This window comes from Microbacterium gawkjiense, assembly GCF_031932225.1.
In the GTDB taxonomy this organism is placed as follows: domain Bacteria; phylum Actinomycetota; class Actinomycetes; order Actinomycetales; family Microbacteriaceae; genus Microbacterium; species Microbacterium gawkjiense.
On sequence record NZ_JAUZVV010000002.1, the window covers coordinates 1066413 to 1121554 of the forward strand.

Below are 55142 nucleotides of genomic sequence, written 5' to 3' on the forward strand. Positions count from 1 at the left end.
GACGCCGCGCTCGTTCCGCACCCTCCTCGCGATCCTCGGGACCGTCGCCGTCACGGCGTACGCCGCCGTGTTCGTCCTCCAGATCGCCGTCTGGAACCCGTTGGCAGCCGCACCCGGACTCACCCTCGACGAGATCCGCGAGGCGGCGGCAGCCCGCGGCGAGACCGTGTTCACCCCCGTCCCCTGGGTGTCCGCCGCGGTCGGTGTCGGCCTCGCGCTGTTCGTCCTGGTCCCGGCCCTCATCGTCCGTCAGGCCTCGACCCGCGCCGTCGCCGCCTCCTACCTCGCGATCATCGTCGGCGGCGCGCCCGCGTACTTCATGGCGTCGTTCGGACCCGGGATGTCGCTCGCGGACACGTTCATGATCAGCGGCGGCGATCACGCCCCGGGCGGCACCGTGCTGATGGCGGCGAGCGCCGTCGCGGCGATGGCCCTGGTCGTCTGGGGTGTCGCGCACGCGACGTCGGCGCGCGCGACGGCATCCGCTTCTCCCGCCTGACGGCCCGGGTCAGGGCGCCAGAACGAGGAAGACCGCGTCGAGCAGTCCTGGGTTGTGGGCGTGGACGAGCACACCGAAGACCACCGCATCGAACAGCAGGTGCACCGTCACGACGTAGGCGAGCGACTTCGTCCGCAGGAAGATGACGGCCTGCAGCAGCGCGAACGGGATCGTCAGCACGGGACCCCATGCGCGGTATCCCAGCTCCCACAGGAACGAGACGAACACGATCGCCTGCAGCACGTTCGCCGTCGCATCCGCGAAGTGACGGCGCAGCAGGGCGAAGCACGTGCAGATGAAGAACAGCTCGTCCCAGATGCCGACCGCGCCGACACCGACGAACAGGCGCGCGATGAGGTCGGGGGTGTCCACGACGGGCCAGTTCTCGTAGACGCCCGACGTGATGAAGTAGAACGGCAGGATCAGCCAGCCGAGCACGAGGACCGCGATCAGCCAGGCCCACTGCCAGAGCGTCCACCGCCCGCCGCCGCGCCAGGGGAACCGGATCGCATGGTCCCGGTAGACGAACCGCGACACGAGGTAGGGCACGAGGACCGCGCCGCCCAGCGCCAGGGTGAAGCGCACCATCGCCGCGTCGTCGAGCTCGGCCTTCAGCGGGATGACGCTGACGATCAGCATCCCGATCGCGATCAGCGAGAGGTCGCGCGTGAGCGACGGGGTCCGGGCGACGCCCACCTGCGTGGACGACTCGAGGGTCGACCCCACCGAGACGACCTCACCACCACCACCCCCGCGATCGAGCACCGCAGCGGTTCCGAGCCCCGCGGCGAGCAGTATCCACCCGAGCCAGGGCGTCAGCAGCACGAAGAACGCCGGTGCCGCAAGGCAGACGAGCAGCGCCGGCACGAGGCGCACACCGACGAGCGGACGTGCTCCTGCGTGGGCGCGCACCATCACGGCGTCCGCGGCCGGCGGCGGTACGTCAGGTCGCGGATGTCGCGCCCCTTGGCGATGCCCTTGCGCTCGAACGCGGTCATGATGCGACCCTCGAACCGCGCCGCCCACTCCCCGTCGAACGCCGCCTCGAACTCGTCGGCGCCGGCGAGGACCTCGCGCATCTGCAGCGCGTAGTCCTCCCAGTCGGTCGCGAGCCGCAGCACCCCGCCGTCCCGCAGCGCGCGGGCGGCGAGCGCGGGGAATCCGTCGGCGATGAGCCGGCGCTTGTTGTGCTTGGTCTTGTGCCACGGGTCGGGGAAGAAGATCCACACCTCGTCGACGGATGCCTCGGGCAGCAGGTGCTCAAGGACTTCGGGCGCGTTCGCCTCGACGAGCCGCAGGTTCCGCACGCCCTCACGGTCGGCGTCGAGCATCGTGCGGGCGAGCCCGGCGCGGAACACCTCGACGGCGATGAAGTCGGTGGCGGGGTCGGCCGCCGCGGCGTGCACGATCGCGTGCCCCTGCCCGGAGCCGATCTCGACGACGAGCCGGGCCGCGCGGCCGAACTCGGCGGCGGGGTCGATCGTGGAACCGGGGCGGATGCTGGTGGCCGCGGCATCCCGATCGACCTCGAGCAGGTACGTGCCCGAGAGCTCGTCCCACGCGCGCTCCTGCGCATCGCTCATGCGGCCGCTGCGTCGCACGAACGACACCGGCTTGTCACGGAAGCGCGGCGCGGCCTCGGGCGCATCGGGGTCGGGCATGCGATCAGGGTATCCCGCGGTGTCCTGCGCCCCCGCGGGCCGGCCCTTGCGTCGCCCGCTCATGCGGTCACGAAGTCGATGAGTTCCTCGACGCGGCCGAGGAGGGCGGGGTCGAGGTCGCGGTAGGTCGTGACGGACCCGAGGATGCGCTGCCAGTTGTGGGCGATGTCGGTCTGGTCCTCGGCCGGCCAGCCGAGGGCGCGGCTGACGCCCTTCTTCCACTCGATCCCGCGCGGCACCTCCGGCCAGGCGGCGATGCCGACCGCGCGCGGCAGCACGCACTGCCAGACGTCGATGTGGGGATGTCCGACGATCTTCAGGAAGCGTCCGTGCGGACCCCGCAGGATCTGCTCGGCGATGCGCGTCTCCTTCGACCCCGGGACGAGGTGGTCGACGAGCACGCCGTAACGACGCTCCGCACTCGGCGGCTCGGCATGGAGCAGATCCTCCAGGAGGTCGACGCCCTGCAGGTACTCGACCACGACCCCCTCGATGCGGAGGTCGTCGCCCCAGACCTTCTCGACGAGTTCGGCGTCGTGGCGACCCTCGACGAGGATGCGCGAGGCCCGGGCGACGCGCGCCCGCGCCTGCGGGGCGGCGAAGGAGCCGGACGCGGTACGGGTCCGTCCCGCGGGGGCTGCGGCGCGGGGCGGGACGAGCTGAACGGGCCGACCGTCGACGAGGAACCCGCCGCCGATCGGGAACAGCCGCACACGGCCGTGCCGGTCCTCGAGCTCGACGTGCCCCGCCGTCACGCCGGTCACGGCACCCACGAAGTCGTCCAGCGCGACCTCGACGACAAGACCCCGCTCGGCGGGGACCGTCGCCACCGTGGGCCGCCCCTTGTCGCGCCATCCCGCGGCGAGCACGTCGCTTCCATACCGGTCGTCCATCGGCACCTCCGAACCGGGAAGCCTAGAGGAGGAACACAGAGGGAACGCACAGGCGCTCCGGTCGGATGCCGGTACCGAGGCATACGGGTCGCGGCATAGACTCGCGACAGGCGGTTCCGACCGCACTCGAGCGACTCCCGGAGGTCTGGACGATGCGATCCCGCCTGACGTCCGTCGTGGCGGTGTCGCTCGCGGTCCTCATCGGCGTCGCCGTCGCCGCACCGGCCGCCGCGACCGAGCCGGTCACCCTCGACGAGACCCGAGTGCTCGACGCATCCGACGTCCTCACGGACGCGCAGGAAGCCCGCCTCGACACCCGTCTCGCGCAGCTGCAGGACGACACCGGCCTCGGCCTGTGGGTCGTCTACGTCGACGACTTCACCGATCCGTCGAGCGCCGAGGACTGGGCGAACGCGACCGCCGAACGCAACAACCTCGGTCCGAACCAGTACCTCCTCGCGGTCGCGACCGAGGGGCGCGCGTACTACCTCTCCGCCGACTCGAGCGGCCCGATCTCCCCGGACGCCGTCGCACGCATCGAGCAGGAACGCGTGCTCCCCGCCCTGAGCAACGACGACTGGGCGGGCGCCGGCACCGCCGCGGCCGACGGGCTCCAGGAGGCCCGGTCCGGGGGCGGTGGCGGCGGGCTCGTCTGGGTCGTGGTCATCGTCGTGGCTGCGCTGGCGGCCCTCGTCGTGTGGGCGCTCGTGCGGCGTCGGCGTCGGCGCCGCGGGGCGGGCGCGGCATCCGGCAAGGCACAGGTCCCGCTGGAGGAGCTCGAGCGACAGGCCGGCGCCGCCCTGGTCCGCACCGACGACGCCATCTCGACGAGCACGCAGGAGCTCGGCTTCGCGAAGGCGGAGTTCGGGGATGCCGCGACGGGCGAGTTCGAGCAGGCGATCGCCGAGGCGCGCGCCTCGCTGCAGCAGGCGTTCGCCCTGCAGCAGAAGATGGATGACGAGACGCCCGACTCCCCCGAGCAGCGCCGCGCCTGGTACGCGGAGATCCTCGAGCGCTCCCGCGCCGCCGAAGCGGCCCTGGTCGAGAAGGCGGGCGCGTTCGAAGCCCTGCGGGACCTCGCCGCGAACGCCCCCGAGGCGCTCGCCCGCGTGCAGCAGCGCCGCGCCGAGGTCGGCGCGCGGGCCGCGGAATCGGACGCCCGCCTGACGCAGCTCCGCGCCGCCTACCGCGCAGAGGCGCTGAGCGCCGTCGCCGACAACCCCGAGCAGGCGCGCGATCGGCTGACCTTCGCCGACGCACGGCTCGCCGAGGCGCAGCGCGAGGTCGCGGCGGGCGACGGCGCTGCGGCGGCCGTCGGCATCCGCGCGGCCGAGCAAGCCGTCGCACAGGCGACCCAGCTGCAGGACGCGATCACGAAGCTCGCCGCCGACTTCGAGGCCGCGGAACGCGACGGCGCCGCCCTCGTCACCGAGCTCGAAGCGGATCTCGCGGCCGCGGCGGCGACACCCGATCCCGACGCCCGCCTCGCCCCCGTCATCGCCGCCACCCGGCAGAACCTCGACGCGGCGCGCGAGGATCTCACCGGCGCTCACCGCGACCCGCTCGCGGCCCTCACCCTGCTCGAGCGCGCGAACACCGCGATCGACGGCGCGCTCGGCCAGGTCCGCGAGGCGCAGCAGCGCGCCGACCGCGCTCGCAGCGTGCTCTCGCAGACCCTGCTGCAGGCGAGGGCGCAGATCTCCGCCGCGGAGGACTTCATCACCGCCCGTCGCGGCGCCGTGGGAGCGACCGCGCGCACCCGGCTCGCCGAGGCCGGAGCCACGCTGGTGCAGGCCACGCAGGCGCAGGACGGCGACCCGGAACGGGCGCTCGCCCTGGCGCAGCGCGCCGCGAGCCTGGCGGAGGAGGCGACACGGCGCGCGCAGAGCGACGTGGGGTCGTTCGCCGGCGGCGGAAACGCTGGCGGCGGAGGCGACTTCGGCGGCATGCTGGGCGGCATCATCATGGGATCCCTCCTCAGCGGCGGCGGGTCCCGTCGCTCCTCCGGCGGGTTCGGCGGGTTCGGCGGCGGCTCCTCCCGGCGCAGCGGCGGTCGCAGCGGCGGATCCATCGGACGCTCCAGCGGCGGCTCCCGATCCCGCAGAGGAGGCGGTCGCTTCTGATCTTCCGACGCCGCAGGGCCACGACCTCCCCACCGACCTCGACCTCACGACCTCCCGCTAGGAAAGGAAACACGATGGCAAAGCAGTCCATCTTCGGCCGCATCTCGACTCTGGTGAAGGCGAACATCAACGCCCTCCTCGACTCCGCCGAGGACCCGCAGAAGATGCTCGACCAGCTCGTCCGCGACTACACGAACAACATCGCCGACGCCGAGACGGCCATCGCCGAGACCATCGGCAACCTGCGTCTGCTCGAGCGCGACCACGATGAGGACGTCAAGGCCGCCGCCGAGTGGGGCAACAAGGCCATCGCCGCCAGCCGCAAGGCCGACGAGCTGCGCGCCGCCGGGAACACGACGGATGCCGACAAGTTCGACAACCTCGCCAAGATCGCCCTGCAGCGCCAGATCAGCGAGGAGAACGAGGCCCGCGCCATCGCCCCCTCGATCGCCGCGCAGACCGAGGTCGTCGAGAAGCTCAAGGACGGCCTCAACGGCATGAAGCAGAAGCTCGACCAGCTGCGCTCGAAGCGCTCCGAGCTGCTGGCGCGCGCCAAGACCGCCGAGGCGCAGAACAAGGTGCACGACGCCGTCAAGTCGATCGACGTGCTCGACCCGACGAGCGAGCTCGGCCGCTTCGAGGACAAGGTCCGTCGCCAGGAGGCCCTCGCCGCCGGCAAGGCCGAGATCGCGGCGTCGTCGATCGACGCGCAGTTCAATCAGCTCGAGGACATCGGCGAGCTGACCGAGGTCGAGGCGCGCCTGGCCGCGCTCAAGACCGGCGGCAACGCCGGCGCGATCGAGCAGTAAACCCATCCGCACGGACGGCGTCGGGCCCTCGGGTCCGGCGCCGTCCTGCTCCCCGGAGGTGTCCATGACCCGTTTCGTCGTCGCCCCGCAGTGGCAGGGCTCGCCGTCCGCCCGCGCGATGCGTCTCATCGACGGCGCCGAGGCGATCGCCGACGACCTCCCCCGGTCCGCGCTCACGCGGATCGAGGTCCCCACCGAAGCAGGTGAGGCGCTCGGCACCGGCATCCGTCGGTTCAGCACCCTCACCCGCGTGCGCGATGCGATCGCCGAAGCGCTCGACGGCGCCGACGAGCCCGCCGTCGTCGTGGGCGGCGACTGCGCCGTCGCGGTGCCCGGGATCGCGGCGGCGGCCGCGCGGCATCCTTCCCTCGCCGTCGTCTGGTTCGACGCGCACGGCGACCTCCACACCCCGGCGTCCTCGCCCTCGGGCGCCCTCGCCGGCATGGCCCTGCGCGCCGCGATCGCGCCGGGCCCGTTCACGGACGCGCCCCCCGCCGTTGCCGCGCGCACCGTCCTCGTCGGGGCGCGCGCGCTGGACGACGGCGAGGCCGACGTGCTCGACTCCTCGCCGGTCACGATGCTCGCCGCCGACGCCCTCGCGGACCCCGCGGCCCTCGCGGACGCCGTCGCCGCGACCGGCGCCGACGCGGTGTACGTCCACATCGACCTCGACGTCCTCGACCCGGCCACGATCACGGGCGTGCTCGAGCCGGTCCCGTTCGGCGCCCAGCCCGCCCAGGTCGTCGCCGCGATCGGACGACTGCGAGAGCGGATGCCGCTGGTCGGCGCCTCCGTCGCGGGTTTCGCCCCCGCGAGCCGGGACGCCGCGGTCGAGGACCTCGGCACGATCCTCCGCCTGCTGGGAGCCTTCGCGTGACTCCGCTCCCTCCACCCGGATGGGAGCAGCGCGCGGAGCGTGCCCTCGACCGCGGGCGACGGTGGGACCGGTGGATCCCCGGCATCCTGCTCGACTCCCCCCTCAGCCGCCTCGGGTACCTGGCCGGCACCGCCTTCGGGTTCGTGTGGGGGTCGCTCTGGTCGACGGGGCGGGTCGAACGCCGCGGCGGACTCTGGGTGTTCCGCGGCATGCCCGAGGTGACGTTCGGACGCGGTGGCGTCTGCGTCGGCGGTTGCTTCCTCACGGGCACGGGCCCCATCGACGACCGGTTGCTCGCCCATGAAGCGGTGCACCGGGAGCAGTGGCGGCGCTACGGCATGCTCATGCCGCTGCTGTACCTGTTCGCCGGCCGCGACCCCCTCACCAACCGGTTCGAGATCGAGGCGGGCCTGGAGGACGGGCGGTACGTGCCGCGCCGCTGAGGGGCGTCACGCGATGAGGATGCGGCGGAGCTCGGCGATCTCGTCGTCGCGCAGTCCGTACGACCGCAGGTAGTCGACCGGACCGCCGTAGCGCAGCCGCAGGTCCTCGAAGACGGCGCGCATCGCCTCTGCCGGCGAGCGCGTCGCGAGGTCCTCGAGGTGCCGCGCGTGCGGGTAGCGGGCGCGGAGGAAGCGCAGGACGGCGTCGTTGCGGGCCACCGGCAGCAGGTGCTCGGTGCGCGCGTAGTCGGCGACGACGGCGTCCTCGTCGACCCCCGCGGCGGCGAGGACGAGGGCGACCGACAGCCCGGTGCGGTCCTTGCCGACCGTGCAGTGGACGAGCACCGGGTGCGCCGCCAGCACGGCGCGCACCACCTCGACCAGCCGCGACGCGGAACCGTCGACGAGCGCCCGGTACAGGTCGTCGAGCGAGAGGTCGTCGTCGAAGAACGAGGCGGCCGACCCGGCGAACATCGGCAGGCACACGGTCTCGACGCCGAGACCGTCGATGCGGGACGGTTCGTCGCGTCGCTCCTGCTCGTCGCGGAGGTCGACGATGCGACGGATGCCGAATGCCGCGAGCCGCTCGCGGCCCTCCGAGGTCAGCCGCGCCAGGTGCCCCGATCGGAACAGGACGCCGTCCCTCGTGCGGCCGCCGTCCGCGGGCAGCCCGCCGACGTCGCGGACGTTGAAGACGCCGGGGACGTCGTGGACCGTCACGGTGTCGGCGGCGCCGGGCGCTCGGGCACGGGGTAGCGCCCCGCGATCGCGATGCGGTTGAAGGCGTTGATCGAGACGAGCAGCCAGCTGAGCGCGACGTACTCCTCCTCGGAAAGGATGCCGCCGACCCGGTCGTAGACGTCGTCGGGGACGCCCTCCTCGTGGATGAAGACGTAGGCTTCCGTGAGCTCGAGCGCCGCGCGCTCCCGCTCGGTGAAGACGCCCGATTCGCGCCAGACGGCGATCTGCGCGACGACGTCCATCGTGAGCCCCGCCTTGGCGGCACGATCGGCGTGCACGCGCACGCAGTAGGCGCATCCGTTCAGCTGCGAGGAATGGATGAGGGCGATCTCCCGCAGGCGGGCGTCGATCCCCGCCTCGGCGGCGAGGTCGCCGACGGTCTTGGCGAACGCCTCGAGGGCGTCGTAGGCCGGCCGGCTCGCGCGGGCCAGGTGCACGCGGTGGGGATCGCTCATGCCGTCCACCGTAGCCGCGTCCCCGCCACCGGGGATCGGCGACAATGAGGAACGTGAACGACGACGCGTTCGACGAGTTCTCCTACCTCCCCGCGCAGGGCGACGCCCTCGGGGTCCCCGTCCCGCCGGTGCGCCGGCTGACGCACAGCCTGCCGGACGGACGGACGGTGAGCGCCCTGCGGTTCGGCGACCCGGGCCTCGCGCCCGAGGTCACGTTCCTCCACGGCGCCGGGCTCAACGCCCACACGTGGGACACGACGGTCCTCGCCGCCGGTCTCCCGGCGCTCGTGCTGGACCTGCCGGGGCACGGCGACTCGTCGTGGCGCAGCGACGCGCAGTACACCGGTGACACCCTCGCCGCCGACATCGCGCCCGCCGTCACCGCCTGGACCGACGGCCGCCCGCAGACCCTCGTCGGGCACTCGCTCGGCGGGCTCACCGCCGCGGCCCTCGCGGCGCGGCATCCCGACCTCGTCGCGGCCCTCGTCCTCGTCGACATCTCCCCCGGCATCGACCCGAACGGCGCCGCCGCCTCGATCCGCGCCTTCTTCGCCGGTCCCACCGACTGGGCGAGCCGCGACGAGCTCGTCGACCGCGCACTCTCGTTCGGCCTCGGCGGGTCGCGCGAGGCGGCCACGCGAGGGGTGTCGCTGAACTCCCGCATCCGCCCCGACGGCCGCGTCGAGTGGAAGCACCACTACGCGCACCTCGCGAACCGGCTCGCGGCGGACCCGGGGGCCGCCGCAGCGGTCGACGCCGCGCAGCGGGCGGATGCCGGTGTCCTCTCCGCCGCGGGATGGGACCACCTCGCCGCGGTCACCGCCCCCGTCACCCTCGTCACCGGCACGCGGGGCTTCCTCACCGAGGCGGACCGGCGCGAGTTCCGGGAGCGGATGCCGGCCGCACGCCACGTCGAGCTGGAATCGGGGCACAACGTGCAGGAGGAGCGCCCCGTCGAGCTCGCCGCGGCCGTCCGCGCGGCACATGACGGCCGGTGACCGAACTGCGCGCGCGGGACTCTAGGCTGTAACGCGCACCCGAGCACTCCGATGGCGCGGCCGCAGTGACGACCCCCATCGTGCCGAAAGGATCCCCCACGCACATGCTTCGCCGCACCGCCCTGGCCGCCGCCGCGCTCGTCGCTGCCGGCGCCCTGCTCCTGTCCGGCTGCACCGGCTCCCAGCCCGGTCCGTCCGCCTCGGCAGGCACCCCCGACCCCGACGCATCCGTCAACGTGCGTCTCGTGCTCGAGCCGGGCAACCTCGACATCCGCGAGACGGCCGGTTCGGCCCTCGACCAGATCCTCGTCGACAACGTCTACCAGGGCCTCGTCGCCCGCACCCCCGACCAGGAGATCGTCCCGGCGCTCGCGAGCGACTACGAGGTCTCCGACGACAAGCTGACCTACACCTTCACGGTGCGCGAGGGCGTCACCTTCCACGACGGTCAGCCGCTGACCCCCCAGGACGTCGTGTGGTCGCTGACGCAGGTGCGCGACACCCCGACCTTCCGCGACTCCGCGCGGCTCGCGAACGTCGCGGACATCGCCGCCGACGGGCAGACCGTGACGCTCACGCTGAAGGCGCCCGACTCGACGCTCCTGTGGAGCCTCACCGGTCGCGCCGGGCTCGTCCTGAAGGAGGGCGACACGATCGACCGCAAGACCGCGGCGAACGGCACCGGCCCCTTCCGTCTCACCGAATGGCGCGAGGGCGACAGCATCGTCTTCGAGCGCTTCGCCGACTACTGGGGCACCCCGGCCGCCGCGGCCGAGGTCGTCTTCTCCTATGTGGGCGACAACCAGGCCGCCCTCAGCGGCGCGCTGGCCGGCGAGTTCGACGTGCTCACCGGGTTCGACGCGAACCTGAAGGACCAGATCGAGGCGAACGGCGACTTCTCGCTCGAGATCGGCGAGTCCACGGACAAGGGCACGCTCGCGTTCAACCAGACCTCGGGTCCGCTCGCCGACGACCGCGTGCGCCAGGCGATCCGCCAGGCGATCGACAACGCGTCGATCGTCGAGGCGCTCGGCGCCGGCACGACGATGTACGGCCCGATCCCGTCGCTCGACCCGGGCTACGAGGACCTCGCCGACGTCGCCCCGTTCGACCCGGAGGCCGCGCGCGCCCTGCTCGCCGAGGCGGGCGCCGAGGACCTCACCCTCACGCTCACGATCCCCTCGGCGTACGGCACCACGGTCCCGCAGATCCTCGTCTCCAACCTGCGCGACGTGGGGATCACCCTCCAGGTGAACCCCGTCGAGTTCCCGGCGTGGATCAATGACGTGTACGTCAACAAGGACTACGAGCTGAGCTTCGTGCTGCACACCGAGGCGCGCGACTTCGAGAACTGGGCGAACCCCGACTACTACTTCACCTACGACAACCCCGAGGTACAGGCGCTGTACGCGCAGTCGGTCGCCGCGACGGACGACGCCGAGGCCGCCGACCTGCTCGCGCAGGCCGCGCGCATCGTGTCCGAGGACGACGCCGCCGATTGGCTCTACAACGGTGCGTCCGTCGTCGCGGTCGGCTCGAACGTGAGCGGGATGCCGACGGTCAACGTCAACGAGCGACTGAACGTCGCAGAACTGGCCAAGAGCGAGGGGTGATCCGTTACGCGCTGACGCGACTGGCCCTGCTGGTGCTGGGCCTGTTCGTCGCCAGTGCGCTGATCTTCACGACCCTGCGCATCCTCCCCGGTGACGTCGCGCAACTGATCGCGGGCGTCAACTCCACCCCCGAGCAGATCGCGGGGATCCGCGAGCGCCTGGGACTCGACCGGCCCCTGCCCGTGCAATACAGCGACTGGATCGCCGGCATCCTCACGGGCGACCTGGGACGTTCGCAACTGACCGGCACACCGGTGGCCTCGGAGCTGCTGCAGAAGGCGGAGGTCACGGTGCCCCTCGGCATCCTCTCCTTCGTGATCGCCCTGCTCGTCGCCGTCCCGTTCGGCGTGCACGCCGCGGTCCGGCGCCGCCGACCGGACGGCGTCCTCGTCTCGGTCGGCGCGCAGGCCCTCGCCGCCGTCCCGGTCGTCTGGGCGGGGATGATGCTCGTCGTCGTCTTCGCCGTGTCGCTCGGCTGGCTGCCCGCCCAGGGCTTCCCGCGGGCCGGGTGGTCCGACCCCGGCGCGGCCGTCCGCGCCCTGCTCCTGCCGGCCCTCACGATCGGCGTCGTCGAGGGCGCGGTCCTGCTCCGGTTCGTGCGCTCGGCGACCCTGCAGGCGATGGGGCAGGACTTCGTGCGGACGGCGGCCGCGAAGGGACTCACCCGCACGCAGGCGCTCCTGCGGCACGGCCTGCCGAGCGTCGGCCTGTCGGTCGTCACTGTGCTGGGCGTCCAGGTCGCCGGCATCATGGTCGGCGCCGTCGTGATCGAGCAGCTCTTCAGCCTCCCCGGCATCGGCCGCATGCTCGTGGAGGATACCGGCAACCGGGACCTCGTGAAGGTGCAGGGCGAGCTGCTCGTCCTCACGGGCCTCGTCCTCGTCATCGGTTTCGCGGTCGACCTCGTGCACCGCCTCCTCGACCCGCGTCAGCGAGAGGCCGAGTGATGCGGCGGTTCCCGTGGGCGCAGCGGCTCTGGGGGTCGGGCACGGGACGGTTCGGCGTCGTCGTCGTGCTGGTGATCCTCGTCGTCGCCGCCGTCTCGCTGGTCTGGACGCCGTTCGATCCGCAGCGCGTCGACATCGCGAACCGGTGGTCCGGACCGGATGCCGCGCACCTGCTCGGCACCGACGGTTCGGGCCGCGACATCCTCAGCCTGCTGATGGCCGGCGCGCGCACGACGGTCCTCGTCGCCGTCGGCGCCGGGGTCATCGCGACCGTCATCGGACTCCTGCTCGCGGCTCTCGGGGCGCTCACCCCGCGGCCCGTCCGCGAGGCCGTCACGGTGCTCGTCGACGTCCTCATCGCCTTCCCCGTGCTGCTCATCGCGATGATGATCTCGGCGGTGTGGGGCGGCTCCCTTCTCGTGGTCGTCGTCTCGGTCGGCATCGGGTTCGGGGTCAACATCGCCCGGGTGACCCGACCCGAGCTCCGCCGGGTGCTGCACAGCGACTTCGTGCTCGCCGGACGCGCCTCGGGCTTGACCCCCTGGCAGAACCTGTGGCGCCACCTGCTGCCCAACGTCGCGCCGGTCTTCATCGTGCAGCTGTCCTGGGGCATGGCCGTCGCCGTCCTCGCCGAGGCGGGACTGTCCTACCTCGGGTTCGGCGCCCCCGTGACGGAGCCGTCGTGGGGGCTGCTGCTGGCCGACCTGCAGCGGTTCATCAGTGTCCACCCCCTCTCGGTGGTGTGGCCGGGGCTCGCGATCACCCTGACGGTGCTCGGTTTCAACATCCTCGGCGACGCCCTGCGCGACGCCACCGACCCCACGCTGTCGCGCCGTGTCGGCCCGGTCGGCGCGGAACCCCCCGCGGCGGTGACGGCATGACGCTCTCGGTGGCAGGACTCACGATCGACGTCGGCGGTCGCCGCGTCGTCGACGGCATCGACCTCGAGGTGGGCGACGGCGACCGCGTCGGCCTCATCGGGGAGTCGGGGTCGGGCAAGTCCCTCACGGCGCTCGCGATCCTCGGGCTCCTCCCCGACGGCGCGGAGGTCGGCGGCAGCATCCGCTGGGACGGGCGGGAGCTCATCGGGATGCGGGACCGCGACCTCGCGCAGCTGCGCGGGGACGAGATCGGCATGGTGTTCCAGGAGCCGCAGACGGCGCTCAACCCGATCCGCACGGTGGGGCGACAGATCGCCGAGTCGATCCGCATCCACCATCGGGGCGTCGCCCGCGCCGACGCGTGGGCGCGGGTGGTCGAGGAGGCGCGCCGGGTGCGCCTGCCCGACCCGGAGTCGATCATCCGCCGCTACCCCCACCAGCTCTCGGGCGGGCAGCGTCAGCGCGTCGCGATCGCCATGGCCCTCGCCTGCCGGCCGCGTCTGCTCATCGCCGACGAGCCCACGACGGCGCTCGACGTGACGATCCAGGCCGAGATCCTCGACCTGCTGCACCAGCTCGTCGACGAGGACGGGATGTCGCTCGTGTTCATCACGCACGACCTCGCGGTGCTCTCGCAGATCGCGACGGACGCCGTCGTCCTCGACACCGGACGCGTCGTCGAGCGGGGACCGCTGCGCACGCTGCTGCACTCCCCCGCCTCCCCCGTCACGCAGGCCCTGCTGCGGGACGCGACGGCGACCCTGTGGCGACCGAGGGGGGACGCATGAGCGAACTGATCCGTGCGCGCGGACTCACGCGGCGGTACCGGATGCCGCGGGCCGGCGCCTTCGCACCGAAACGGTGGACGACGGCGCTCGACGACGTGGACGTCGACGTCCGCGCCCACAGCGCCCTCGGCATCATCGGCGAGTCCGGCTCGGGCAAGTCCACGCTCGTGCGGCTGCTGCTCGGCCTCGACACGGCGACCGCCGGCACCGTCGAGTTCGACGGGCGTCCCGTCGACGGGAGCGCACCCGCTCGCTCCCTGCACTGGCTGCGGCGGCGGACCGGCATCGTCTTCCAGGACCCGTACGGGTCGCTCGACCCGCGGATGAGCGTCGGACGCATCGTCGGCGAGCCGCTGTCGGCGCTCGAGATCCCGGGCGACCACCGCGCGCGCGTGCGGGAGGTGCTGGACGACGTCGGCCTGCCCGCCGACGCCGCGGAGCGGTTCCCCCACGAGTTCTCGGGCGGTCAGCGGCAGCGTATCGCCCTCGCCCGCGCCCTCGTGCACCGGCCCGACGTCCTCGTCGGCGACGAGCCGCTGTCGGCGCTCGACGTGACCGTCCGGGCGCAGATCCTCGACCTCATCCGGGGCCTGCGGCAGCGGGACGGCCTGACCCTGGTGATGGTCTCGCACGACATCGGGGTGGTGCAGAACCTCTGCGACGACGTCGTCGTCATGACCGAGGGCCGTGTCGTCGAGGAGGGCCCGACCGAGAAGGTCCTGCTCGATCCGCAGGTCGCCTACACCCGTCGCCTGCTCGCGTCGATCCCCGTCATCGACCCGCGCGAGCGCTGACCGACGGCCCGGGTGTCGGCACCGGGCACTAGCGTGGCGGCATGCACGCCATCGTCCCGCCGTACCTGCTCGCCCGTCTCGCGGCCGCTCCGGCCGAACGATTCCCGCACGCCGTCGCCGCCGCACGCGCGACCCTTGCCGTCCCGCGGGCGTACGCGCCGATGCGCGCGCACCTCGACCTGTCGGTCGACGGCGACGCCCTCGTCGTCTCGGCGGCGCCCGACCCCGACCGGCTGATCTCCGACGCGCAGAACCGCGAGGAGCTGCCGGGCACCCCCGCCCGCGCCGAGGGCGCCGCCCCCACCGGCGACGCGGCGGTCGACGAGGCGTACGACGGGCTCGGCGCGACCTTCACCTTCCTCTGGGACGCCTTCGAGCGGGTCGGTCTCGACGGCCGCAGCGGCGCTCTCGCCGCCACCGTGCACTACGGCCGGGCGTACGACAACGCGTTCTGGGACGGCGAGCGCATGGTGTTCGGCGACGGCGACGGCGAGGTGTTCGCCGGGTTCACCCGTTCGCTCAGCGTCATCGCGCACGAGCTGGGGCATGGCGTCATCGAGAGCGCCGGCGGCCTCGACTACTCGGGGCAGTCCGGCGCGCTCAACGAATCGATCGCCGACGTCTTCGGCGCGCTCACCGACCAGCATCACCGCGGCCAGACGGCGGATGCCGCGACCTGGCTCGTCGGCGCCGAGATCTTCACCGACGCCGTCACCGGATCGGCGCTGCGCTCGCTCGCCGCCCCGGGCACCGCCTACGACGACGACGTGCTCGGCAAGGACCCGCAGCCCTCCCACATGCGCGATTTCGTCGAGACCTCGGGCGACAACGGCGGCGTGCACATCAACTCCGGCATCCCGAACAAGGCCTTCCACCTCGTCGCCACGGCGCTCGGCGGCTACGCCTGGGAGCGCGCGGGACGTATCTGGTACCTCACTTTCACCGCGGGTTCCCTCAGCCCCACCGCCACCTTCGCGCAGTTCGCGACGGCGACCGCGGACACGGCGGCGCGGGAGTACGGTGAGGACTCGGAGGAGGCCGTCGCCGTCCGCACCGCGTGGGCGAGCGTCGGAGTCGTGGAGGATGCCCGCACCCGCTGACCCGATGACGATCGTCGTGGTGCGCACCGGCGGCTTCGCGGGGCTGCGCCGGGCGTGGCGCGTCGAGGTCGCTCCCGAGGAGGCGGACGGGTGGATGCCGCTCATCGATGCGTGCCCGTGGGAGGAGCCACCGGCATCCGCTCCCGGCGCCGACCGGTTCTCGTGGGAGGTCGCCGTGGCCGGAGGCTCGTGCGACCGCCGTGCGTCGCTCGGCGACGGCGACGCCGCCGGGCCCTGGCGCGACCTGATCGACCGGGTGCAGGCCGACGGCGCGACGGTGCCGGCTCCCTGACTCAGCGTGCGCGGATGCGCGAGAGGATCGATTCCTTCTTCTTCGGGTTCAGGTGCTTCTGCAGGTAGATCGTGCCGAGCGATCGCCCGAACTTGTACCCGACGCGGCCCATCCGGCCCACCTCGACGAAACCGAGCCGCTCGTGCAGGGCGAGCGAGCCCTCGGCACCCTTGTCGCTGATGACGGCGACCATCTCGCGGATGCCCTTCTCCTCGCACGCGGCAACGAGGGCCTGCAGGAGCGCCGTGCCGAGTCCCTTGCCGGTGGCAGCCTGACCCAGGTAGATCGAGTTCTCGACCGTGTAGCGGAAGCCGCTCTTGCCCGTCCAGGGCGAGACGAGGCCGTAGCCGAGGATCTGCCCGGTCGGCGAGACGGCGACGAGGAACGGCAGCCCGAGCTTCGTCAGGTGGTCGAACTTCTCCACCCACTGCGCGTGCGTCCAGCGCTTCTCGTCGAAGGTCACGACCGAGTTGGTGACGTAGTAGTTGTAGATCTCACGGACGTCCGGCATGTCGGTGCGCACGGCGGGACGCAGCTCGAAGGAGAACTCGCGCTCGGGCTCGGGCCGACGGCGGAGGTGACGGGGCAGGCGACGACGATCGCGCTCGTACTCGTCCTCCAGCATGCCGCCAGCATACGGCTCACCGGCGGCCCGTCCCGTCAGTCGGGCAGCCGCCAGTCGACGGGGGCCGCCCCCTGCGCCTCGAGCAGCGCGTTCACCCGGGAGAACGGCCGCGACCCGAAGAAGCCGCGCCGCGCCGAGAGGGGGGACGGATGCGCCGACTCGACGCGCGGGGTGTCGCCCAGCATGGGGATGAGGCCCGCGGCATCCTTCCCCCATAGCACCGCGACGAGCGGACCGGTCCGGTCGACGAGGGTGCGGATCGCGTGCTCGGTGACGCGTTCCCACCCCCAGCCGCGGTGGGAGCCCGCCTCGCCGGGCGCGACGGTGAGGACGCGGTTGAGGAGCAGGACGCCCTGCTCGGTCCACGCCGACAGGTCGCCGTGCGACGCCGGCGGGATGCCGAGATCGGCCGAGAGCTCGGCGTAGATGTTGGCGAGGCTGCGCGGCAGCGGGCGCACGTGGCGCTCGACGGCGAACGAGAGGCCGATCGGATGCCCCGGGGTGGGGTACGGGTCCTGACCGACGATGAGCACCCGCACCCGCGACAGCGGCTGCGCGAAGGCGCGCAGGACGTGGCGTCCCTCGGGCAGGTAGCCGCGCTCGTCGGCGCGCAGGCGGTCGCCGAGGGCCGCGATGTCGGATGCCACGGGCCCGAGCGCCTGCACCCATTCCGGGTCGAGCAGACCGTCGGCGGCCAGGTCGTCGAGCGAGCGGGCGGTCATGCGCCGACGGGGAGCCCCTGGTCCTCCTGGACCACGGTTCCGCGGAACGACCAGGGGAAGTCGATCCAGAGGTCGGTCTGGCGCCACGAGTAATCGGGCATCGCGATCGACCCGGGCTTCGTGTAGATGCACACCGAGCGGACGTCGGCGCCGGCCTCCCGCAGCATCTTCACGGCGAGCGCGAGGGTGCGGCCGCTGTCGGCGACGTCGTCGACGAGGAGCACGCGCTTGCCGGGGAGGGCGCCGAGGTCGAGGTCGGGCGGCAGGAGCGCGGGGGCGTCGAGCACCGTGCCGATGCCGGTGTAGAACTCGACGTTCAACGCACCGCAGCTCTTCACCCCCAAGCCGTACGCGATCGCTCCGGCGGGCAGCAGTCCCCCGCGGGCGATGGCGACGACGATGTCGGGAGCGAACCCGTCGGCGATGATGGATCGCGCGAGGTCGCGGGTCGCCCCGCCGAAATCGTCCCAGGTCAACGTCTCGCGTTCGGCGGCCACCGGCATCCCTTCGTCCATGAGGTCCCAGACTACGACCTGCGGGGCGGGCGCCTTCGCGGTCGCGGGCTCCTCCGGCGCTAGGCTCGCGCTCGTGACCGGCTCCGCGCGCTCCTCGGCCCTGCATTCCCCCGCGCTGCGTTCCTCGGCCGCGGGGATCACCGCCGGGCTCATCGGGTGGTTCATCCTCGTCGAGATCGTCAGCGGCATCCTGCAGGGGTTCTACGTGCCCCTGTTCAGCGACATCGTGATCCAGCTCGGGATCCGCGACGCCGACGTCAACTGGTTCGAGGCGGGGCAGCTGCTGCTCAGCGCCCTCGTCGTGCCGATCCTCGCGAAGCTCGGCGACATGTTCGGCCACAAGCGCATCCTGCTCGTCGCGGCGATCCTCACCGCGCTCGCCTCGTGGGGTCTCGTTTTCGCCGACTCGTTCTGGACGTTCCTGCTATTCTGGTCGCTGCAGGGCTTCTACGTCGTGTGGCTTCCTCTCGAGATCGCGCTGATCTTCGAACGCGGGCGGCAGCAGAACCGCGGCGTCTCGATGACCCGGCGCGCCGCCGGCCTGCTGGTCGTGGGGCTCGAGGCCGGCGCCATCATGGGCGCCCTGGCGGCGGGTCGCATCTACGCGGCGACGGGCGACCTCGGCCTCACCCTCATGGTGCCCGCCGTCGCGGTCTCGCTCATCGCGGTCGTCATCTGGGTCTTCGTGCCCGAGTCGACGCCGAGCGGCGAGCGCCGCCTCGACACGTGGGGCGTCGTCCTGCTCGCGTGGGGTCTGCTGCTGGTCACCGGCGCACTGGCGTGGATGCGGCTCATCGGTGAGCTCGCACTCGGCCCGGTCGCGTGGGCGGGGGTCGTGGGGCTGTTCGTGGTCGGCGTCGGCGTGCTCGTCTGGTTCGTCCGTCACGAGCGGGGCCATGCCTCGCCGGTGATCGACGTGCGTGTCCTCGCCCGCCCCGACATGTGGCCGGTGCAGGCGACCGCTTTCCTCATCGGCATCAGCCTGCTCGGTGCGCAGGGCCCGCTGTCCACATACGCCGGGACGGACTCCTCGCTCGGCTACGGACTCGGATTGGATGCGACCGAGCGCTCGTACGTGATCGGGCTGTACCTCGTGTCGCTGATCGTCGGCGCGGTGCTGTTCGCCGTCACCTCGCGACGGGTCAGCCCGCGGCTCGCGCTCATCGCCGCCGCCGCCCTGGTGGGCATCGGGTACGCGCTCTTCCTGCCGTTCCACCTCGAGGTGTGGCAGGTGCTGCTGAACCTGTCGATCGCGGGCATCGGCTGCGGCGCGCTCGTGGGCGCCCTGCCCGCCGCCGCGGCGGCGGCCGCCCCGCTCGGCAAGACCGGTGAGGCCTCCGGCCTGACCAACACGACGAAGACGATCGGCGGCGCGTTCTCGTCCGCCGTGTTCGGCGTGGTCCTCGCTGCCGGCGCCGGCAGCGTCGTCGGTCAGACGGCGAGCTCGCTCGGCGGCTACCTCACGGTGTGGGCGATCTGCGCGGCCGGCGGATTCCTCGCCGCCGTGCTGCTGGTGTTCGTGCCGAAGGTGGCGTTCGCCGACGCCCCGCCCGCGGGCTGAGCGCGGTCAGTCCTTATCGCTGCGGGGGCGGAGGCGCCCCCGCGCCAGCAGATGCTGCGCCGACTGGGCGACCGGTCGCATCGTGACGAGGTCGAGGTTCACGTGTCCCGGCGCCTCGAGCGCGTACCCGATGACGTCGGCGACGTCGGCCGCCGTCAGCGGCTCGTCGACGCCGTCGTAGACCTTCTCGGCCGCGGCCCGGTCGCCGCCGAGGCGGTTGAGTGAGAACTCCTCGGTCTGCACCATCCCGGGGGCGATCTCGACGACGCGGATCGGCTCGCCGTTCAGCTCGAGCCGCAGCGCGTGCACCAGCATCGACTCGCCCGCCTTCGCCGCGTTGTACCCCGCACCGCCCGGGTAGGCGGTCTGGGCCGCGGTCGAGGTGACGTAGACCGTGTCGGCGTGACCGTCGGCCTCGGCGGCGCGCCGCAGGAGCGGCAGGAGAGCTGCCGTCAGCAGCTGCGCCGACAGGACGTTGGCCTCGAACATCCAGCGCCAGTCGGCGGCGTCGCCGTCCTCGACGCGCTGCGTCCCGCGGGCGCCGCCCGCGACGTGGACGAGCGCGTGCACCGGACCGGTGTCGGCGAGGTGCGCGGCGAGCGCCGCGACGTCCGCCTCGCTCGTGAGGTCGGCGGCGTACGAGCGCGACCCGATCTCGGCGTCGAGGGCCTCCAGGCGCGCCGCGCGCCGGGCCACTCCGACGACGTCCCAGCCCCTCGCGCGGAGGTCGCGCACGACCGCCTCACCGATCCCCGAGCTCGCGCCGGTCACCACTGCACGTCGATTCGCCATGGGGTCCACGCTAGCCACTCGCGACCCGCCGGCGGCACGCCGTCACGTTACGCCGCGTGTCCGTTCCGTTGTCCTCGCCGGATGCGGCTCGTAACGTCGGTGTCGAGCCCGCGGCATCCCGTCCGCAGGCCGTCACCCCACCGTCCACTCACGCAGGGAGCCCGTCATGTCCGCACCCGAGAACTGGCGCTTCGAGACCAAGCAGATCCACACCGGCGCCGCTCCGGACCCGGTCACCAAGGCCCGCGCCACACCCATCTACCAGACGACCTCGTATGTCTTCGACAACGCCGACCACGCCGCGAACCTGTTCGCCCTGGCGGAGTTCGGCAACATCTACACCCGCATCCAGAACCCGACGCAGGACGTCCTCGAGCAGCGTCTCGCGGGCCTCGAGGGCGGCACCGGTGCCCTCCTCGTCGCCTCGGGCCAGGCGGCCGAGACCTTCGCCGTCCTCAACATCGCGCAGGCCGGCGACCACATCGTCTCGTCGAGCTCGATCTACGGCGGCACGTACAACCTCTTCAAGTACACGCTCGCCAAGCTCGGCATCGAGACGACGTTCGTCGAGAACCAAGACGACGTCGAGGAGTGGCATCGCGCCGTCCGCCCGAACACGAAGCTGTTCTTCGCCGAGACGATCGGCAACCCGCAGATCAACGTGCTCGACATCCGCACCGTCGCCGACGTCGCCCACGAGGCGGGCGTCCCGCTCATCGTCGACAACACGATCGCGACGCCCTACCTCATCCGTCCGTTCGAGCACGGCGCCGACATCGTCGTGCACTCGGTCACGAAGTTCCTCGGCGGCCACGGCACCACGATCGGCGGCGCCATCGTCGACGGCGGCTCGTTCCCGTGGTCCCAGCACTCCGACCGCTTCCCCGGTCTCACGACCCCCGACGAGTCCTACCACGGCGCGGTCTACACCGACGCGGTGGGCGACGGTCTGGCCTACATCATCAAGGCCCGGGTGCAGCTGCTGCGCGACCTCGGCTCGGCCATCTCGCCGCAGAGCGCGTGGAACCTCATCCAGGGTGTCGAGACGCTGTCGCTGCGCATCGAGCGCCACGTGCAGAACGCGCAGGAGATCGCGGAGTGGCTCGAGAACCACCCCGACGTCGCCTCGGTGAACTACTCGGGTCTGCCCACCTCGCCCTGGTACGCCGCGGCGAACCGCTACGCCCCCAAGGGCGTCGGCGCGGTGCTGTCGTTCGAGCTGAAGGGCGGCGTCGCCGCAGGTCGCGAGTTCGTCAACGCGCTCACCCTGTTCAGCCACCTGGCGAACATCGGCGACGTGCGCTCGCTCGTCATCCACCCGGCATCCACGACGCACTCGCAGCTGACCCCGGAGCAGCAGCTCACCTCGGGCGTCACGCCGGGCCTCGTCCGCCTGTCGGTCGGCCTCGAGAACATCGACGACCTGAAGGCCGACCTCGACCAGGCCCTCGCCGCCGCGCGCCGCCTCTCGGAGGCCGCCCGCGCCTGACCTCCCCTCCTCAGGAGACCGACACCCCGCCCGGGTCCGCCCGCGGCGGGGTGTCGTGCGTCCGTAACACTCCGCCGGCTCTCCGCCGCGGCCGGGACAATGGAGACATGGACTGGCAGACCTCGGAGGACACGGTGCCCTCGGCACCCGTGACCGAGGCCGACGCGCGTCTGCTGCTCGGGCGCCCGCCGGCGACGGGGGCGTGGCGCGACGGCGATCCCGCGGGCGAGCGCCGCTTCGCGCAGTTCGGCGCGTTCGCGACCGAGGGCGGCGCGAGCCTGCCCGGCATCCGACTCGCCTACGAGACCTGGGGCGAGCTGTCCCCCGCCCGCGATAACGCCGTGCTGATCCTGCACGCCCTCACGGGCGACAGCCACGTGCGCGGCGAGGCGGGTCCCGGCCACGCGACCGACGGCTGGTGGGGTGAGATCGTCGGCCCGGGCGCCCCGATCGACACCGACCGCTGGTTCGTCGTCGCACCGAACATCCTGGGGGGATGCCAGGGGTCGACCGGCCCCGCGAGCATCGCCCCCGACGGCTACGAGTGGGCGTCGCGGTTCCCCTTCCTTACGATCCGCGACCAGGTCGCCGCGCAGGTCATGCTCGCCGACGCTCTCGGCATCGACGTGTGGGCGGGCGTGGTCGGCGGCTCGATGGGCGGCATGCACGCGCTCGAGTGGGCGGTCACGCATCCCGAGCGGGTCGAGCGGCTCGGCGTGCTGTGCTCCCCGCCGACGACGACCGCCGACCAGGTCGCGCTCAACTCCGTGCAGCTCGCGGCGATCCAGATGGACCCGCGGTTCGCCGGGGGCCACTACTACGACGCACCCGACGGCGACGGTCCGCATCGCGGCCTGTCGCTCGCGCGCCGCATGGCCCTGCTGAACTACCGCACGCCCACCGAACTGAACCAGCGGTTCCAGCGGTCGTGGCAGTCCGACAAGAGTCCCTTCGGCGAGGGCGGCCGGTACGCCGTGGAGAGCTACCTCGACTTCCACGGCAACCGCTTCACGCGCCGCTTCGACGCGAACTCGTACCTGACCCTCGTCGAGGCGATGAACTCGCACGACGTCGGGCGCGATCGCGGCGGCGTCGAGGACGCCCTGGCACGCGTCACGGCGCGCACGCTCGTGCTGGGCATCGACAGTGACCGGCTGTTCCCCGTGGAAGGCCAGCACCGCATCAGCCGCGGCATCCGCACCACCATCGACGACGACACCGTCGTGCTGCACAGCGACTTCGGCCACGACGGGTTCCTCATCGAGACCGAGGCCGTCGGCCGGCACCTGCGCCGCCTGCTCGAGAGCTGACGTTCAGCGGGGCGACAGATCCGGGGCGATCCGCGTCCCGAAGGTGTGCCGCAGCGCCGACCGCGCCGCGTGCCAGCCCGCGAGCCCGTGCACCCCAGGCCCCGGACTCGTCGACGCGGAGCAGAGGTAGACCCCCTCGAGAGGCGTCCGCCACGGCTCGGGCGAGACGACGGGTCGCTTCAGCAGCTGCCAGAGCGCCGGGGCGCCCGCGGCGATGTCGCCGCCGGGGTAATTGGGGTTCTCCGCCTCGACCTCGACGGCGTTCCGCGAGTTGACGGCGAGGATCAGGTCGCGGAAGCCGGGGGCGAAGCGCTCGATCTGCCGGATGACGGCCTCGGCCCGGTCGGCCGTGCTCCCCGCGGGGACGTGCGTGTACGTCCACAGGGTGTGGCCGCCCGCCGGCGCGCGCGACGCGTCGAACGACGAGGGCTGCGCGACGAGCACGTAGGGCGCGTCCGGAAGGCCGCCATGCGCGATGAGGGTCTCGGATGCCGCGACCTCGGCGCGCGTGCCCCCGACGTGCACCGTGCCGGCCGCCGCAACCTCGGGATTCGCCCACGGCACCGGTCCCGACAGGGCGAAGTCGACCTTCGCGACCGCCCCGCCGTACCGGAACCGTTCGAGCGCACCGCGGTACCCCGCGGGCACGGCGTCGCCGGCCATCCGCAGGAACGCGCGCGGGATGACGTCGAGCAGCACGGCGCGCGCCGGCGGCAGTTCGGCGAGCGAGGTGACCTCGTGGTCGGTCACGATCTCGCCGCCGTGGGCGCGCAGGTCGTCGGCCATCGCGTCGACGATCGCCTGGCTGCCGCCGACCGGGATCGGCCAGCCGCGGGCGTGGGCGTAGGTCGTCAGGGCGAGGCCGGCCCCCGCGCCGGCGAAGCTCGGCAGCGGCAGGATCGTGTGCGCGGCGACCCCCGTGAGCAGCGCCGGCGCGGCATCCTCTCGGAACCGGGCGTTCCACAGCGGACTCCCCTGCTCCAGCGTGCGGGCGCCGAACCAGACCGCCGCGAGCGGATGCCGCGGCACCCGCAGCAGCGGATGCCCGGTGAAGTCCGCGACCTCCGACGCACGCTCGACGAGCGGGCGCAGGAGACGCGCGTAGGCGTCGCCGTCGCGGCCCAGGCCGTCGGCGGTGCGGTCGAGGTCACGGTAGGCGACGCCCGCGCGACCGCCGTCGAGCGGATGCGCGAACGACGCCTCCGGGACGACGAACGCGACGCGCCGGCCGAGGCCGAACTCGCGGAAGAAGCGGCTCTCGAACGCGAGCGGGTGCACGGCGGAGCAGACGTCGTGCTGGTACCCGGGGAGGGTCATCTCGGCCGTCCGGGCTCCGCCGCCGATCGTCGCGCCCTTCTCGTAGACGCGGACGGCCAAGCCCGCACGGGCGAGGGTGACGGCCGCGGCGAGGCCGTTGGGGCCCGCCCCCACGACGACGACGTCGAGGTCGCTCATTCGGCGACGCCCTCGTCCTCGGCGGTCGTCTCGTCGGTCGGCCGCGCGGCGCGCCCCTCGGCGAGGTACGCGAGCCGGTGCAGCGTCTCGTGGTTGCGCAGCTGCAGGACGACATCGAGCAGCGGCTGCGGCACGAGGCTGCCCGGCCCCGCGACCGCCTCCTCCTGGATCCGCACGATGCACCCGTCCCGGTGCGGCTTGACCTGGATGTCGACCTGGGCCTCGCCCATCGGCCATCCCTTCGCCCGCAGCAGCACGTGGCGGGGCGGGTCGTAGACGAGCACCTCGGTCGCGTCGTCGATGAGCACCGGCCAGACGCCGAACGAGTGGTGCAGCCGGGAGCCCACCTGCGGCCATGTGTCGGCGACCTCGCGCATGCGGGACGCGCCGACCACCCATGACGGGAACAGCCAGCCGTCCGCCAGGACGGCGAACACGTCGTCGGGTGTGCAGGCGAACCGGCGCGAGTTACGGGACATGGCTCGACGCTAGCGAGTCGCGGGCTCGGTCGCGGACGGGGTTGCGCCGCCCGCTGCGGCGTGTCAGACCAGGGCGGGTGTGCGGGCGTGCCGCCGCTCGAGGGTGACGCTGAGCGCGGCGATGCCGAGCCCGGCAAGCGCGAGGAGGAAGCCGACCCACACGGGCGCCGCGAAGCCGAACCCCGCGGCGATGACGGCACCGCCCAGGGCCGCGCCCATGGCGTTGCCGGTGTTGAGGGCGGAGTGGTTGAGCGCGGCGGCGATCGACTGGTTGTCGCCGGCGACGTCCATGAGGCGGGTCTGGATGGTGGGACTGACCGCCGATGCGGCGAAGGCGACCGCGAAGACGAAGATCACGACCGTCACGATCCACCCCGAGGTCAGGGCGAGCAGCAGCAGCGACAGCGCCAGCAGGCCGAGCAGCCCGAACATCGCGCGGATCAGGTCGACGTCGGCGAGGTGCCCGCCGACCAGGTTGCCCACCGTCATCCCGATCCCGAGGATCACGAGCGTGATCGGGACGACCCACGCGGGCGACCCCGCGGCCTCGGTCACGAGCGGCGACACGTACGTGTAGACGGCGAAGAAGCCGCCGAAGCCGATGGCGCCGATCCCGAGCGCGAACCAGACCTGTCCGATGCGGAAGACCCCGAGCTCGGCGCGGAGGGTGCGCGAAGGCTCCCCCGCCCGGCGCGGCACCGTCACGGCGATCGCGGCGGTCGCAGCGGCGAAGATGGCGACGACGAGCACGAACGCCCACCGCCAGCCCAGGTTCTGCCCGAGGAAGGTGCCGAGCGGCACGCCGACGACGTTCGCGACCGTCAGACCGGTCAGCACGAAGGCGACGCCCTTGGCCCGGTTCCCCGGACCCATGACGTCGGCGGCCACGAGCGCGCCGATACCGAAGTACGCGCCGTGGGGCAGTCCCGCCAGGAGGCGCGATGCCGCGACGAGCTCGAACGTCGGCAGCACGAGGGTCAGCGCGTTGAACAGCGTCAGCGCCGCCGCGAGCAGGATCATGACGCGGTGACGCGGGTACTTGGCGACGGATGCCGCGATCGTCGGCGCTCCGATGACCACCCCGAGCGCGTAGAGCGTGATGAGCCACCCCGCCTGCGCGATCGCGTCCTCCTGCGAACTCGCCCACGCGGCGGGCAGCAGCTCGCGCGCGATCTCGGGGAGCAGCCCCATCACGACGAACTCGGTCATGCCGATGCCGAAGCTGCCGACGGCGAGCGCGAGGAGGGCGCGGCGGGGACGCGTGGGGGCGGAGGTCACTCCGAGATCGTAGTCCCGCTCCCCTGCTCGCCACGAATCGATTCGATCGCCGTCTCCAACCGAGCGATCTTGCCGTCGATCTCGCCGGTGTACCCCGGGCGGATGTCGGCCTTCAGCACGAGCGAGACACGGGACCCGAAGGGCTGCACGGCGTCGACGGCGCCCTTGACGACGGCCATCACCTCGTCCCACTCCCCCTCGATCTCGGTGAACATGCTCGTGGTGCGGTGGGGCAGCCCCGACGCGCGGACGACCGTGACGGCCGCGGCGACCGCGTCGTGGACGGAACCGTCCGGGTTGCCGTCACCGGAGGGGGCGACGGAGAAGGCGACGAGCATGGGAGGACCTCCGGGATCAGGGGGCGACGCGGACGGGAGCGGACACGGATGCGGGAAGGCGGACGAGGCGCGCGACCATCCACACCAGGAGGCCCACCAGCACGAGGTTGCGGAGCGTGAGGACCGCGACGGGCAGGACCGCCGGTGTGATGATGCCGCCGTAGAGGACGGGATACACGAGCTGGGTGAGCGCGGCGGCCGTGAGCACGAGGGCGGCGGGAGCCACCCATCGGTGCCGGTCGATCACGAGGCCCAGGACGGTGGGGGCGAACAGCCAGGTGTGGAACTGCGGCGACCCGACCTTGTTCGCGACGATGAGCACGAGCACGAGGGCGAGCGCGAGGACGGGGAACAGGCGCACGAACGGCACTCCGCGACGCACCTGCCAGGCCCCGAGCAGGAGGACGCCGGCGGCCGCGAGGGCGAGCAGCGGCGTCATCGCGGCGATGACGAGGTCGACCTGCGGGCCGGTGACCTGGAAGGTGAGCAGGCCCTGGTCGTAGTACACCGCCGACCCGTCGGCGCCCAGCAGCGCACCCCAGACGTACGGCGCGCTCACGGGCGCCTCTACCTGCAGTCCGCGCCCGGTCTGCCCGGTGACGAATCCCAGCGCATGGTCCGCTCCGCCGGCGGCGACGACGACACCCAGCACCGCGACGCTCACGAGCGCTGCGGCGGCGATCACCCTCGCGCGACGGCGCACCGCGACGACGGCCGCCGCGAGGAGGGCGGCGGGCCACACCTTGATCCAGGTCGCGGCCGCGAGGAGCGCGGCGGCGAGCGCGGGCCGGCGCAGCAGCCACAGGCATCCGAGGATCGCCAGCGGTACCGAGACCGCATCGATCCGATACAGGCCGACGGGGCCGAGGCAGACGATCGCCGCGAGCCAGAAGACGGCGGCGATGACGCGCCCGCGGGAGTGCCCGCGGCCGACGAGCACCGCGAAGGCGACCGCGTCGACCAGCGTCACGAGCACGGCCCAGCCGACCGTGTAATCGCCCACGAGGCCGGCGGGCAGATGGGCGAGCAGCATGGGCAGCAGCGCGAGCTGGGGGTAGACCCAGTCCTGCGTCACGCCGACGACGCCGCCGCCGGAGAACACCGCGCGCGACCACGGCTCGTAAACGCGGTACACGTCGCCCATGGGCTCGTTCGGCAGGAGGAACCCCAGCAGGCCGACACCCGCGTGGACGAGGACGAACACGGTCCACAGCAGCACGCGGTTCGTCACGCGCCCAGCCTACGGGCGCCGCCGACCGACGCGTGTCAGCCGGCCAGCACCTCGGCGACCGCGTACGGCAGGTGCTCCGCGACGTCGAGCGCCGCGATCGGTCCGCCGCGGTGGGCGGCGACGGCGAGCGCCGCCGCGTGGCCGTGCAGCCAGACTGCGGATGCCGCGGCCCGCTGCAGCGCGCCCAGGTCGCCCGGCGCCCCGCCCCGCCCGACGACGCCGGCGATCACGGCACCGACCGTTCCGGCGAGGACGTCGCCGGTGCCGGCGGTCGCGAGCCACGAGGTGGGAGCCGTGATCTCGATCGCCGCTTCGCCGGGCGCGGCGACCACCGTCGTCGCGCCCTTGCGCACCACCACACCGCCGAGGACGGCTGCCGTCTCGGACGCATCGTCCACGTCCGGGTCGAGCCCCAGCATCCGCCGCAGCCGCTCGTGCTCGCGGCCGTGCGGTGTCGCCACGACCGGCGCGGCCGCCGCCGGGGCGAGATCCAGGGCGCCGGCGTCGACCACGACGGGGACCTCCCCCGAGAGGATGCCGCCGAGCGCGGCGCGCTCGCGCGCGGAGCGGTGCGCGGCATCCGTCCCCGACCCGACCACCCACGCCTGCACGCGACCGTCCGCGGTCACCGTCTCGGGGCGCCGGGCGAGTACGAGGTCCGCCGCGCGCTGCGGTCCGAGATAGCGCACCATGCCGACGCCCGTCCGCCAGGCGGCTTCGACGCCGAGCACCGCCGCACCGGGGAAGGCCGTCGATCCGGTCCGCAGGCCGACCACACCGCGGGAATACTTGTCGTCGTCCGCCGTTGGCCCGAAGACGACCTCGGCCGTGTCCGCCCTCGTCCATCCCCGCGCCGCCATGGCGCCCACCCTACTGCGACGGAGTCCGTCCATGACCCTGCTGTTCCGCCCCCTCGAACTGGCCGGCGCCACCGCGCGCAACCGCCTGTGGGTCTCGCCGATGTGCCAGTACTCGGCGGTGGACGGTGTGCCGAACGACTGGCACCACGTGCACCTCGCCCAGTTCGCGACCGGCGGTGCGGGCGTGGTCATCGCCGAGGCATCCGCCGTCACCCCCGAGGGGCGGATCACCCCGCACGACGCGGGGCTCTGGAACGACGCGCAGCGGGATGCCTGGGCTCCGATCGTCGCCGCGATCCACGCCCGCGGCGCCCTCGCCGGGGTGCAGCTCGCGCACGCGGGCCGCAAGGCCTCGACCCACCGGCCGTGGGACGACGCCCGCGGCTCCGTCGCCCCCGCGGAGGGCGGCTGGACGACGGTGGCCCCCTCGGCGATCGCGTTCGACGGCTACGCGCAGCCGGTCGCGATGACCGACGGCGACATCGACGCCCTCGTCGACGCCTTCGCGCAGGCCGCCCGCCGCGCCGACGAGGCCGGGTTCGATCTCCTCGAGGTCCACGCCGCCCACGGCTACCTGCTGCACCAGTTCCTCTCGCCGCTGTCGAACGAACGCGCCGACGCCTACGGCGGATCGCTCGAGAACCGTGCGCGCCTCCTGCTGCGCGTCGTCACCGCCGTCCGCGAGGCCGCGCCGAGCCGGGTGATCGCCGTCCGGTTCTCGGCCACCGACTGGGCCGACGGCGGCTGGGGCGTCGAAGAGACGGCGACCGTCGCCGCCTGGGTCGGTGAGCGGGGCGCGAGCGTCATCGACATCTCCACCGGCGGGCTCGTCGCCCACCAGCGCATCACGACCGGTCCCGGCTACCAGGTGCCGTTCGCGGCCACGGTGCGCGAGCGCACCGGACTCCTCGTCACGGCGGTGGGCGAGATCCTCGACGGCGCGCAGGCCGAGACGATCCTGCAGGACGGGCTCGCCGACGCCGTCATGGTCGGTCGCGGCTGGCTCCGCGACCCCCACTTCGCCCTGCGCGCCGCCGACGAGTTCGGCGACGCGGAGGCTGCGGCGCTGTGGCCGCCGCAGTACCTCCGCGCCCGGCGGCGCTGAGTCGCCCGCGACGCGTCGCCGGCGACCTCAGAGGCGCCGCGTCGCGTCATGCACCTCGCCGACGAGCTCCTCGATGATGTCCTCGAGGAATAGCACCGCCGTCGTCTCCCCCGCCGAATCGCGCACCTGCGCGAGGTGACGACTCGAACGCCGCATGAGCGCGAGCGCGTCCTCGAGGTCGGTGGCCTCGCCGATGGGGATCATGTGGTGGATGCGCTTCGGCTTGATCGGCGCGTCCACCGTCGCCTCGGCATCCGGTCCCTCCGCCGCGCGCAGCACGTCCTTGAGGTGGACGTAACCGAGCGGCATCCCCTCGTCGTCGACGATCACGTAGCGCGAGAACCCGTGACGGGCCACGGCCCGCTCGATCTCGTCGGGCGTCGTGTGCTCGGGTAGGGTGACGAGCTCCGAGAGCGGGACCGCGACATCCTTCGCCTTCTTGTCGGTGAACTCGACCGCCATGGCGACGGCGCCCGACGCGTCGTCGAGCACACCCTCGATGCGCGACTGGTTCACGATCGTGGCGACCTCGTCGAGGGTGAAGGTCGAGGCGGCCTCGTCCTTCGGCTCGACGCGGAACAGGCGGACGACGTGGTTCGCGATCCAGTTGAGCGCGACGATGATCGGGTGGAAGACCCGCGAGACGAACACGAGCGGCGGGGCGAGCAGCAGGACGGCGCGGTCCGGCAGCGAGAACGCGAGGTTCTTCGGCACCATCTCGCCGAACACGACGTGCAGGTACGACACGACCAGCAGCGCGATGACGAACCCGGTGACGTCGACGACCGCGTACGGCAGCCCGATCGCCTCCAGCGGCACGGCCAGCAGGTGGTGGATCGCCGGCTCCGAGACGTTCAGGATCAGCAGCGAGCAGATCGTGATGCCGAGCTGGCACGTGGCGAGCATGAGCGTGGCGTGCTCCATCGCCCACAGCGCGGTCTTCGCCGAGCGGGACCCCTTCTCGGCGAGGGGCTCGATCTGCGAGCGTCGCGCCGAGATGACGGCGAACTCCGCGCCGACGAAGAAGGCGTTGGCCACGAGGAGGACGACCAGCCAGGCGATTCCGGCCCAGTCGCTCATCGGCGCTCACCTCCTTCGGTCTCGGCGCCGACCGGCACGGGAGCGGGCACGAACTTGACGCGGTCGACGCGACGACCGTCCATCCGCTGCACGGTGATGGTCCCGTCCTCGAGGGTGATCTGATCGCCGACCGCCGGGATGCGCTCGAGCGTGGCCATGATGAAGCCGCCGACGGTGTCGTACACGTCGCCCTCGGGGACGCGGATGCCGGTGCGGTCGAGCACCTCGTCGGGACGCAGGTCGCCGGGGAAGATGATCGACCCCTTCGCCCGCACGACGCCCGCGCGGCTGCGGTCGTGCTCGTCGAGTACCTCGCCCACGATCTCCTCGACGAGATCCTCGAGCGTCACGACACCCGCCGTGCCGCCGTACTCGTCGACGACGATCGCCATCTGGTACCCGCGGGAGCGCAACTCGGACATGAGGCCGTCGAGGTGGACGGCCTCGGGGACGCGCAGGGGCTCCTGCGCGATCGCGGCGGCGGGGACGTCGGCACGACGCTCGCGCGGCACCGACACGGCCTGCTTGAGGTGGACGATGCCGGTGATGTCGTCCATCGACTCGCCGTAGACGGGGAACCGGCTGTGGCCGGTGCGGCGCGCGAGCTGCACGATCTCCTCGACGCTGTCGTCGGCGGCGACGGCGTGGACGCTCGGCCGGGGCGTCATGACGTCGGCGGTCGTGAGCCGCGAGAAGGTCAGCGTGCGATCGAGCAGCGACGCGGTGTCCTCCTCGAGGACACCGGCGCTCGCGGAGCGCCGCACGAGGCTCGACAGCTCCTCGGCGGTGCGGGCACCCGACAGCTCCTCCTTGGGCTCGACGCCCATGGCACGCAGCACCGCGTTGGCGCTGCCGTTGAGGAGGAGGATGGCGGGGCGGAAGACCGTCGTGAAGACCGTCTGGAACCCGATCACGAGCTTCGCGGTCTGCCGCGGGACGGCGAGCGCGAAGTTCTTCGGGACGAGCTCGCCGATGATCATCGAGAAGACGGTCGCGACCGTGATCGCCACGACGGTCGCGATGGGACGGGATGCCGCCTCCGGCACGCCCCAGAGGGCGAAGACCGGGTTCAGCAGGTTCGACAGCGCCGGTTCCATCGTGTAACCGGTCAGGAGCGTCGTCAGCGTGATGCCGAGCTGCGCGCTCGACAGGTGCGTCGAGGTGATCCGCAGCGCGTTGATCGTCAGCGACAGACGGGTCTCGCCGGCGGCGCGGCGCGCCTCGAGGTCGGCGCGGTCGAGGTTCACGAGGGCGAACTCACTCGCGACGAACAGACCGGTTCCCACGGTCAGGAGCAGCCCCACGCCCAACATGACGTAGTCCATCACACGTCACCCCCGATCATCGGGGAGCAGGGTCGGTGGGGCGAGGGTCTACTGGGAGGGTCGTCCATTGTGCGGACGATTCTACGGCACGCCCGCCCCCACCCGGGGGCGCCGGCTCACCAGCTGACGGGCAGGGCCTTGCCCTCCTCGTATCCGGCCGCCGACTGGAAACCGACCGTCGCCCGCTCGTGGAAGTCGGCGACCGTCGCGGCTCCGGCGTACGTGAACGACGAACGCACACCCGAGGTGATCATGTCGAGCAGGTCCTCGACGCTCGGGCGCAGCGGGTCGAGGTAGATGCGCGACGACGAGATGCCTTCGGCGAACAGCTCCTTCCGGGCACGCTCGAACGGGTCGAGGCGACCGAAGCGCCCCTGTACCGCTTTCGTCGACGCCATGCCCCACGATTCCTTGAAGACCCGCCCGTCGGCGTCGACCCGCAGCTCGCCCGGCGCCTCGATCGTGCCGGCGAACCACGAGCCGATCATGACGGATGCCGCGCCCGCCGCCAGGGCCAGGGCGACGTCCCGGGGGTAGCGGACACCCCCGTCCGCCCAGACGTGGGCACCGGCGGCGGTCGCCGCTTCGGCGGTCTCGAGCACCGCGGAGAACTGCGGACGGCCGACGGCCGTCATCATGCGGGTCGTGCACATGGCGCCCGGGCCGACCCCGACCTTCAGGATCGTGGCGCCCGCCTCGACGAGGTCGCGGACCCCCTCGGCGGTGACCACGTTGCCGGCGACGATGGGCAGCTCGAGCCCCTCGGCGTGGACGGCGCGGAGCGCCCGGATCATGCTTTCCTGGTGACCGTGCGCGGTGTCGACGACGAGCGCGTCGACACCGGCGGCCGCAAGGGCGCGCGCCTTCGCCGCGACGTCGCCGTTGATCCCGACGGCTGCGGCGACGATGAGGCGTCCGTCGGCGTCGACCGCCGGACGGTACAGCGAGGAGCGCAGGGCCGTCCGCTGCGACAGCGTGCCCACGAGGTGGCCGTGCTGCAGGACCGTGACGATGTCGGCATCCGCCGCGACCAGGAGGTCGAAGGCCGCCCGCGCGGTGTCCACGTCGTCGGCGTCGATGGATGCGGCCCGCCCCCGCACGAGGTCGCCGAGCCGCGCGTCCGGCAGGGCCGTCCCCAGCCGCTCGGCGGGAACGATGCCGAGGATGTCGTCGACGTGCACCCGCGGTGCGCCCGCACCGTGCGCCGACGTCGCGACGACGATCCCGTGCCCCGCGGCCGGAGGCAGGAGTGCGGCCGCCTCCGACACGAGCGCCTCCGGCGGCAGGACGAGCGGGGTGTCCCAGCGCACCGGCTGGTCCTTGACCCACCGGATCGCCGCGTCGACCTCCTGCAGCGGCATGTCCTGGGGCAGAACCGCGAGCCCGCCGCGACGGGCCAGGGTCGCCGCGAGGCGCGGTCCCGTGACGGAGTTCATGTTGGAGGCGACGAGCGGGATCGTCGCACTCGTCCCGTCGCCGGGTGAGAGGTCGACGTCGAGGCGACTCGTCACGTCCGACCGTCGCGGGACGAGGAACACGTCGGAGTAGGTCAGGTCGCCTGCGGGCCGCTCACCGGAGAAGTGCATACTCCCACGCTAGGCGACCGTCGAGCCCCTGCGCCGGGCGGCGTGAGCGGGTCGGGCGGACGCGAACCTGGGATACCCTTGATCTCTGTGCGCGAGGCCGCGCGGGCACCGCACATTTCGAACGTCGACGACGAAAGCAGGCGGAACCGTGTCCAGTCAGGCGACCGGCGTGGGAACTACGAGCGACGGGGAGTTCGGAGCCAACGAATGGCTCGTCGCGGAGCTGTACGAGCAGTACAGCCGCGACAAGAACTCGGTGGACAAGGAGTGGTGGCCGATCCTCGAGGCCTACACCCCCGACGGAGCTTCCGGCGCACCCGCGACGGAACCCGCACCGGCGGCATCCGCACCGGCCGGATCCGCCGCACCGGCTTCCGCTCCGGCGGCCCCCGCAGCGGAGAACCGTCCCGCCGCGGCGAGCGCCCCGCCCGTCGCCCGGACGACCGCGCGTCCGGCCGCACCGCAGCCGATCCCGGCCGAGGCTCCTAAGGCCGCACCCGCCGCCGACAAGGCCGTCCTCGAGGACACCGTCACGCCGCTGCGCGGACTGCCGAAGACCCTCGCGGCCAACATGGACGAGTCCCTCACCGTCCCGACCGCGACGAGCGTGCGAACGATCCCGGCGAAGCTGATGATCGACAACCGCATCGTCATCAACAACCACATGTCCCGCACGCGCGGCGGGAAGGTGAGCTTCACCCACATCATCGGGTGGGCGCTCATCCAGGCCCTGAAGGCCTTCCCTACCCAGAACGTGTACTACGCCGAGGTCGACGGCAAGCCGTCCGTCGTCGCGCCCGCCCACATCAACCTCGGCATCGCGATCGACCTGCCGAAGCCCGACGGCACGCGCGCCCTCATGGTGCCGAGCATCAAGCAGGCCGAGACGCTGACGTTCGGCGAGTACCTCACCGCTTATGAGGACCTCGTCCAGCGCGCCCGCAAGAACAAGCTCACCGCGGCGGACTTCCAGGGGACGACGGTCTCGCTGACCAATCCCGGCGGCATCGGCACGGTCCACTCCGTCCCGCGCCTGATGAAGGGCCAGGGCTGCATCATCGGCGCCGGCGCCCTCGACTACCCGGCCGAGTTCCAGGGCGCGAGCGAGAAGACGCTCGGCGAGCTCGGCATCGGCAAGACCATCACGCTCACGAGCACCTACGACCACCGCGTCATCCAGGGTGCCGGCTCGGGCGAGTTCCTGAAGATCGTGCACCAGCTGCTGATCGGCCAGGAGGGGTTCTACGACGACATCTTCGCGGCGCTCCGCATCCCCTACTCCCCCATCCGCTGGTCGAGCGACATCAAGGTCGACGTCGCCGAGCGCGTCGACAAGACGGCTCGCGTACAGGAGCTCATCAACTCCTACCGCGTCCGCGGCCACATGATGGCCGACATCGACCCGCTCGAGTACGTGCAGCGCACGCACCCCGACCTCGAGATCGAGAACCACGGCCTGACCTTCTGGGACCTCGACCGCGAGTTCGTCACGAACGGCTTCGGCGGCAAGCGCACGATGAAGCTGCGCGACATCCTGGGCATCCTGCGCGACTCGTACTGCCGCACCATCGGCGTCGAGTACATGCACATTCAGGACCCGACGCAGCGCAAGTGGTTCCAGGACAACCTCGAGGTCAAGTACCAGAAGCCCGGCCACGACGAGCAGCTGCGCGTGCTCGGCAAGCTCAACGAGGCCGAGGCGTTCGAGACCTTTCTGCAGACGAAATTCGTCGGCCAGAAGCGGTTCAGCCTCGAGGGCGGCGAGTCGCTCGTGCCACTGCTCGACCAGATCCTGCAGGGCGCGGCGGCCGAGGGCCTCGACGGCGCCGCCATCGCCATGGCCCACCGCGGTCGCCTCAACGTCCTCACGAACGTCGCCGGCAAGACCTACAGCCAGATCTTCCGCGAGTTCGAGGGCTCCGTCGCCGTCGGCTCGAAGAGCGGCTCGGGCGACGTCAAGTACCACCTCGGCACCCAGGGCACCTTCGTCGCCGACGGCGGCGAGGAGCTCCCCGTCTACCTCGCGGCGAACCCCTCGCACCTCGAGACGGTCGACGGCGTCCTCGAGGGCATCGTCCGCGCCAAGCAGGACCGCCTCCCCATCGGCTCGTTCTCGTGGCTGCCGATCCTCGTCCACGGCGACGCGGCCTTCGCCGGCCAGGGCGTCGTGATGGAGACCCTGCAGATGTCGCGTCTGCGCGGCTACCGCACGGGCGGCACGGTGCACGTCGTCGTCAACAACCAGGTCGGCTTCACGACGCTCCCCCTCGACGCCCGCACGTCGATCTACGCGACCGACGTCGCCAAGACGATCCAGGCGCCGATCTTCCACGTGAACGGCGACGACCCCGAGGCCGTCGTCCACGTCGCCGAGCTCGCCTTCCGCTACCGGCAGGAGTTCAACCGGGATGTCGTGATCGACCTCGTCTGCTACCGGCGCCGCGGTCACAACGAGGGCGACGACCCCTCGATGACGCAGCCGCTCATGACGAACCTGATCGAGGCCAAGCGCTCGGTGCGCAAGCTCTACACCGAGGCGCTCGTCGGTCGCGGCGACATCACCGAGGAGGAGTACGAGAAGGCCAAGCAGGACTTCCAGAACCGCCTCGAGATCGCCTTCGCCGAGACGCACGCCGCCCAGACCGGTACCTCGCCGGTCGTCGCGGCGGACGAACCGGCCGACACGGCCGTCGGCGAGCCCGAGACCACCGGGGTCGCCCGCGACGTCATCGAGCGCATCGGGGACGCGTTCGTCAACAAGCCCGAGGGCTTCACGGTCCACACCAAGCTGCAGCAGCTGCTCGAGAAGCGGCACGACATGAGCCGCAACGGCAAGATCGACTGGGGCTTCGGCGAGCTGCTCGCGTTCGGTTCGCTGCTGGTCGAGGGCTCGAACGTCCGCCTCGCCGGTCAGGACGTCCGACGCGGCACGTTCGTGACGCGTCACGCCGTCATGCACGACCGTGCGAACGGTCAGGAGTGGCTGCCGCTGGCGAACCTGAGCGACAACCAGGGCCGTTTCTACGTGTACGACTCGCTCCTGAGCGAGTACGCCGCGATGGCGTTCGAGTACGGCTACTCGGTCGAGCGGGCCGACACCCTCACGCTGTGGGAGGCCCAGTTCGGCGACTTCGCCAACGGCGCCCAGTCGGTGATCGACGAGTTCATCTCCTCGGCCGAGCAGAAGTGGGGCCAGCAGTCCGGCGTCGTGCTCCTGCTCCCCCACGGCTACGAGGGCCAGGGACCCGACCACTCGTCGGCGCGCATCGAGCGCTACCTGCAGATGTGCGCGCAGGACAACATGACCGTCGCACGTCCGTCGACGCCGGCGTCGTACTTCCACCTGCTGCGCCGTCAGGCGTACGCCCGCCCGCGCCGGCCGCTCGTCGTCTTCACGCCGAAGGCGATGCTGCGCCTGCGCAACGCCACGAGCCCCGTCGAGGACTTCCTCGACGGCCGGTTCGAGCCGGTGATCGACGACAGCCGCTCCCTCGACCGCGAGGCGGTGACCCGGGTGCTGCTGCACGCCGGCAAGATCCACTGGGACCTCGCCGCCGAGCTCGAGAAGAGCCCGAACGAGAAGGTCGCGCTCGTCCGCCTGGAGCAGTACTACCCGGCGCCGATCGACCAGCTCAACGCGGTGCTCGACAGCTACCCGAACGCCGAGCTGTTCTGGGTCCAGGAAGAGCCCGAGAACCAGGGCGCCTGGCCGTTCATCGCGCTCGAGGTCGTCAAGCACCTCCACGGCCGCACGATCAAGCGGATCTCGCGTTCCTCGGCCGCCTCCACAGCGACCGGCTCGCCGAAGGTCCACGCCCGCGAGCACGCCGCGATCATGGTGAAGGCGCTCACCTTCTGAGCGCCTTCACGAAAGAAGAGGCCCCGCTTCGGCGGGGCCTCTTCTTTCGTGAGACAGCGGGTGCCGTCCGGTCAGTGGTGCGTCGCCTGCTCCGCGCGCAGCCGCGCGAGCACCTGATCGCGCAGGTCCTCCGGCGCCGCCTCCTTGCACGCGCGCGCGACCACCGCGGTCAGGGTGGTGGCGACCAGGGCTTCGTCGCGGCACGCGGCGCAGTTCTCCAGGTGCTCGGTGATGTCCGAGTGGCGCGTGTGGCAGATCTCGTTGCGCAGGTACTCCTCGAGGTCCTGCCGGGCTTTGTCGCAACCGCAGTCGGTCATTTCGCACTCCTCGTGGCGGGCACATCGATGCCGCGCTCTTTCGCATATTCGGACAGCAGGTCGCGGAGCTGACGTCTGCCACGGTGCAGACGGCTCATGACCGTGCCGATGGGGGTTTTCATGATGTCCGCGATCTCCTGATACGCGAATCCTTCGACATCCGCGAGGTACACGGCCAGTCGGAAGTCCTCCGGGAGCGACTGCAACGCGTCCTTCACGACGGATGCCGGCATGTGGTCGATCGCCTCGGCCTCGGCCGATCGCGCCGACGACGCCGTGGTCGACTCGGCCCCGCCGAGCTGCCAGTCCTCCAAGTCGTCGATCGTGCCCTGGTAGGGCTCGCGCTGCTTCTTCCGGTACGTGTTGATGTACGTGTTCGTGAGGATGCGGTACAGCCACGCCTTGAGGTTGGTGCCCTGCGTGAACGACGCCCACGCGGCGAACGCCTTCACGAAGGTCTCCTGGACGAGATCCGACGCGTCGGCCGGGTTGCGGGTCATCCGCATGGCCGCAGCGTAGAGCTGGTCCATGAAGGGGAGCGCCTGCTCCTCGAACTGGGTACGCGGGTCGTCGACCGCCTGATCGTTCATCGCAGGCCAGTCTACGTCGGCCCCTTCGGCGAGCACGGGCGCATCAGCTGTCGCGATCATCGCGCTCCTCTCCCCTGGCATGCACGGTGTCGACAGAGGGGTCAACGGACGAAGGGCGGGGCCTATTCCCAGGTTCGCGGATGCCGCGGCTCAGGGCTCGGGAACGGGTGAACGGATTCCGTGTCATCAGTAGGCTGGGAGCGATGAGCGACGCCCCTTCCTCCCCCGCCACCGCCGACGAGATCCCCGGCGGGTCGTGGCCGGCGCCCACGCCGGGCGAGCCGGTCCACGCGCACGTGACGGTGCCCGGGTCGAAGTCGCTCACCAACCGCGAACTCGTCCTCTCCGCCATCGCCGACGGACCGAGCCTGCTGACCGGCGCGCTCCACTCGGACGACTCCGCGCGCATGATCGACGCCCTCCGTCGCCTCGGCGTGAGGGTCGAGCCGGTCGCCGGCGACTCCCCCTTCGGTCCGGACCTCGAGGTCACCCCGCCGTCCCGCTTCACCGGCGGCACGACGATCGACTGCGGTCAGGCCGGCACCGTCATGCGATTCGTCTCCCCGATCGCCGGCCTCGCCGTGGGCGACGTGCACGTGACCGCGCACCCCACCGCCCTGCACCGCCCGATGGGGGCGATGATCCACGCGCTGCGTGACATCGGGGCGGACATCGACGACGCCGGCAGCTGGTCGCTCCCCTTCGACGTGCGCGGCCACGGGCACCTCCGCGGCGGCGAGGTCACGATCGACGCGAGCCAGTCCAGTCAGTTCGTCTCCGGACTGCTCCTGGCCGCGGCGCGCTTCGACGTCGGCCTGCGTCTCATCCACGACGGCGAGCGCCTGCCGAGCCTCCCCCACATCGAGATGACGGTCGAGGCACTCGCCCGCCGCGGGGTGCATGTCGAGCACCCCACCCCGAACGAGTGGCTCGTGCCCGCGGGACCGGTGCGCGGCAAGGAGATCGCGATCGAACCCGACCTCTCCAACGCCGCTCCGTTCCTCGCCGCCGCCGTCCTCACCGGCGGGTCGGTGACGGTCCCCGGCTGGCCCGCGCACTCGACCCAGCCGGGCGCGCTGCTGGCCGACATCCTGCCCGTCATGGGAGCGCACGTCTCCCGCCGAGCCGGAGCGCTCACCGTCACCGCGGGCGACCGCATCGCCGGCCTCGACCTCGACCTGTCGGCGGCGAGCGAGCTCACCCCGACGCTGTTCGCGCTCGCCGCGTTCGCCGACGCCCCCACGACCTTCCACGGCATCGGTCACATCCGGGGCCACGAGACGGATCGGATCACGGCCCTCGTGGAGAACCTCCGCGCGCTCGGCGGCGAGGCGGAGGAGCGGGAGGACGGCATCCACATCGTCCCGAGGCCCCTGCACGGCGGGGTGTGGCGCGCCCACCACGACCACCGTATGGCGACGGCGGGCGCGGTCATCGGCCTGCGGGTGCCCGGGGTGGTCGTCGACGACATCGGGACGACGGCCAAGACGATGCCCGATTTCCCCCAGCTGTGGGCGGGCATGCTCGCGTGAGCTGGCTCGACGACGACGGCGACGACGACGACCTCGACTACGACGAGGCCGACATCCGCGTCCGGCCGAATCCCAAGGCCAACCGCCCCCGCACCAAGCGCCGCCCCGCGCACGCGGATGCGCAGACCGCCCGCGTGCTCGGCGTGGACCGCGGCCGCTACACGGTCCTGATCGACGAGGACGGCCCGGACGAGCGCCAGATCCTCGCGACACGCGCCCGCGAACTCCGCAAGCAGCCGATCGTCAACGGCGACCGCGCCCGCGTCGTCGGCGACACCTCCGGCGACGACGGCACCCTCGCGCGCATCGTCGGCATCGAGGAGCGCACCTCGCTGCTGCGCCGCAGCGCGGACGACACCGACCAGGTCGAGCGCATCATCGTCGCCAACGCCGATCAGCTGCTCATCGTCGTGGCCGCCGCCGACCCCGAACCCCGGCCGCGCCTCGTCGACCGCTACCTCATCGCGGCGCTGGATGCCGGCATGCACCCGCTGCTCGTCGTCACCAAGACCGATCTCGCCGATCCGGCATCCTTCCTCGCGCACTTCGAGGGCCTCGACAACCTGGAGGTGTTCACCAGCGGGACGGGCGCGATGCCGGTCGCCGAGATCGGCGAACGCCTCGCCGGGCACGCCACCGTGTTCGTCGGCCATTCCGGTGTCGGCAAGTCGACCCTCGTCAACGCCCTCGTCCCCGACGCCGCGCGCGCGACCGGACACGTCAACGAGGTGACCGGGCGCGGCCGCCACACGTCGAGCTCGGCCGTCTCGCTCCGCTACGTCGGCGACCGGGGTCGCGGCTGGGTGATCGACACCCCCGGCGTCCGGTCGTTCGGCCTGGGCCACGTGGACCCCGCCAACATCCTCCGCGCCTACACCGATCTCGCCGCCGTCGCCGAGGAGTGCCCGCGGGGGTGCACTCACCTGCCCGACGCCCCCGACTGCGCGATCGTCGAGGCCGTGGCGGAGGGTCGGCTGGGCGAGCGCGGTCCTGCGAGACTGGACTCGTTGCAGCGACTCCTCGCCACCTTCACGACCTGAGCGGCCGACTAAAATGAGGGGATGCCGCGCCTGAACCCCGGATCCCCCGCCCCCGACTTCACCCTCGTCGACCAGGACGGTGGGACCGTCTCGCTGAGCGACTTCCGCGGCGGGCGCCTCATCGCCTTCTTCTACCCCGCCGCCATGACGCCGGGCTGCACGACCGAGGCCTGCGATTTCCGCGACAGCGTCGCGCCGCTGCAGGCGGCCGGGTACACCGTGGTGGGGATCTCCCGCGACGAGCCGGCGAAGCTGCGCGAGTTCCGTGAGCGCGACGCCCTTCCCTATGCCCTCCTGAGCGATCCCGACCACAGCGTCCACGAGGCCTACGGCGCGTGGGGCGAGAAGATGAACTACGGCAAGGTCGTCGAGGGCGTCATCCGCTCGACCTTCGTCATCGATGAGGACGGCACGGTCGCGCACGCGCTCTACAACGTGAAGGCCACCGGCCACGTCGCGCGGATCCGGAGCCTGCTCGAAGTCTGATCAGACCTCGTCGGCCTCGCTACGCGATCGCGCGCCGGCCGCCCGAGCGGCCGCGATCAGGAGGACGAGCCCCACGACGGCGGGGACCGCGATCGTCGCGGCGAGGCGCGTGTCGGCTCCCTCCCCCGTGAGGGTCCCGAGCGCGACGGACAGGACGAGCAACTGCACGACGACGCCGCCGGAGCGTCCCCACGACCCGCCGCGCCACACGGCGACGGCGAAGCCTGTGACGGCGGCCGCGCCGATCACCGTCAGGGCGAGGAGCGCCAGCGAACTCGGCACGCTCTCGCTGTCGCCGCGGACCAGGGCGACCAGCTCCCACGCGGCGAGGGCCAGGACGCCGATCGCCTCGAGGGCGAGCCAACCGGCCGCGATCCGCTCGACGCGGGTGGTACGCACGTTCACTGCTCCTCCTGGGCGCCCGGGGCACGGCGAGTCGCCGAAATACTCCGTTAACCCGTGATTCACATAACCCTTGATTCCCATGCCCGGGCATGGGAATATTGACGGGCAAGTGTGCTCCCACAGCGGCGTGGGGCGAGCATCAGCTCGCACACCACTCAGGTTAGTCGACGTCGCCCGGCGTCGCATCCCGACTTCCGATCCCCCCACAAGGAGCACCGCTATGGATTGGCGCGACAAAGCCGCCTGCCTGACCGTCGACCCCGAACTGTTCTTCCCCGTGGGGAACACCGGGCCCGCCGTCGACCAGATCGAGAAGGCGAAGTCCGTCTGCGCCCGGTGCACCGTCACCGAACTCTGCCTCCAGTACGCCCTCGAGACCGGCCAGGACTCGGGTGTCTGGGGCGGTCTCTCCGAAGACGAGCGCCGCGCCCTCAAGCGCCGCGCCGCCCGCGCCCGCCGCGCGTCCTGACACCGCCGCGCGCGGGCCTCAGGCCCGCGCGCGCTCGATGTACCGCATCGGGATCTCGATCGTCACCTCGGTCCCGCTGCCCATGAGGGTGTGCCAGTCGATCGTCCCGCTCAGCTCACCCTGGATGAGCGTCCTCACGATCTGCGTGCCGAGACCCCGACCGACCTGACCCTCGGGCAGGCCGACACCGGTGTCGCGGACGCGGACCGCGAGCCGGTCCTCGTCGCGCTCGGCGATGATCTCGACCTCGCCCTCCTTGTCGGCCAGACCGTGTTCGACGGCGTTCGTCACGAGCTCGGTGAGCGCGAGGGCGAGCGGCGTCGCATACTCGCTCGGCAGCGTCCCGAACGTGCCGGTCTTGACCGTGCGGGCACGCGTGTTGGGCGCCGCCGCGACCTCGGCGACGAGTTTGAGGACGCGCTCGAACACGTCGTCGAAGTCCACGCTCTGCGTGAGCCCCTCCGACAGGGTGTCGTGCACGACAGCGATCGCGCTCACCCGGCGCATGGCCTGCGTCAGGGCGTCCCGACCCTCGTCGGAATGGGTTCGCCGCGCCTGGATGCGCAGGAGCGACGCGACGGTCTGAAGGTTGTTCTTGACGCGATGGTGGATCTCCCGGATCGTCGCATCCTTCGTGATGAGCTCCTGCTCCTGGTGGCGGATCTCGCTCACGTCGCGGCACAGGACGATGGCACCGATGCGGGTGCCGTTCTCGCGCAGGGGGATCGTCCGGAGCGACACGGTGACGCCGCGCGCCTCGACGTCCGCGCGCCACGGCGCACGACCGGCCATCACGATCGGCAGCGACTCGTCGAACTGGCGCGACGCCGGCATGATCTTCGTCGCCACCTCCATGAGCGATTCGCCCTCGAGCTCGTCGTCGAAGCCGAGCCGGTTGAAGGCCGACAAGGCGTTCGGGCTCGCGAACGTCGTGATGCCGTCGACGTCGAGACGGATGAGGCCGTCCGAGGCGCGGGGGGCGCCCCGGCGCGGCGAGGTCGGCGCCGTGAGGTCGGGGAAGTCCGCCGATGCGATCATCCCGAACAGGTCGTCCGCGCAGTCGTTGAAGGTGATCTGCTGACGCGACGGCGTGCGGGCCTCGCCGAGGTTGGTGTGCCGGGTCAGCACGCCGATCACCCGGCTCTCGCGCCCCTCCGCCGCGCGCTCGCGCACGATGGGTACGGCCCGCACGCGGGTCGGGGTCTCCTCGAACCAGTCCGGCGAGGACGAATCCACGACGCGCACCTGGGTGAACGCGTCCGTGACCTGCGTGCGCCACTGCGGCCGCACGGCGTCGCCGACGATGTCGCGGTAGAACAGGGTCGCCGCTCCGCTCGGCCGGGTGTGGGCGACGGCGATGAACGAGTCGTCCGACGTCGGCACCCAGATGACGATGTCCGCGAAGGCCAGGTCGGCGAGGAGCTGACCGTCACCGGCGAGGCGGTGCAGCCACTCCACATCCTCCGCGGTGGATCGGCCTTGGGCGTAGACGAGGTCGCTGAGGGTGGACACGCCTCCACCCTAGATCCTCCTCCCGGGCGCTTCCCGCGGTCTACGCGCTCCGGGCCAGACGGCGCAGCGAGTGCCGGGTCGCGACCTGAGCGGCACGCCGCGGGGCGAGGGATTCGGCGACGAGGCGTCGCACCGCGGTCGGCACCGCCGAGCGCGGTGCGACGTGGGCGATCGGGCGCGCGGCGAGGAGCGCGGCATCCGTCCCCCGGGCATCCCACGGGACGAAGGACACGTCCGTCACGCCCGTGTAGCGCTCGAGGGTGCGCCGCACCTGTCCGCGGGCGTCGACGCCCAGGGCGCCGGCACGGATCTTGTTGACCACCACCCGGACGGGCGTGGTGCCCGCCGCCGCGCGGAGCTCGGGCCAGTTCCGTACGAAACGGGACACCCCGACGGGGTCGGCGGCGACGACGGCCAGGACGACGTCGGCCGCTTCGACGGCCGCGAGCGTCGCGGCGTTCCGGCGGGGACCGTCGACGAGGTCGCTCACGATCTCCTCGTCGCGTTCGAGGGATGCCGCGGTGTCGACGACGGTGTCATCCACCCATCCGCGACACGCCTCGAGGGCGGCGAGCACGCGGGCATGGGAGAGCTCGGGCCACCGTCCCGGCCGATTGAGGCCGGTGAGCACGTCCACGTCGGCCAGCGTCGACGCGATGCGGCTGAGCTCGGCCACCGTGAGTGTGCCGCGTTCGGCCTGCCGGCATGCGGCGGCGAACCCGGGGCCCTCGTCGGCGAGGCCGGTCGCGAGGGCGAGCGAGGGCGCGTGGGAGTCCGCGTCGACGAGCGCGACGCGGTGGTCGGCACTCGAAAGTGCACAGGCGATCTCGATGGCGAGGGTCGTCCGCCCGGGCGCCCCCTGTGCGCCCCACACGGTGATCACACGGCCGCGGGTGGGCTCGACGGGAAGGGACGACGGAGGGCTCGCGAGGAGCACGGCCGCCGGTGCGTCCGGATCGTGGGCCGCGAGCCCGAGCGATGCGGCGAGGCGCCGATCCGAGGTTCGAGCGCACAGCGGCACGATGCGCACCGACAGACGGTCGCAGGCGGCGACGAGCTCGGCGGTCAGGGTCGCCGCCCGCCCCTCGACGATCAGGAGGTCCGCCCGGGCCAGCTCGGCGAGGAGCTCCGCCGCCTCGGGCGCGGCCATCGCATCGAGCGCGGCGGCAGCGGGGGCGGATGCCGCCACCACCGCGCGCACGTCGGCGTCCTCGTGGCGCAGTTGCGCGGCGAGGGTGTCCGCGCGGGGACCGTCCGCCGCGACGACGGCCCTCACCGGGACTCCCCCGCCACGGGCACGACCGACAGGAGGGAGTCGTCGGACACCGCGGCGAGCGTCGCGGCGACATCGGCGCGGGGGATGACGATCTCGAGCGACACGTCCTCGCCCGAGACGACGGCGTCGTCCTTCGTCACCGTGACCACCGTCGCCGAGGGCACGAGGATCCGCGGCTCGCCGACCTCGCCGCCCTCCTCGGCCGGTGCCGCCCAGACCTCCACGACCGAACCCGAGGTGACGGCGTCGGACACGTCTCCGGCCGTCCGGATCACCACGCTCGTCGTGGTCGCGGCATCCGCGTCGTCCACGGCCGCGTGCGGGACGAGTTCGCCCGCCAGGATCGTGCGGGTCGCGATGACGCCGGGCTCGAGCGAGGCGGGCGAGACGTACGTGTCACCCGCGGACCCCAGGGCGACGTCGACCACCCGCAGGTCGTCCGCCGTCACGGTCTGACCGGGGACGATCGTGCGGGCGGCGGCGAACACCGGCGCGGTCTGACGCGCAGAGGCGACGACGAGCCAGACGCCCGCGACGGACGCGATGATCAGCGCGATACCGAGGAGGAATCGCGCGTCGGCCCAGAACGCACGCGGCGCGGGCCGGACGGTGTCGGGAGTGGTCATGACGCCATGGTGACCGAGCCCGCGGCGGTGCCACCGCGATTATCCACAAGCCGGCGATGCAGCCGATACGACCTGTACGCGGGCCCATAATGGCCTCATGCCCGATGCGTCCCCCCTGCGTATGCTCACGCCCGCCCAGGTCGCGGAGATGCTGCAACTGGAGGTCGACGAGGTCGTGGCTCTCATCCTCGACGGACGTCTGCGGGGGGCTCGGCTCGGCTCCCCGCCCGCGTGGCGCATCGAGGCGGACAGCGTCGAGGACTACCTGGACGAACAGGCGGAGGACGCGCGACTCCACGCGCTCTGGCGCGAGTCCAACGCCGCGAGCTTCCCCGAGCTCTGGGGGCGCGGCCGCCGCGGCGGCGAATGATCACGGCCTGATCGCGCCGCGCTCACGCGAGCGAGGCCGGCGCTTCCAGCCGCACGGCCGTGACCGCCGACAGCGGCACGATGCGGTATCCGCTCACGAGGTCGGCGCGACGGGGTGAACCGCGGTCGTGCAGGGCGAGATCGAGATGATCGGATGCCGCACGGTCGATCGTGCCGCAGTACTCCCGCCCGTCGACGGCGTACAGCGTCACGGGGACACGCCGCCGCGCGAGGTCGCGTAGGAGGAAGCCGAGCGTCATCCGCTCGCGGAGCCGCCCGGGCTCACTCCCCCGGGCGCTGCGAAGCAGGTCGGCGTGCGTCGGCCCCACCGCGACGAGGGCGGCCAGGGGGACGATCAGGGCACCCCTCGCGCCGCCGTCGTCCACCGCGAGCCAATCCGGTCCGACCGCGACGGGTACGCCGGTCACGGCGGCGCCGCCCACGAGATCCAGGGTGATCGCGTCCTCGACGGCACCCACCAGGGCATGCAACCGCTGGAACAGCGACAGCCGGGCCAGTCGCAGCCGCTCGGCCTCGGTGTCGAGCGCCGCGCGCTCGGCCTCCCATTCGGAGTCCAATTGGTCTTCGAGATCCTCGAAGAATCGATCCCAGCGCACGACCGCGAATGTAGAGGACCACCCGCCGGCACCGCGGGGTTTGTCCACAGGTTGGAGTATTCTCATCCACCCTCTCGTCACCCTGTGCTGTACTCGTGGCGTTCATCGACCCGCAGACACCTGTCGCCCGAGAGGAACCGACATGGCCCTCACCGCCACCGAAGACAGCCGGATACCGCGTTCGGGGAGCGCCCTCGAGGTCGCCGAGTACTTCGCACCGCAGCGCACCTCGACGGCCGATCTGCCCGACCCGCTCCCCCTCGTGAAGAACCTCACGATCGGCGTCCTCGAGGTGCTGGCCGGCGTGCGCGACGTCGATCAGCTGGCGCGCTGGCTCGGCGAGGACGCGTACCGGGCGCTCGTCACCCGAGCGAACCTGTCGGCCCGCGCGCGGAGCGCACGCGGCGTCGCCGCCGTCCGGCCCGCGCACCGCATCCTGAGCGATCGCACCTGCGAACCCGCCGACGGCGTGCTCGAGGCGGTCGTGGTGGTCGGCGCTCCGATCCGCACACGTGCCGTCGCGATGCGCCTCGAGGGCTGGGACGGGCGCTGGCGCGCGACCTCCCTCGCCCTGCTCTGACCTCGCGGCCCCTTACTGCTTGTACGACGCGAGGAAGTTGCCCAGGCGCTCGATCGCCTCGGTGAGCACTCGCGCCTCGGGCAGCGTGACGATGCGGAAGTGATCCGGCGTCGGCCAGTTGAACCCGGTCCCCTGCACGAGCAGCACGTGCTCGGCGACGAGGAAGTCGTAGACGAACTTGGCGTCGTCGTGGATGTCGTGGACCTCGGGGTCGAGCCGGGGGAAGGCGTAAAGGGCGCCCTCGGGCTTGACGCAGGTGACGCCGGGGATGGCGGTGAGGCCGGCCCAGGCGGCATCCCGCTGCTCATGGAGCCGACCCGTCGGTGCGATGAGCGCGTCGATGGACTGGACACCCGACAACGCCGCCTGGACGGCGAACTGCGCGGGGACGTTGGGGCACAGACGTGTCGAGGCGAGCAGCTGGATGCCCTCGAGGAAGCCGGCGGCGTGCTTCTTCGGTCCAGTGATGACCATCCACCCCGAGCGGTACCCGGCGACGCGGTAGGTCTTCGACAGTCCGTTGTAGGTCAGGCAGAGCAGGTCCGGCGCGAGGGTCGCGAGCGGGATGTGCCGAGCGCCGTCGAAGAGGATGCGGTCGTAGATCTCGTCGGAGAGCAGGAGGAGCTGGTGCTCGCGGGCGATCTCCACGATCCCCTGCAGCACCTCGCGGGTGTAGACGGCGCCGGTCGGGTTGTTCGGGTTGATCACGACGATCGCCTTGGTGCGCGGCGTCACCTTGGCCCGGATATCCTCGAGGTCGGGCTGCCAGCCGTTCTCGCTGTCGGCGAGGTAGTGCACCGGGGTGCCGCCTGCGAGGCTCGTCATGGCGGTCCACAGCGGATAGTCCGGCGCGGGGATGAGGACCTCGTCGCCCTCGTCGAGCAGCGCCTGCATCGTCATCGTGATGAGCTCGGACACACCGTTGCCGAGGTAGACGTCATCGGGGTCGAACTTCGGGAAGCCCGGCTCCTCCTCGTACCGCGAGACGATCGCCCGCCGCGCGGACATGATGCCGCGGGAGTCCGAGTAGCCGTGCGCCTGCGGGACCGCCTCGATCATGTCGCGGACGATCTGGAACGGCGCCTCGAATCCGAAGATCGCGGGGTTGCCGGTGTTGAGCTTGAGGATCGTGTGACCCTCGTCCTGCAGCCGGTCGGCCTCGACCAGGGCGGCTCCGCGGATCTCGTACAGGACGTCCTTGAGTTTGGATGACTGGTCGAAGGTGCGCGGGCTCATCGGTTCAGGATATCGGGGACCCGACGGGGCCAATGGCGGTCCGGTGGCCCGCCCGACCCCGTCGGACCGAGATCACTTCTTCTTGCCGGACGCCCGTCGCTGCGCGCGGTTGCCCGCCTCGGCCGGTGCCTGCACCTGCTGCCCGAAGGAGCCGCGAGGGGCGTCGGCGGGGGCCTCCTGCTCGGCCTCGCGCTGGCGTGCCTTGCTGGTCGCCGCCTGCTGGACCTGGCCGCGCTCGTTGCGCACCTCGACCTCGCCCGCGTCGTTCGGGGCGGTGTACTGCAGCTTCTGCGCGTCGATCTCGGGCGCGGCGAGGCCCTTCGCCTCGATGTCGCCCCCCTCGGTCTGACGGACCTCGACCTCGAGGTTGAAGAGGAAGCCGACCGACTCCTCCTTGATCTGGGCCATCATCGACTGGAACATCTGGTACCCCTCGCGCTGGTACTCGATGAGAGGGTCGCGCTGCGCCATGGCGCGCAGGCCGATGCCGTCCTTGAGGTAGTCCATCTCGTAGAGGTGGTCGCGCCAGCGACGGTCGAGGACCTGCAGCACGACGCGACGCTCGAGCTCGCGCATGGCGGGCGCTCCGAGCTTCTCCTCGCGGTTGCGGTAGGCGATCTTGGCGTCCGAGAGCAGCTCGCGCTTGAGCAGTTCGGGGGTCACCTTGCCCTTGCTGCCGCTCTCGGCGACGACCTCGTCGATCGTGACGCCGACCGGGTAGAGGGTGCCGAGCTCGGCCCACATCGCATCGAAGTCCCAGCTCTCGTTGTGGCCGGAACCGGTGTGCTCGTCGATGATCGCGGCGATGGTGTCCTCGAGGAAATGCTCGATGCGCTCCGAGAGGTCGTCGCCCTCGAGCATGTGCCGGCGGTCGGCGTAGATCGCCTCGCGCTGCCGGTTGAGGACGTCGTCGTACTTGAGGACGTTCTTGCGGATCTCGGCGTTGCGCGCCTCCACCTGCGCCTGAGCGCTCTTGATCGCGCGCGAGACCATCGAGGACTCGATGGCCACGTCGTCGGGGAAGTTCGTGCGGGCCAGGATCGCCTCGGCCGCACCCGACTGGAACAGTCGCATGAGGTCGTCCGTGAGCGACAGGTAGAACCGGCTCTCACCGGGGTCGCCCTGACGGCCCGAGCGACCACGGAGCTGGTTGTCGATACGGCGTGACTCGTGTCGTTCGGTGCCGAGGACGTAGAGTCCCCCCGCCTCGACGACGCGGTCGGCCTCCTCCTGCACCTTCTCCTTGACGGCGGCGTAGACCTCTTCCCACGCGGCCTCGTATTCGTCCGGCGTCTCGACGGGGTCGAGGCCCTTGGCCCTCATCTCCGAGACGGCGAGGAACTCGGCGTTGCCGCCGAGCATGATGTCAGTGCCTCGACCGGCCATGTTCGTGGCGACCGTCACGGCGCCGTAGCGACCGGCGCGGGCGACGATCTCGGCCTCGCGCGCGTGGTTCTTCGCGTTGAGGACCTCGTGCTTGATGCCCTTCTTCGCCAGGAGGCGGGAGAGGTACTCGCTCTTCTCGACGCTCACGGTTCCGACGAGGACCGGCTGACCGGAGGCGTGACGCTCGGCGATGTCCTCCACGACCTGCGCGAACTTCGCCTGCTCGTTCTTGTAGACGAGGTCGGACTGGTCCTTGCGGATCATCGGCTTGTTCGTCGGGATCGGGACGACACCGAGCTTGTAGGTCGACATGAACTCCGCCGCCTCGGTCTCGGCGGTACCGGTCATGCCGGAGAGCTTCTCGTAGAGGCGGAAGTAGTTCTGCAGGGTCACGGTGGCGAGGGTCTGGTTCTCGGCCTTCACCGCGACGCCCTCCTTCGCCTCGATCGCCTGGTGGATGCCCTCGTTGTAGCGACGCCCCACGAGGATGCGGCCGGTGTGCTCGTCGACGATCATCACCTCGCCGTTCATCACGACGTAGTCGGTGTCGCGCTTGAACAGGGCGAGCGCCTTGATCGAGTTGTTGAGGAAGGAGATGAGCGGGGTGTTCGCCGACTCGTAGAGGTTGTCGATGCCGAGGTAGTCCTCGACCTTCTCGATACCGGGCTCGAGCACACCGATCGTGCGCTTCTTCTCGTCGACCTCGAAGTCGACACCGGCCTCGAGGGTGCGGGCGATCTTCGCGAACTCGGTGAACCAGCGGTTCGCCTCTCCGGAGGACGGGCCCGAGATGATGAGCGGCGTCCGCGCCTCGTCGATGAGGATCGAGTCCACCTCGTCGACGATGCAGTAGAAGTGACCCCGCTGCACGAGGTCCTCACGGCGCCACGCCATGTTGTCGCGCAGGTAGTCGAAGCCGAACTCGTTGTTGGTGCCGTAGGTGATGTCGGCTTCGTACTGCTGCCGGCGCACCTCGGGGTTCTGGCCCGAGACGACGGTGCCGGTGGTCATCCCGAGCGCGCGGTAGACGCGACCCATGAGCTCGGATTGGTACGAGGCGAGGAAGTCGTTGACCGTGATGACGTGGACGCCCTTGCCCGCGATCGCGTTGAGGTACGCCGGGAGGGCGGCGGTCAGGGTCTTGCCCTCACCGGTCTTCATCTCGGCGATGTTGCCGAGATGGAGGGCGGCCCCACCCATCACCTGCACGTCGTAGGGGCGCTGGCCGAGGGTGCGGCTCGCGGCTTCGCGGACGGCGGCGAAGGCCTCGGGCATGAGCTTGTCGAGACTCTCGCCCGCCTCGTAGCGGGCGCGGAGTTCGGCGGTCTCGCCGCGCAGCTCCTCGTCGGTGAGGTGCGCATAGTCCTCTTCGAGGGCCGACACGGCCTTCACGACCTGCTGCAGCCTGCGCAGGACGCGGCCTTCACCGGCACGAAGCAGTTTCTCGAGGGGGTTCGCCACGGAGGATCTCCATCTGTCGATTCGCCACCCCGACGTGCGATGTCGGGATGCCGGTGCGCGGGACGCGCAGACATACACCGCCATGTTATCCGCCTGTGACCTACGAGGTTGCTGGGGGCATCCGGCCGCTCCCCCGCGCGTCGACCGGCGGCATCCGTCGGCCCGTAAGATCGGCCCATGGCCGGTTTCTGGGGAAGACGCAAGCGCGAGGACGCGGAGATCGAGGCACAGGACGCCGAGCTCAGCCGCAAGGCGGGGGCGGCGCTCGTCTCGGCCGACGAGCGCATCCGCGTGACGGACGACGAGCTGTCCTACGCCGAGATCGAGCTCGGGCGCGACGCGACCGCTCCGCTGCGCGAGGCGCTCGCGGCGGTGCGCCAGCACCTCGGCGAGGCATTCCAGCTGCACCAGCTGAACCACGACGAGATCCCCGACACCCCCGAGGAGCTGCGCACGCGCAACGCGCGCATCGTCCAGCTGTGCGAATGGGCCGAGGACCTGCTCGACGACCGCACCGAGTCCCTCGCCGAGGCGATCGCCCGTGCCCGGCGCGCGCCCGAGATCATCGCCGGCATCCGCGCGGACGTGACGCGCCTGCGGGAGCGCCTCCCCGCACTGAACGCGAGCCTCGAGCGACTGTCCACGCGGTACTCGGATGCCGCGATGCGCACCGTGCTGGGCAATGCGGCCGAAGCGGCCCAGCTGCTGGATTTCGCCGAGCACAGCGCCGAGGTCTCGGAGCGCCGCCGCGACAGCGGTCAGCGCGAGCAGGCGAACCTCGCCCTCGAGACCGCGATCGAGGCCTCGCGGCGGGCGGGCACGCTCGTCGAGGCCGTCGACACGTTCGAGATCGAGGCCCTGCGGGCGGAGTCGACCCTGGCGGCCATCGTCGACGATTCGCGCGACGACCTGATCGTCGCGCAGCCGATGCTGGGCACCCCGGCCGTCGCGGCCGCCGCCGCCGAGCTCGAGGCGGCGCTCGCCTCGCTCACCCCCGCGGGCAGCAAGCCCGACCCCTTCGCCGAACTGACCCGTCTGCGCGCCGCCAACGCCGCGCTCGACGCGGCCGTCGCCAAGGCGCGGGAACGGGCCGAGCGTCCGGTGCCGTCCGAGGAGCACGTGCGCCACGCGATCGACGACGCCGACCGCCAGATCGGGGTCGCGCGCAGTGTGATCTCGGGCCACCGCGGGTGGATCGGCGCCGACGCCCGCACCCGGCTCGCCGAGGCCGAGCGCATCCGCGGCGACCTGCTGCGCTTCTCGGGCCCGATCGGCGAGGACGACCGCGAGGAGGCGATGGGTCTCGCCCGTCGCGCCGCGCACCTGGCGGGCGAGGCGCTCCAGCTGGCGCAGCGCGACATCGACTCGTCCCGGCCGAACGATTGGGGGAACGGCGGATACGGCGGTCGAGGGATGGGCGGCGGGATGGGCGGCGGCAGCCTGGCCGGCGGCCTGCTCGGCGGACTCGTCATCGGCGGTCTGCTGGACGGCATGTTCGACTGATGGCCGCCCTCGACGACGCGCTCGCCCTCTCGCAGACCTGGGACGTCCCCCACGCCTCCGCCGTCGTCGTGACGGCGGAGGGGACGGCGGCGGCGTCCGCCGGGGACCAGGACCGCGTCTACCGACTCGCCTCGGTCACCAAGCTCCTCAGCGCCTATGCCGCCCTCGTCGCGGTCGAGGAGGGCGCCCTCGCCCTCGACCAGCCCGCGGGCCCGCCCGGGGCGACGGTCGCCCACCTGCTCGCCCACACGGCCGGATACGACTTCTCGACGTCGACGCTCCGCGCGGAGCCCGGGGAGCGGCGCCTCTACTCGAACACCGGATTCGAGGTGCTCGCGGACCTGCTCGAATCGGAGACCGGCATCGGCTTCGATGCGTACGCGCACGAGGCGGTCTTCGCCCCGCTCGGGATGACGTCCACCACGATCGGCGGTTCCGCCGCGGCGGGCGGGGCGTCCTCGTGCACCGATCTGGCCCGGTTCGCGGCGGAGCTGCAGCGGCCGCGGTTGCTGGACCCCGCGACGCTCGCCGCAGCGACGGGTGTGGCCTTCCCGGGCCTGCGGGGCGTCCTCCCCGGCTTCGGTCTGCAGCGCGAGAACGACTGGGGCCTGGGTCCGGAGATCCGCGGCACGAAGAGCCCGCACTGGACCGGGGCGCACAACTCCCCCGGGACCTTCGGCCACTTCGGCCAGTCCGGCACCTTCCTCTGGGTCGACCCGCGGGCGGGCGCAGCCCTCGTCGCCCTCACCGACCGGCCGTTCGGCGAGTGGGCGGCAGAGGCCTGGCCGCCCTTCAGCGACGCGGTCCTCGGAGCCCTCGCGGCACGCTGAGCCGCACGCCGGACACGGAAGAGGGCGGATGCCGTGCGGCATCCGCCCTCTTCCGTCACCGCTCGTCGGTCAGGAGACGAGCTCCGCGGGTGCGGCGGTGGTCGTGAGCGAGATCACGCCGTAGTCCCAGCCCTTGCGGCGGTAGACGACGCTCGGCTGGTCGGTGCGGGCGTCGATGAAGAGGAAGAAGTCGTGACCGACGAGTTCCATCCGGTCCACGGCGTCCTCGACGGTCATCCACTCGGGGTCGAACCGCTTGGTGCGGATGACCACGGGGGTGTAGTCCTCCTCGTCCTCGGCGCCGGTCATGATGGGCACCTCGCCGGTCGCGACGGCGCGGATGACGTCGACGGACGCGGGCTGCACGTCGATGCCCTGCAGCGTGCCGGTGCCCTTCTCGAGCTTGGCGCCGCGCGGGTGGTTGCGTGCGTCGACGCGCTTCTCCTTCGCGCGGCGGATCTGTTCGGCGAGCTTGGTGATCGCGAGATCGAGGGCGGCGAACTTGTCGCCGTCCACCGCCTCGGCGCGGACGACGGGTCCCTTGCCGGTGAGGGTGACCTCGACGGTCTCGTCCTCGCGGCCCCCGTTGTGGTAGGTGCGATGCGTCACCTTGATGTCGAGCCGTTGGGCTCGAGGGGCAAGGTGCGCGATGCGGGCGGACTTCTCCTCGACGACTGTGCGGAAACGATCGCTGACGCTCACGCCCACACCGACGATGTTGATCTCCATCCCTGACCTCCTTGTTCCGGTCCACCCGGTCAAGGGCGGACCTCGGTTCGCCTTGTGTCCCCCCACCGTAGTGCCGGTCCCCGCTCGTGTCACGACCCGATCACGATGAATCCCCTGAGCCCGCCCGCCGGGGCGTGGCCGCGACCGTGACGGCGCCGGCCACCGGGATCCCGGCCGCGCGGAGGGCACGCGCCGCCTCCTCGAGGGTCGCTCCCGTGGTCACGACGTCGTCGACGAGGACGACGCGCAGATCCCCCAGGAGACGATGCGCCCGAGGACGGACGGCGAGCGCGCCGGCGAGGTTCGCGGCGCGCTGCTCCTTCGCGAGAGAACGCTGATCGGCGGTGCGCCGCGCGACACGCAGGAGCCGGTGCGGCCGCCATCCCGCGCGCCGACAGAGCAGCTCGACGGGCGCGTACCCGCGGCGGCGGAGCGATGCCGGGCTCGCCGGCACCGGGACGGGGACGGCGTCGACGTCGAGGGGCCACGCCGCCGCCAGCGCAGCGGCCAGCGGCCGGGCCTGCGAGGTGCGCCCGTCCTCCTTGAACGAACGGATGACGCGGGCCGGCACCCCCTCGAAGACGAGACCGCTCCGGACCTCGAGACCTCTCGGCAGGCGGCGGACGATCGGCGTCGGGCTCAACAGGCGCCGGC

At 72.0% G+C, this 55142-nt stretch carries 55 protein-coding genes (2 of these 55 cut by a window edge); 26 read left to right on the forward strand and 29 right to left on the reverse strand.

Translation table 11 applies throughout. The features are described 5' to 3' along the window. A protein-coding gene (locus tag Q9S71_RS13395; protein ID WP_311862838.1) for a hypothetical protein crosses the window boundary here: on the forward strand, positions 1–499 show its 3' portion. 2 nt of this gene lie to the left of the window's left edge; only the last 499 of its 501 coding nucleotides appear in the window; its start codon straddles the left edge of the window (only 1 of its three bases is visible, at position 1); it ends in the stop codon at positions 497–499. 9 nt (positions 500–508) lie between these two features. On the opposite strand, the gene Q9S71_RS13400 is transcribed toward Q9S71_RS13395, so the two are convergent. Genes Q9S71_RS13400 through Q9S71_RS13410 form a run of 3 tightly spaced genes read right to left on the reverse strand, consistent with a single transcriptional unit; the run spans position 509 to position 3053 of the window. Beyond that, positions 509–1414, reverse strand: coding sequence for a CPBP family intramembrane glutamic endopeptidase (locus tag Q9S71_RS13400; RefSeq protein WP_311862840.1), 906 nt, complete (start codon positions 1412–1414; stop codon positions 509–511). Next, positions 1414–2160, reverse strand: a complete 747-nt coding sequence (gene trmB, locus Q9S71_RS13405; protein ID WP_311862842.1) for a tRNA (guanosine(46)-N7)-methyltransferase TrmB — start codon at positions 2158–2160, stop codon at positions 1414–1416. Before trmB ends, Q9S71_RS13400 begins: the two co-directional genes overlap by 1 nt. Before the next feature lie 59 nt (positions 2161–2219). Continuing rightward, the gene (locus tag Q9S71_RS13410; protein WP_311862843.1) at positions 2220–3053 is read right to left on the reverse strand and encodes a DUF3097 family protein; all 834 of its coding nucleotides are present in this window, start codon (positions 3051–3053) and stop codon (positions 2220–2222) included. A gap of 152 nt (positions 3054–3205) precedes the next feature. On the opposite strand from Q9S71_RS13410, the gene Q9S71_RS13415 reads away from it, so the two are divergent. From Q9S71_RS13415 to Q9S71_RS13430, 4 genes are all read left to right on the forward strand, one after another. Beyond that, entirely contained in the window at positions 3206–5176 is a 1971-nt protein-coding gene (locus tag Q9S71_RS13415) for a TPM domain-containing protein (RefSeq protein WP_311862844.1), read from the forward strand. A 74-nt stretch (positions 5177–5250) separates the two neighbouring features. Further along, positions 5251–5985, forward strand: coding sequence for a PspA/IM30 family protein (locus tag Q9S71_RS13420; protein WP_217531150.1), 735 nt, complete (start codon positions 5251–5253; stop codon positions 5983–5985). Positions 5986–6049: 64 nt separating this feature from the next. Then, positions 6050–6862, forward strand: a complete 813-nt coding sequence (locus Q9S71_RS13425) for an arginase family protein (RefSeq protein WP_311862845.1) — start codon at positions 6050–6052, stop codon at positions 6860–6862. Next, positions 6859–7305 (forward strand): Fe-S oxidoreductase, encoded by a 447-nt coding sequence (locus Q9S71_RS13430; RefSeq protein WP_311862846.1) that lies wholly within the window; start codon positions 6859–6861, stop codon positions 7303–7305. Before Q9S71_RS13425 ends, Q9S71_RS13430 begins: the two co-directional genes overlap by 4 nt. 6 nt (positions 7306–7311) lie before the next feature. Here the strand turns inward: Q9S71_RS13430 and Q9S71_RS13435 are convergent, their stop codons facing one another. Together Q9S71_RS13435 and Q9S71_RS13440 are read right to left on the reverse strand one after the other, a co-directional pair. Continuing rightward, positions 7312–8025 carry a tyrosine-protein phosphatase gene (locus tag Q9S71_RS13435; protein WP_311862847.1) on the reverse strand — a complete coding sequence of 238 codons (714 nt, stop codon included), beginning with the start codon at positions 8023–8025 and terminating at the stop codon, positions 7312–7314. Continuing rightward, positions 8022–8501: a carboxymuconolactone decarboxylase family protein gene (locus tag Q9S71_RS13440; RefSeq protein ID WP_311862849.1), complete on the reverse strand. Its 480-nt coding sequence runs from the start codon at positions 8499–8501 to the stop codon at positions 8022–8024. The genes Q9S71_RS13435 and Q9S71_RS13440 overlap by 4 nt, the downstream gene beginning before the upstream one ends. Positions 8502–8545: 44 nt before the next feature. Here Q9S71_RS13440 and Q9S71_RS13445 point away from each other — a divergent pair, with 44 nt between their 5' ends. The 8 genes from Q9S71_RS13445 to Q9S71_RS13480 all read left to right on the forward strand — a co-directional run bounded on the left by Q9S71_RS13445 (position 8546) and on the right by Q9S71_RS13480 (position 15914). Further along, positions 8546–9499, forward strand: a complete 954-nt coding sequence (locus Q9S71_RS13445; RefSeq protein WP_311862851.1) for an alpha/beta fold hydrolase — start codon at positions 8546–8548, stop codon at positions 9497–9499. A 104-nt stretch (positions 9500–9603) separates the two neighbouring features. Beyond that, on the forward strand, positions 9604–11112 hold the full coding sequence (locus Q9S71_RS13450) for an ABC transporter substrate-binding protein (protein ID WP_311862853.1): 1509 nt from the start codon (positions 9604–9606) through the stop codon (positions 11110–11112). Beyond that, positions 11109–12059 carry an ABC transporter permease gene (locus tag Q9S71_RS13455; protein WP_311862855.1) on the forward strand — a complete coding sequence of 317 codons (951 nt, stop codon included), beginning with the start codon at positions 11109–11111 and terminating at the stop codon, positions 12057–12059. Before Q9S71_RS13450 ends, Q9S71_RS13455 begins: the two co-directional genes overlap by 4 nt. Further along, positions 12059–12940 carry an ABC transporter permease gene (locus tag Q9S71_RS13460; protein ID WP_311862856.1) on the forward strand — a complete coding sequence of 294 codons (882 nt, stop codon included), beginning with the start codon at positions 12059–12061 and terminating at the stop codon, positions 12938–12940. Before Q9S71_RS13455 ends, Q9S71_RS13460 begins: the two co-directional genes overlap by 1 nt. Next, complete coding sequence (locus Q9S71_RS13465; RefSeq protein ID WP_311862859.1) at positions 12937–13728, forward strand: ABC transporter ATP-binding protein; 792 nt, start codon at positions 12937–12939, stop codon at positions 13726–13728. Before Q9S71_RS13460 ends, Q9S71_RS13465 begins: the two co-directional genes overlap by 4 nt. Continuing rightward, positions 13725–14522 carry an ABC transporter ATP-binding protein gene (locus Q9S71_RS13470; RefSeq protein WP_311862861.1) on the forward strand — a complete coding sequence of 266 codons (798 nt, stop codon included), beginning with the start codon at positions 13725–13727 and terminating at the stop codon, positions 14520–14522. The genes Q9S71_RS13465 and Q9S71_RS13470 overlap by 4 nt, the downstream gene beginning before the upstream one ends. Before the next feature lie 41 nt (positions 14523–14563). Further along, positions 14564–15622, forward strand: a complete 1059-nt coding sequence (locus Q9S71_RS13475) for a M4 family metallopeptidase (protein WP_311862863.1) — start codon at positions 14564–14566, stop codon at positions 15620–15622. Then, on the forward strand, positions 15606–15914 hold the full coding sequence (locus Q9S71_RS13480; RefSeq protein ID WP_311862864.1) for a protealysin inhibitor emfourin: 309 nt from the start codon (positions 15606–15608) through the stop codon (positions 15912–15914). The genes Q9S71_RS13475 and Q9S71_RS13480 overlap by 17 nt, the downstream gene beginning before the upstream one ends. Position 15915: 1 nt before the next feature. Here the strand turns inward: Q9S71_RS13480 and Q9S71_RS13485 are convergent, their stop codons facing one another. From Q9S71_RS13485 to Q9S71_RS13495, 3 genes are read right to left on the reverse strand one after another with little or no spacing between them, the layout of a single operon-like run. Next, on the reverse strand, positions 15916–16539 hold the full coding sequence (locus tag Q9S71_RS13485) for a GNAT family N-acetyltransferase (RefSeq protein ID WP_311862865.1): 624 nt from the start codon (positions 16537–16539) through the stop codon (positions 15916–15918). Between the two features lie 35 nt (positions 16540–16574). After that, on the reverse strand, positions 16575–17261 hold the full coding sequence (locus tag Q9S71_RS13490) for a uracil-DNA glycosylase (RefSeq protein WP_311862866.1): 687 nt from the start codon (positions 17259–17261) through the stop codon (positions 16575–16577). Continuing rightward, entirely contained in the window at positions 17258–17776 is a 519-nt protein-coding gene (locus Q9S71_RS13495; RefSeq protein ID WP_311862867.1) for a phosphoribosyltransferase, read from the reverse strand. Before Q9S71_RS13495 ends, Q9S71_RS13490 begins: the two co-directional genes overlap by 4 nt. 115 nt (positions 17777–17891) lie before the next feature. On the opposite strand from Q9S71_RS13495, the gene Q9S71_RS13500 reads away from it, so the two are divergent. Continuing rightward, the gene (locus Q9S71_RS13500) at positions 17892–19337 is read left to right on the forward strand and encodes an MFS transporter (RefSeq protein ID WP_217531232.1); all 1446 of its coding nucleotides are present in this window, start codon (positions 17892–17894) and stop codon (positions 19335–19337) included. A 6-nt stretch (positions 19338–19343) separates the two neighbouring features. Here Q9S71_RS13500 and Q9S71_RS13505 read toward each other — a convergent pair whose 3' ends face one another. Then, positions 19344–20129, reverse strand: a complete 786-nt coding sequence (locus Q9S71_RS13505) for an SDR family oxidoreductase (RefSeq protein ID WP_217531135.1) — start codon at positions 20127–20129, stop codon at positions 19344–19346. Between the two features lie 166 nt (positions 20130–20295). Between Q9S71_RS13505 and Q9S71_RS13510 the strand changes: the two genes are divergently transcribed. Both Q9S71_RS13510 and metX read left to right on the forward strand, forming a co-directional pair. Beyond that, on the forward strand, positions 20296–21618 hold the full coding sequence (locus tag Q9S71_RS13510; RefSeq protein WP_311862868.1) for a bifunctional o-acetylhomoserine/o-acetylserine sulfhydrylase: 1323 nt from the start codon (positions 20296–20298) through the stop codon (positions 21616–21618). Positions 21619–21725: 107 nt separating this feature from the next. Next, positions 21726–22928 (forward strand): homoserine O-acetyltransferase MetX, encoded by a 1203-nt coding sequence (gene metX / locus Q9S71_RS13515; RefSeq protein ID WP_311862869.1) that lies wholly within the window; start codon positions 21726–21728, stop codon positions 22926–22928. 3 nt (positions 22929–22931) lie between these two features. Here the strand turns inward: metX and Q9S71_RS13520 are convergent, their stop codons facing one another. From Q9S71_RS13520 to Q9S71_RS13545, 6 genes are all read right to left on the reverse strand, one after another. Next, entirely contained in the window at positions 22932–24383 is a 1452-nt protein-coding gene (locus tag Q9S71_RS13520) for a phytoene desaturase family protein (protein WP_311862870.1), read from the reverse strand. Beyond that, positions 24380–24862 (reverse strand): SRPBCC family protein, encoded by a 483-nt coding sequence (locus Q9S71_RS13525; RefSeq protein ID WP_064001434.1) that lies wholly within the window; start codon positions 24860–24862, stop codon positions 24380–24382. The genes Q9S71_RS13520 and Q9S71_RS13525 overlap by 4 nt, the downstream gene beginning before the upstream one ends. Before the next feature lie 63 nt (positions 24863–24925). Continuing rightward, on the reverse strand, positions 24926–26140 hold the full coding sequence (locus tag Q9S71_RS13530) for an MFS transporter (RefSeq protein WP_311862871.1): 1215 nt from the start codon (positions 26138–26140) through the stop codon (positions 24926–24928). Next, a complete protein-coding gene (locus Q9S71_RS13535) occupies positions 26137–26478 on the reverse strand; it encodes a thiamine-binding protein (RefSeq protein ID WP_064001432.1) in 342 nt (113 codons plus the stop codon). Before Q9S71_RS13535 ends, Q9S71_RS13530 begins: the two co-directional genes overlap by 4 nt. 16 nt (positions 26479–26494) lie before the next feature. Next, the gene (locus tag Q9S71_RS13540) at positions 26495–27709 is read right to left on the reverse strand and encodes a glycosyltransferase 87 family protein (RefSeq protein ID WP_311862872.1); all 1215 of its coding nucleotides are present in this window, start codon (positions 27707–27709) and stop codon (positions 26495–26497) included. A gap of 35 nt (positions 27710–27744) precedes the next feature. Continuing rightward, complete coding sequence (locus Q9S71_RS13545) at positions 27745–28578, reverse strand: ADP-dependent NAD(P)H-hydrate dehydratase (protein ID WP_217531231.1); 834 nt, start codon at positions 28576–28578, stop codon at positions 27745–27747. Positions 28579–28600: 22 nt separating this feature from the next. On the opposite strand from Q9S71_RS13545, the gene Q9S71_RS13550 reads away from it, so the two are divergent. Further along, positions 28601–29674, forward strand: a complete 1074-nt coding sequence (locus Q9S71_RS13550) for an NADH:flavin oxidoreductase/NADH oxidase (RefSeq protein WP_311862873.1) — start codon at positions 28601–28603, stop codon at positions 29672–29674. Positions 29675–29701: 27 nt separating this feature from the next. Here Q9S71_RS13550 and Q9S71_RS13555 read toward each other — a convergent pair whose 3' ends face one another. The 3 genes from Q9S71_RS13555 to guaB1 all read right to left on the reverse strand — a co-directional run bounded on the left by Q9S71_RS13555 (position 29702) and on the right by guaB1 (position 33665). Continuing rightward, complete coding sequence (locus Q9S71_RS13555; RefSeq protein WP_311862874.1) at positions 29702–30754, reverse strand: hemolysin family protein; 1053 nt, start codon at positions 30752–30754, stop codon at positions 29702–29704. Next, on the reverse strand, positions 30751–32079 hold the full coding sequence (locus Q9S71_RS13560; RefSeq protein WP_064001427.1) for a hemolysin family protein: 1329 nt from the start codon (positions 32077–32079) through the stop codon (positions 30751–30753). The genes Q9S71_RS13555 and Q9S71_RS13560 overlap by 4 nt, the downstream gene beginning before the upstream one ends. Before the next feature lie 116 nt (positions 32080–32195). Continuing rightward, the gene (gene guaB1, locus Q9S71_RS13565) at positions 32196–33665 is read right to left on the reverse strand and encodes a GMP reductase (RefSeq protein ID WP_311862875.1); all 1470 of its coding nucleotides are present in this window, start codon (positions 33663–33665) and stop codon (positions 32196–32198) included. Between the two features lie 148 nt (positions 33666–33813). Here guaB1 and Q9S71_RS13570 point away from each other — a divergent pair, with 148 nt between their 5' ends. After that, entirely contained in the window at positions 33814–37524 is a 3711-nt protein-coding gene (locus Q9S71_RS13570) for a multifunctional oxoglutarate decarboxylase/oxoglutarate dehydrogenase thiamine pyrophosphate-binding subunit/dihydrolipoyllysine-residue succinyltransferase subunit (protein WP_311862876.1), read from the forward strand. Positions 37525–37595: 71 nt separating this feature from the next. Here Q9S71_RS13570 and Q9S71_RS13575 read toward each other — a convergent pair whose 3' ends face one another. Continuing rightward, positions 37596–37841, reverse strand: a complete 246-nt coding sequence (locus Q9S71_RS13575) for a hypothetical protein (RefSeq protein ID WP_064001424.1) — start codon at positions 37839–37841, stop codon at positions 37596–37598. After that, a complete protein-coding gene (locus Q9S71_RS13580) occupies positions 37838–38491 on the reverse strand; it encodes a sigma-70 family RNA polymerase sigma factor (protein WP_311862878.1) in 654 nt (217 codons plus the stop codon). The genes Q9S71_RS13575 and Q9S71_RS13580 overlap by 4 nt, the downstream gene beginning before the upstream one ends. A gap of 143 nt (positions 38492–38634) precedes the next feature. Between Q9S71_RS13580 and aroA the strand changes: the two genes are divergently transcribed. From aroA to bcp, 3 genes are read left to right on the forward strand one after another with little or no spacing between them, the layout of a single operon-like run. Continuing rightward, positions 38635–39963 (forward strand): 3-phosphoshikimate 1-carboxyvinyltransferase, encoded by a 1329-nt coding sequence (gene aroA, locus Q9S71_RS13585; RefSeq protein ID WP_311862879.1) that lies wholly within the window; start codon positions 38635–38637, stop codon positions 39961–39963. Then, a complete protein-coding gene (gene rsgA, locus Q9S71_RS13590) occupies positions 39960–41003 on the forward strand; it encodes a ribosome small subunit-dependent GTPase A (protein WP_311862881.1) in 1044 nt (347 codons plus the stop codon). The genes aroA and rsgA overlap by 4 nt, the downstream gene beginning before the upstream one ends. A 21-nt stretch (positions 41004–41024) precedes the next feature. Next, entirely contained in the window at positions 41025–41489 is a 465-nt protein-coding gene (bcp, locus tag Q9S71_RS13595) for a thioredoxin-dependent thiol peroxidase (RefSeq protein ID WP_311862882.1), read from the forward strand. Here the strand turns inward: bcp and Q9S71_RS13600 are convergent, their stop codons facing one another. Further along, positions 41490–41888 (reverse strand): histidine kinase, encoded by a 399-nt coding sequence (locus Q9S71_RS13600; protein ID WP_311862885.1) that lies wholly within the window; start codon positions 41886–41888, stop codon positions 41490–41492. 226 nt (positions 41889–42114) lie between these two features. On the opposite strand from Q9S71_RS13600, the gene Q9S71_RS13605 reads away from it, so the two are divergent. Next, the gene (locus Q9S71_RS13605; RefSeq protein ID WP_018188706.1) at positions 42115–42363 is read left to right on the forward strand and encodes a WhiB family transcriptional regulator; all 249 of its coding nucleotides are present in this window, start codon (positions 42115–42117) and stop codon (positions 42361–42363) included. An 18-nt stretch (positions 42364–42381) separates the two neighbouring features. Here Q9S71_RS13605 and Q9S71_RS13610 read toward each other — a convergent pair whose 3' ends face one another. From Q9S71_RS13610 to Q9S71_RS13620, 3 genes are read right to left on the reverse strand one after another with little or no spacing between them, the layout of a single operon-like run. Beyond that, a complete protein-coding gene (locus tag Q9S71_RS13610; protein WP_064001420.1) occupies positions 42382–43875 on the reverse strand; it encodes a sensor histidine kinase in 1494 nt (497 codons plus the stop codon). 40 nt (positions 43876–43915) lie between these two features. Next, on the reverse strand, positions 43916–45151 hold the full coding sequence (locus tag Q9S71_RS13615; protein WP_311862887.1) for a CpaE/TadZ family protein: 1236 nt from the start codon (positions 45149–45151) through the stop codon (positions 43916–43918). After that, on the reverse strand, positions 45148–45777 hold the full coding sequence (locus tag Q9S71_RS13620; protein WP_311862889.1) for an SAF domain-containing protein: 630 nt from the start codon (positions 45775–45777) through the stop codon (positions 45148–45150). Before Q9S71_RS13620 ends, Q9S71_RS13615 begins: the two co-directional genes overlap by 4 nt. 121 nt (positions 45778–45898) lie before the next feature. Between Q9S71_RS13620 and Q9S71_RS13625 the strand changes: the two genes are divergently transcribed. Next, positions 45899–46147 carry a helix-turn-helix domain-containing protein gene (locus Q9S71_RS13625; protein ID WP_422880368.1) on the forward strand — a complete coding sequence of 83 codons (249 nt, stop codon included), beginning with the start codon at positions 45899–45901 and terminating at the stop codon, positions 46145–46147. Between the two features lie 22 nt (positions 46148–46169). Here the strand turns inward: Q9S71_RS13625 and Q9S71_RS13630 are convergent, their stop codons facing one another. Beyond that, the gene (locus Q9S71_RS13630) at positions 46170–46763 is read right to left on the reverse strand and encodes a hypothetical protein (RefSeq protein WP_217531228.1); all 594 of its coding nucleotides are present in this window, start codon (positions 46761–46763) and stop codon (positions 46170–46172) included. Positions 46764–46905: 142 nt separating this feature from the next. On the opposite strand from Q9S71_RS13630, the gene Q9S71_RS13635 reads away from it, so the two are divergent. Beyond that, entirely contained in the window at positions 46906–47343 is a 438-nt protein-coding gene (locus tag Q9S71_RS13635; protein WP_311862896.1) for an Rv3235 family protein, read from the forward strand. A 12-nt stretch (positions 47344–47355) separates the two neighbouring features. Here the strand turns inward: Q9S71_RS13635 and Q9S71_RS13640 are convergent, their stop codons facing one another. Together Q9S71_RS13640 and secA are read right to left on the reverse strand one after the other, a co-directional pair. Next, positions 47356–48579, reverse strand: coding sequence for a pyridoxal phosphate-dependent aminotransferase (locus Q9S71_RS13640; protein ID WP_064001415.1), 1224 nt, complete (start codon positions 48577–48579; stop codon positions 47356–47358). A gap of 72 nt (positions 48580–48651) precedes the next feature. Next, positions 48652–51426 carry a preprotein translocase subunit SecA gene (gene secA, locus Q9S71_RS13645; RefSeq protein ID WP_311862897.1) on the reverse strand — a complete coding sequence of 925 codons (2775 nt, stop codon included), beginning with the start codon at positions 51424–51426 and terminating at the stop codon, positions 48652–48654. A 177-nt stretch (positions 51427–51603) separates the two neighbouring features. On the opposite strand from secA, the gene Q9S71_RS13650 reads away from it, so the two are divergent. Then, positions 51604–52929, forward strand: a complete 1326-nt coding sequence (locus Q9S71_RS13650) for a hypothetical protein (RefSeq protein WP_311862899.1) — start codon at positions 51604–51606, stop codon at positions 52927–52929. Further along, positions 52929–53759, forward strand: coding sequence for a serine hydrolase domain-containing protein (locus Q9S71_RS13655; RefSeq protein ID WP_311862902.1), 831 nt, complete (start codon positions 52929–52931; stop codon positions 53757–53759). Before Q9S71_RS13650 ends, Q9S71_RS13655 begins: the two co-directional genes overlap by 1 nt. 69 nt (positions 53760–53828) lie before the next feature. On the opposite strand, the gene hpf is transcribed toward Q9S71_RS13655, so the two are convergent. Together hpf and Q9S71_RS13665 are read right to left on the reverse strand one after the other, a co-directional pair. After that, on the reverse strand, positions 53829–54488 hold the full coding sequence (hpf, locus tag Q9S71_RS13660; protein WP_311862904.1) for a ribosome hibernation-promoting factor, HPF/YfiA family: 660 nt from the start codon (positions 54486–54488) through the stop codon (positions 53829–53831). A 100-nt stretch (positions 54489–54588) separates the two neighbouring features. Further along, positions 54589–55142, reverse strand: the 3' portion of a protein-coding gene (locus Q9S71_RS13665; protein WP_311862906.1) for a ComF family protein. The gene runs 121 nt beyond the window's last position; the window shows 554 of its 675 coding nt (coding positions 122–675); its start codon lies off the right edge, out of view; its stop codon occupies positions 54589–54591.

What these genes read in the sequence shown, in the direction of transcription:
- Q9S71_RS13640 (WP_064001415.1), bottom strand. Translation starts at nt 48,579, where the DNA reads ATGAGCCCGCGCACCTTCGACCAGTCATCCAAACTCAAGGACGTCCTG.
- bcp (WP_311862882.1), top strand. Translation starts at nt 41,025, where the DNA reads ATGCCGCGCCTGAACCCCGGATCCCCCGCCCCCGACTTCACCCTCGTC.
- Q9S71_RS13650 (WP_311862899.1), top strand. Translation starts at nt 51,604, where the DNA reads ATGGCCGGTTTCTGGGGAAGACGCAAGCGCGAGGACGCGGAGATCGAG.
- Q9S71_RS13520 (WP_311862870.1), bottom strand. Translation starts at nt 24,383, where the DNA reads ATGAGCGACCTCGACGTCGTCGTCGTGGGGGCGGGCCCCAACGGCCTC.
- Q9S71_RS13620 (WP_311862889.1), bottom strand. Translation starts at nt 45,777, where the DNA reads ATGACCACTCCCGACACCGTCCGGCCCGCGCCGCGTGCGTTCTGGGCC.
- metX (WP_311862869.1), top strand. Translation starts at nt 21,726, where the DNA reads ATGGACTGGCAGACCTCGGAGGACACGGTGCCCTCGGCACCCGTGACC.
- Q9S71_RS13475 (WP_311862863.1), top strand. Translation starts at nt 14,564, where the DNA reads ATGCACGCCATCGTCCCGCCGTACCTGCTCGCCCGTCTCGCGGCCGCT.
- Q9S71_RS13440 (WP_311862849.1), bottom strand. Translation starts at nt 8,501, where the DNA reads ATGAGCGATCCCCACCGCGTGCACCTGGCCCGCGCGAGCCGGCCGGCC.
- Q9S71_RS13485 (WP_311862865.1), bottom strand. Translation starts at nt 16,539, where the DNA reads ATGCTGGAGGACGAGTACGAGCGCGATCGTCGTCGCCTGCCCCGTCAC.
- Q9S71_RS13400 (WP_311862840.1), bottom strand. Translation starts at nt 1,414, where the DNA reads ATGGTGCGCGCCCACGCAGGAGCACGTCCGCTCGTCGGTGTGCGCCTC.
- Q9S71_RS13505 (WP_217531135.1), bottom strand. Translation starts at nt 20,129, where the DNA reads ATGGCGAATCGACGTGCAGTGGTGACCGGCGCGAGCTCGGGGATCGGT.
- Q9S71_RS13445 (WP_311862851.1), top strand. Translation starts at nt 8,546, where the DNA reads ATGAGGAACGTGAACGACGACGCGTTCGACGAGTTCTCCTACCTCCCC.
- Q9S71_RS13635 (WP_311862896.1), top strand. Translation starts at nt 46,906, where the DNA reads ATGGCCCTCACCGCCACCGAAGACAGCCGGATACCGCGTTCGGGGAGC.
- Q9S71_RS13555 (WP_311862874.1), bottom strand. Translation starts at nt 30,754, where the DNA reads ATGAGCGACTGGGCCGGAATCGCCTGGCTGGTCGTCCTCCTCGTGGCC.
- trmB (WP_311862842.1), bottom strand. Translation starts at nt 2,160, where the DNA reads ATGCCCGACCCCGATGCGCCCGAGGCCGCGCCGCGCTTCCGTGACAAG.
- Q9S71_RS13605 (WP_018188706.1), top strand. Translation starts at nt 42,115, where the DNA reads ATGGATTGGCGCGACAAAGCCGCCTGCCTGACCGTCGACCCCGAACTG.
- Q9S71_RS13470 (WP_311862861.1), top strand. Translation starts at nt 13,725, where the DNA reads ATGAGCGAACTGATCCGTGCGCGCGGACTCACGCGGCGGTACCGGATG.
- Q9S71_RS13495 (WP_311862867.1), bottom strand. Translation starts at nt 17,776, where the DNA reads ATGGACGAAGGGATGCCGGTGGCCGCCGAACGCGAGACGTTGACCTGG.
- Q9S71_RS13450 (WP_311862853.1), top strand. Translation starts at nt 9,604, where the DNA reads ATGCTTCGCCGCACCGCCCTGGCCGCCGCCGCGCTCGTCGCTGCCGGC.
- Q9S71_RS13465 (WP_311862859.1), top strand. Translation starts at nt 12,937, where the DNA reads ATGACGCTCTCGGTGGCAGGACTCACGATCGACGTCGGCGGTCGCCGC.
- Q9S71_RS13425 (WP_311862845.1), top strand. Translation starts at nt 6,050, where the DNA reads ATGACCCGTTTCGTCGTCGCCCCGCAGTGGCAGGGCTCGCCGTCCGCC.
- Q9S71_RS13575 (WP_064001424.1), bottom strand. Translation starts at nt 37,841, where the DNA reads ATGACCGACTGCGGTTGCGACAAAGCCCGGCAGGACCTCGAGGAGTAC.
- Q9S71_RS13510 (WP_311862868.1), top strand. Translation starts at nt 20,296, where the DNA reads ATGTCCGCACCCGAGAACTGGCGCTTCGAGACCAAGCAGATCCACACC.
- Q9S71_RS13560 (WP_064001427.1), bottom strand. Translation starts at nt 32,079, where the DNA reads ATGGACTACGTCATGTTGGGCGTGGGGCTGCTCCTGACCGTGGGAACC.
- guaB1 (WP_311862875.1), bottom strand. Translation starts at nt 33,665, where the DNA reads ATGCACTTCTCCGGTGAGCGGCCCGCAGGCGACCTGACCTACTCCGAC.
- Q9S71_RS13625 (WP_422880368.1), top strand. Translation starts at nt 45,899, where the DNA reads ATGCTCACGCCCGCCCAGGTCGCGGAGATGCTGCAACTGGAGGTCGAC.
- Q9S71_RS13490 (WP_311862866.1), bottom strand. Translation starts at nt 17,261, where the DNA reads ATGACCGCCCGCTCGCTCGACGACCTGGCCGCCGACGGTCTGCTCGAC.
- Q9S71_RS13415 (WP_311862844.1), top strand. Translation starts at nt 3,206, where the DNA reads ATGCGATCCCGCCTGACGTCCGTCGTGGCGGTGTCGCTCGCGGTCCTC.
- Q9S71_RS13480 (WP_311862864.1), top strand. Translation starts at nt 15,606, where the DNA reads ATGCCCGCACCCGCTGACCCGATGACGATCGTCGTGGTGCGCACCGGC.
- Q9S71_RS13525 (WP_064001434.1), bottom strand. Translation starts at nt 24,862, where the DNA reads ATGTCCCGTAACTCGCGCCGGTTCGCCTGCACACCCGACGACGTGTTC.
- Q9S71_RS13460 (WP_311862856.1), top strand. Translation starts at nt 12,059, where the DNA reads ATGCGGCGGTTCCCGTGGGCGCAGCGGCTCTGGGGGTCGGGCACGGGA.
- Q9S71_RS13550 (WP_311862873.1), top strand. Translation starts at nt 28,601, where the DNA reads ATGACCCTGCTGTTCCGCCCCCTCGAACTGGCCGGCGCCACCGCGCGC.
- hpf (WP_311862904.1), bottom strand. Translation starts at nt 54,488, where the DNA reads ATGGAGATCAACATCGTCGGTGTGGGCGTGAGCGTCAGCGATCGTTTC.
- aroA (WP_311862879.1), top strand. Translation starts at nt 38,635, where the DNA reads ATGAGCGACGCCCCTTCCTCCCCCGCCACCGCCGACGAGATCCCCGGC.
- Q9S71_RS13535 (WP_064001432.1), bottom strand. Translation starts at nt 26,478, where the DNA reads ATGCTCGTCGCCTTCTCCGTCGCCCCCTCCGGTGACGGCAACCCGGAC.
- Q9S71_RS13655 (WP_311862902.1), top strand. Translation starts at nt 52,929, where the DNA reads ATGGCCGCCCTCGACGACGCGCTCGCCCTCTCGCAGACCTGGGACGTC.
- Q9S71_RS13420 (WP_217531150.1), top strand. Translation starts at nt 5,251, where the DNA reads ATGGCAAAGCAGTCCATCTTCGGCCGCATCTCGACTCTGGTGAAGGCG.
- Q9S71_RS13410 (WP_311862843.1), bottom strand. Translation starts at nt 3,053, where the DNA reads ATGGACGACCGGTATGGAAGCGACGTGCTCGCCGCGGGATGGCGCGAC.
- Q9S71_RS13580 (WP_311862878.1), bottom strand. Translation starts at nt 38,491, where the DNA reads ATGATCGCGACAGCTGATGCGCCCGTGCTCGCCGAAGGGGCCGACGTA.